Genomic DNA, 57,671 nt, shown 5'->3' with positions numbered 1-57,671 from the left:
CGAACCGCCCGCGACCAGCAGGGTGCGGGCGGTGATCCTCGACATCCCCTCCCGCCAGGCCGGGTCGGGGGTGTCGATCTGCGCCTTGACCGCCTTCACCACGGCCCAGTCGAAGTGCACCGGCTCGTCCGGCGCGTCCGGCACCGCACTGGCCGGGCGCGAGTACGGCGCCGGGATGTCCTCCAGGACCAGGCGGTCGATCCGTTCCGGCCGGGCCTGGGCGACCAGGTAGCCGACCGCGCCGCCCATCGAGTGGCCGACCAGGTCGACCCGGGCCAGGCCGAGCGCGTCGAGGAAGGCGAGCACGTCGTCGCGCATCTCCTCCAGGCCGTACGGGGTGGTGCGGCCGCTGTCGCCGTGGCCGCGCAGGTCGAGCGCGTACACGTGGTGCCCTGGCGCGAGGGCGGGCAGGACGGCGTCCCAGTCGGTGGCGCGCTCGCCGAGGGCGTGCAGCAGCACCAGCGGCGGACCGTCCACCGGGCCGCTCTCGCGGTAGGCGATCGTCAGCTCGGGCAGTTCCACGGTCCGGATCTCGGTCATGCTCGTCACCGTACGCGCCGACCGGCCGTCACCGGACGGGTGTTCGCCCACGGCTCACCGCGACCGGCTCGCCCGCCGTGTCGCGGGCCGCCGCCCGGCCGGCGAGCACCGAGGCCAGGACGGCGAGGGCGGCGACCGCCGCGCACACCGCGCTGGTGGCCAGGTAGGCGGAGCGGTGGCCGCCGCCCCCGGCCGTCTGCCGCAGGTACACCCCGGACAGCGCCGAGACCGAGACCGCCGCCGCGATCCGCTGCGCCATCTGCAGGATCGCCCCGCTCACCCCGGCCGCCTCGGCGGGCGCGTGGCGCAGCACGTACGCCTGGTTCGTGGCGCCCATCAGGCCGATCGAGGCACCGCCGCACAGTTGCAGCAGCGCCAGCAGCCAGGGCAGGACGGCGGCGGGCGCCCAGTGCGCGACCAGTCCGCTCGCCAGCATGACCAGGGCGGAGCCGGTCATGCCCGCGGTGACGGTGCGTCGGCCGAAGCGCTGCACCACCCGCCAGGCCAGCGCGGAGGCGACGCCCATGGCCAGCGCCGAGGGCAGTGCGACCAGCGCCGCGCCCATCGGGGAGAGCCCGAGGCCGTCCTGGAGGAACATGGTGAGCACCAGTCCGGCGGCGAGCGAGGAACCGAACTGCGCCATCGCGGTCGCGGTGCCGAGCGCGTACGGCGCGGAGCGGGTGAGCGCCGGGTGAATCAGGGGGTGGCCGCCGACGCGGGCGTAGCGGCGCTGCCACCAGGCGAGCGCGCCGAGCAGCAGGACGGCGGCGGCCGTGCAGGCCAGCCAGCCGGTCCAGCCGGGCGGTTGGACGAACGGCAGCATCAGGGCGAGGGTGAGCGCGGCGACCAGCAGCAGGCCGACCGGGTCGAGGTCGGCGTGCCGGGCGCTCGGGCGGGGCCTTGGCAGGTGACGCACCGCCAGCGCGACGGTGGCCAGGCCGAACGGCACGTTCAGCAGGAAGGTCAGCCGCCAGCCGTGCTCCGGGCCGACGGCCGCCAGGACCGCGCCGCCGATCGGCGGGCCGAGCGCGAAGGCCAGCCCGCCGGTGACGGCGTACATGCCGAGGGCGCGGGCCCGCAGCTGGCCGTCGAAGACGTCCTGGAGGGTGCCGATCATCTGTGAGTTGACCAGTCCGGCGCCGACGCCCTGGAGCAGCCGGGCGGCGATCAGCACCCCGGGCGTGGCGGCGGTCGCGCAGACCAGGCTGACCAGGGTGAACAGGGCGAGGCCGGTGACGAAGAACCACTTGCGGCCCCGGACGTCGCCGAGCCGGCCGCCGGGGATCAGCGCGAGGCCGAAGGCGAGCGAGTAGCCGGCGACGATCCACTGCAGGTGGGCGGGCTGGGCGTGCAGGCTCTCGCGCAGCGCCGGGATGGAGGTGTTGAGGACGGACTGGTCGAGCAGCGTGGTGAAGCCGCCGGCGACGCAGACCAGCAGGACGCGGCGCCCGGCGGCGTCGAAGCGCTCGCGGGGCGCGGCGGCTGTCCGGGCCTTCGAAGACCTCACGGTTCGACCACCACCAGCGCGTAGCGGGCCTCGTCCGGGCCCGGGGCGCGGAAGCGGCTGGTCCCGGAGACGTAGCGCAGGCAGTCGCCGGGGCCGAGCAGGTGCGGCTCACCGTCGACGGTCAGCTCCAACGTCCCCTGGAACACCCAGAGGTGGTGTTCCAGGTCCGCCACGCAGGGGCGGTCGTAGGCGATGTCGGCGCCGGCTGGCAGGCGGCCCTCGACGATCTCGGCGCGCAGCGAGCCGTGCGGCGGGGAGACCGACCGGCGGACGAAGCCGGTGGCCTCGTCGCGCCAGACCCGCTGGTCCTCGGCCCGCACCAGCCGGGCCGGCGCCGACTCGACCTCGGCGAGCAGCCTGGACATGGTCCGTCCGTACACGGCGCAGAGCCGTCCGAGCAGCGCGGCGGTCGGGCTGACCTCGGCGCGTTCGACCCGCGACAGCGTGGACCGGCTGATGTCCGCCAGCCGGGCCAACTCCTCCAGCGTCCAGCCCCGTTCCACCCGCAACTCGGCGAGCCGGTTGGCGAGCCGCTCGTCGGCGGCCGTCTCGATTCCCATATTCGCGATGCTATCCCGGATATGAGATCGCTTCCGGGGCCCGGAGCGCGTATCGGTGGAATGACCGATGTGCGGCGGGCGGGGGCGCGGCCATAGTCCTCGGGAGATCACTCGCGGGTGGCCGTGCGGTGCGCCCGGTTTTCGAAAGGACCTTCTGTGGACGCGTATGCGGATCTGGTGTTCGTCGGTGGGAGGGTGGTCACGGTCGATGCGGAGTTCACCGTCGCCTCGGCCCTGGCGGTGACCGGCGGGGTCATCAGCGCCGTCGGCGGGCGCGACGACGTCGCGCCGCTCGTCGGGCCCGCCACCCGCGTCGTCGACCTGCGCGGGGCGACGCTGCTTCCCGGCATCAACGACTCGCATCTGCACGGATGCGCCTTCGGCATGGCGACGCCGCCGCTCTCCCTCGACCTCGGCCACCCGGCCGTGTCCTCGCTGGCGGACGTGGTCGCGGCGGTGGCGGAGGCCGTCGGGCGGGTTCCGGGCGGACAGTGGATCACGGGGCACGGCTGGGACACCGGTTACCTCGACGAGTGCGTCGCCGATCCGTCGCGGTCGCCCTCGCGGCGCGACCTCGACGCCGTGAGCCCGGACCACCCCGTCGTCCTGTACTCCTTCTCCGGGCACGCCACCTGGGTCAACTCCAAGGCCCTGGAACTCATCGGGATCGACCGGCAGACCGTCGCGCCGCCCGGCGGGGCCATCGTCGTGGACGAGGCCGGGGAGCCGACCGGGCTGCTCCACGAGGGGGCGCAGGCCCTCGTCCAGAACGCGCTGCCGCCGCTCGGCCGGCAGGAGCGGACCGACGCGATCCGGTCGACCCTCGCCACGCTCGCCCGGCTCGGCGTGACCAGCTACACCGAGCCCGGGCTCGGCCCCGGCGGTGACGGCATCATGCGGGGCGCGCTCGGCGCGGAGACCCTCGACGTCTACCGCCGGCTGCTGGCCGACGGCGAACTGACCGCCCGCGTCGGCGTCCTGCTCCTGCCCACCGGAATGGCGAGCAGCGCCGACGAGTTCGCCCGCACCCTCGCCCTGCTCGACGAGTCCGGCGACGCCGATCCGCGCCGCCTCGCGATCCACGGGGTCAAGATCTTCGCCGACGGCATCGTCCCCAACCGGACGTCCTGGATGCACGAGCCGTACGTCGGCGGCGGCTGCGGCTCGCTGTGCGTCGGCGGCGAGACCGACGCCGAGCGGATCGCCGAGATCGGGGCCATCATCCGGCACGCCCACGCCGCCGGGCACCAGTTGGGCGTCCACGTCACCGGCGACCGGGCCATCGACACCGTCGCGGACGCCTTCGCCGCGGCCATGGCCGAGCACCCGCGGCCGGACGCCCGCCACTACGTCATCCACGGCGACTTCCTCACCGCGCACAGCATGAAGGTGCTGGCCGCGCACGGCTTCGGCGTCAACATGAACCCCACCATCAAGTGGACTGTCGCCGACATGGAGGAGGAGTTCGTCGGCGCCGGACGGGCCGCGTACGCATGGCCCTACCGCGATGCCCTCGACGCCGGCGTGCGGGTCGCGAGCGGGTCCGACGCCCCCGTCACATACCCGGACTGGCGCCAGGGCGTCGCCACCATGATGCTGCGCGAGTCGAAGGCCGCCGGCCGGGTCAGCGGCCCCGAGCAGCGCATCGGCCTGGCCGAGGCGATCCGCACGTACACCGTCGACGCGGCCTGGCAGGACTTCGCCGACGACTGGAAGGGCTCCCTGGAGCCGGGCAAGGTCGCCGACCTCTGCGTGCTCGACGGGGACCTGCTCACCGCCGACCCCCACGACATCCCGCAGCTGCCCGTCGTCCTCACCGTCGTGGACGGACGGGTCGTGCACGACGCCCTGCGCGATTGACGTCTTCCGGGCACATGATCATCCTTGGATGATGGCAGCGGAGCGGAGCACGGCGGACATCCTGGACGCGGCCCTGCACGTCCGTGCGGCCGCCAGGAGCGCCACGAGCGGCGCGACCGGCGTCGACGCGGTCCTGGCGGCGCTGTCGGAGGTGGTGGAGTACGACCACGCCTCGCTGGCCCGGTGGGATCCGCTGCGTCGGCGCCACACCACGCTGGCCGGCAGCTACCCGGACGACGCCACGGCCTACATCGAGACCCGCCTCCACCACGATCCGGTGTTCCCCGTGCTCCGCAGCCCGGCCCGGGGCGGCCTCTGGCTCAGGGACGTCCCCGGGCAGCTCCTGGCGGTGTCCCCGGGATTCCAGCAGGTGCTGTCGCCCCTCGGCATCGAGGACGGCGTGGCCCAGTGCCTGTTCGCCGCCGACGGCCGGTACGTCGGCATGCTGAACGTCAGCACCCGCCGACCGCGGCGCTCGTCCGATCCGGCGCGCGCCGTGGTCACCCTGCTCACCGAGTCCCTCGCGGCGGCCGTCGCCCCTCACCCGGGGCCGCCGCCCGAGGAGGTCGCCGCCGCAGGCCCCGCCGAGCCCGCCGAGCCCGCCGAGCCCGCCCGGCGGCCTGGCGGGCTCTCCCCACGGGAGCTCCAGGTACTGGCCGAACTGACCGCCGGCCGCACCAACCGGGAGATCGCCGAGCGGCTGTACATCACGCCGCGCACGGTCGGGACCCACATCGAGCACATCCTCGCCAAGCTCGACCTCCCCAACCGCGCGGCCGCCGCCGCCCGAGCGGCCGCCTGGGGCATCGAACCCGCCCGCTGACGCGCGCCCGGCGGCGCACGACGCTCGGACCACGGGCGCACCGCACCCGCCCCACCGGATCCCGCCCCACCCCAGAGGGCCTTCGGCGACCGTCTGACGGACCGCATTCGGGCAGGTCACAGGCCCGGTCGGCGCAGCCGGACCGGGGTTGACGGTGACCCCTCCTTCCACCACCCTTCCACTAATCGAATAGTGAAAGGGTACTTTGCCAGTGCGCTTGTTCCCCCCGTCACGCCGACCCGCCGCCCTGGCCTGGAGCCTGGCCGCGGGATTCGCCGCGCTCTACACCTGTGTCGCCGTCAACCGGCACCGACGCGGCCTGACCAAGGCCTACGACCTGGGCATCTTCGAGCAGGCCATCCGCGCCTACGCGCACGGCCAGGCGCCGATCGTGCCGCTCAAGGGGCCCGGATACCACCTGCTCGGGGACCACTTCCACCCGCTGATCGCCGTACTCGCCCCGGCCTACCGGGTGTTTCCGAGTCCGGTCACCCTGCTGGTCGCGCAGGCGCTGCTCATGGCGCTGGCGGTCGTACCGCTCACCCGGTGGGCGCACGAGGTGGGCGGGCCGCGAGTCGCGCTGGTGATCGGGTGCGTCACCGGGGCGTCCTGGGGCATCGTCCGGGCCGCCGGTGACGACTTCCACGAGATCGCCTTCGCCGTCCCACTGTTGGCCTTCGCGGCCACCGCACTCGGCCGGCGCCGCCACCTGACCGCTGCGCTGTGGTCGCTGCCGCTGCTCCTGGTGAAGGAGGACCTCGGCCTGACCGTGGCCGCCGTCGGCCTGCTGATCGCCTGGCAGTCGCGGCAGGACCGGCGCAGCCCGCTGCCGGGACTCGCGCTCGCGGGCGTCGGGGTCACGGCCACCACGCTCACCATGCTCGTGGTGCTGCCCTCGTTCAACCCGCACGGCGGCTTCGACTACTGGCAGCAACTCGACGGCGGCGGGCAGCCCTCCGCCTGGTCGCTGGCGGCCCGGATCGGCTGGCCCCCGGTCAAGTGGCTGCTGCTGTTCCTGCTCGCCGCGACCGCCGGCTTCCTCGGGCTGCGCTCGCCGCTGATCCTGCTCTGCGCACCCACCCTGGCCTGGCGGCTGCTCTCCTCCAACCCGCACTACTGGGGTGTCAGTTACCACTACAGCGCGGTGCTGATGCCGCTCGTGATCGCGGCCCTGGTGGACGCCCTCACCCGCGCCCACCCGCGCCGGGCGCGGCGCGCGCTCACCGCCGCCGCCCTGGTGGCGGCCGTGACCGTGCCGGTCTATCCGCTGCACGAGGTGGTGATGCCCGAGGCGTGGCGCACCTCCCCCCGGCTCACCCACGTCCGGGCGGTGCTCGACTCGATACCCGACGGCGCGACCGTCGCCGCCTCCAACCGGCTCGCCGCGCAGCTGACCAGCCGGGACACCGTCACCCTGGTCTGCCAGGAGCCGACCGGGCCCGGGCCCGAGTGGGTGGTCGCCGACCGGACGGACCCGAGCGTGCAGGCCCCGTGCGCGGCGGCCGCCACCGCCCGGATGCTGACGGAGTACGAGCAACGCGGCTACCGGCGGGTCATCGACGCGGACGCCCTCCTGCTGCTGCGACGGCCCTGATCGTCCGCACCGCCCGGCACCCCCCGGTCCGGCTTGACCCGCGCACCGCCGTACGCCACTATTCCACTATTGAACTAGTGAAAGGTCGAATCGCGTGTGATCGAGTACCGCATCGAGCGGCGCAGCGGGGTCGCCACGTACCAGCAGATCGTTCAGCAGACGAAACAGGCCCTGCGGCTCGGGCTGCTCCAGCCCGGAGACAAACTGCCGACCGCGCGGGAGGTGGTCGAGCTGACCGCGATCAACCCCAACACCGTGCTGAAGGCCTATCGCGAACTGGAACGCGAGGGCCTGGTCGAGCCCCGGCCGGGGCTCGGCACCTTCGTCCGGCGCTCGCTCGCCCGGCCGGAGGCGGCCGCCGACGGGCCGCTGCGCGCGGACCTGGTCGGCTGGGTGGACCGGGCCCGGGAGGCCGGGCTGGAGCGTGAGGACATCTCCGCGCTGATGGCGTCCGTCCTGGAACAGCGTTTCGACACCGGGGTCTCCCCGGCAACACCGAGTTAAGGACACTGGGGGGACCGGGTGAACGACCCGACGAACACGCCGCCGGCATCGGCGGCGCCTTCGATACCGGCAGCGCCGCACGCACCGGCGGCGCTGGCGGCCGACGGCCTGGGCATGCGGTACCGGCGCGACTGGGCGCTGCGCGACTGCACCTTCGCCGTCCCGGCCGGGCGGATCTGCGGGGTGGTCGGCGCCAACGGCGCGGGCAAGAGCACCCTGCTCGGCATCGCCGCCCGCCTGCTCACCCCCACCGAGGGTGAGCTGCGGGTGTTCGGTGAGCCGTCCACCACCGACGACCTGCGCGCCCGGACCGCGTACGTGGCCCAGGACAAGCCGCTCTACCCCGGCTTCACGGTGGCCGAGACGCTACGGCTCGGCCAGGAGCTGAACCCGGCCTGGGACCAGGACTTCGCCCAGCAGATCATCGACCAGGGCGAGTTGAGGCCCAAGGCGAAGATCGGATCGCTCTCCGGCGGCCAGCGCACCCGGGTCACCCTCGCGCTCGCCCTCGGCAAGCGCCCCGACCTGCTGCTGCTCGACGAGCCGATGGCCGACCTCGACCCGCTCGCCCGGCACCAGCTGATGGGCACGCTGATGGCCGAGGCCGCCGAGCGCGGCACGACCATCGTGGTCTCCTCGCACCTTCTCCCCGAGCTGGACGGCGTCATCGACCACCTGCTGCTGGTGCAGTCCGGGCGGGTCCGCCTCTGCGGCGACCTGGAGGACCTGCTGGACGGACACCAGCTGCTCACCGGCCCGGCCGGCACCGCGCTCCCCACGGGCGTCCTGGTCGAGCAGCGCTCCACCGGCCGTCGGGTCGACGTGCTGGTCCGCACCGGGGAACCGTTGGACGGCCCGTGGGAGGGCGGCCGGCCGAGCCTGGAGGAGCTGCTGCTCGGCTACCTCCGGGCCCCGGCCACCGCCGGGCCGGCCACGCAGGCGCAGACGACCGAGAACGGGATCGCCGCATGAGCACCGACGTCCTGACCGAGCGCGCCGCCACCGCGCCCGCCGCGCCGGAGTCGCCGACCCGGCGCCGCCGGGGCAGGCTGCTCTGGCTGACCTGGCGCCAGAGCCGCATCACGCTGTGGGCGATCGCCGGCCTGCTGGTCCTCGCCTCGGCCACCCTGCTCTGGCTCCACTTCTCCCTCCAGCAGATGGTCGACGATCTGGACCGGGCCGGCTGCTACGACTCCGACACCTGGAGCACGATCAACTGCTGGTCCCTGATCGACCCCATCGACAGCCGCTCCGTGGTGTACGCCCAGTGGCTCCAACCGGCCGCCGCCGCCGTCCCGTTGCTGCTCGGCATGTTCGTCGGCGCCCCGCTGCTGGCCCAGGAGTACGAGCGCGGAACCGTCCGCCTGGCCTGGACCCAGTCCGTCAGTCCGCTGCGCTGGCTCGGCGCGCGGATCGTCCTGCCCGGACTGGCGGCGCTGGCCGCCGCCGGGGTGCTCGCCGTGTTGATGACCTGGGTGTGGTGGGTGGACATCGCGCACGGCCCGGTCGCCTTCGATCCGCCGTTCCAGGGTTTCACCTACCCCGTCCTCGGGGTGGTGCCGGTCGCCTGGTCGCTGTTCGCGCTGGCGCTGGGCCTGCTGGTCGGGCAGTTGCTGCGCCGCACGGTGGCCGCGATCCTGGTCACCGGCGTCCTGGTGGCCGCCGCCCAGGGCCTGATCTGGTGGGCCCGCCCCTTCCTCTACCCGACGGTGCAGGAGGTGGTCCCGCTCGACGGGTGGCAGCCCCACAACGCGTGGCTGGTCGACCGCGGACCGGTGCTCGCGGACGGCCGGTGGGTCTCGACGGACTCCTGCCGGGGCCACTGGGAGCGCTGCGCGAGCACCACCCACAGCTGGATCGAGTACCACCCCGCCGACCACTTCGTACCGATCCAACTCATCGAGACCGGAATCCTGGTGGCGCTCACCGCCACGGCGCTGGCGCTGGTCTTCCACCGGGCACGGCGGGACGGCCACTCGCTGCGGGCGACCCGGCGGGCCTGAGCTCCGGTCCAGGGTCCGCCCCCTCCCGTCGGCCTCCGCCCCTCCCGCGCCTCGGCCCGGGAGGGGCGGTGATCATATGATGTGCGGCGGATCAGGGCCGGTCAGCGGCCGCAGGCCAGGGCTTGGGGGAATCATGTTCGGCATCATCAGACCGTGCAGGCACCGGCTGTCCGAGCGGCTTCAGAGCTCGTGGATGGCGCACCTGTGCGGGCTCTGCCTCGCCCTGCGCGACGACCACGGCCAACTCGCCCGCACCGCCACCAACTACGACGGTCTGATCATCTCGGTCCTGGTCGAGGCCCAGGCCGCCCGGGAGGACGCCTCCTGGCGGCGCACCGCCGGGCCGTGCCCGCTGCGCGGCATGCGCACCGCCTCCGTCGCCAGGGGCGAGGGCGCCCGGCTCGCCGCCGCCGTCTCGCTCGCCCTCGCCTCGGTCAAGATCCGCGACCACGTCGAGGACCGCGACGGCGTGTTCGCCCGCCGCCCGGTCGCCGCCGGAGCCCGGGCGGTCACCCGGCGGTGGGACCGGCAGAGCGCCGGCAGCGCCTCGACGATCGGCTTCGACACCGGCGTCCTACTCGAAGCCGCCGCCCGGCAGGGCACGTTGGAGCGGTCACTGGCGCCGGGCGGTTCCGTCCTGCTGGTCACCGAGCCCACCGAGACCGCCACCTCGGCCGCGTTCGCGCACACCGCCGTCCTCGCCGGGCGCCCCGGCAACGCCGCCCCGCTCGCCGAGGCCGGGCGGCTCTTCGGCCGGCTCGCCCACCTCCTCGACGCCGCCGAGGACCAGGCCGCCGACGCCGAGGCCGGCGCCTGGAACCCGCTCACCGCCACCGGCACCGACCGCGCCGAGGCCGAACGCCTCTGCCGCGACGCCGTGCACGGCATCCGGCTCGCGCTGCGCGAGGCGGAACTCACCGACCGGGCCCTGGTGCACCTGCTGCTCGCGCACGAGACCGAGCGGGCCGTCGACCGGGTCTTCGGGCCGGCCGCCCACACCACCGCCTGCCGCACCCGGAACGCCGGGCCCGGCTCGCCCGCCGCTTCCGCGGCCGGCGAGCACCCGAACGACGCACCGCCGCGCCAGGCGCCGCCCGGCCAGGCCCCGGGCCAGGCGCCGATCCCGCCGTGGGTGCCGCAGGGCCCGGGCTTCAGCCCGATCGGCGAGAAGCCGCCGCGGCCGCGCAACCTGCTGGCCGGCTGTGCGGTGTGGGCCCTGATGGCCTGCAGCTGCCAGCTGCTCTGCTGCGACCACAACGACCCGTTCAGCCGGGAGCGCCGCGAGGGCTGGTGCCAGCGGCACGACTGCGACTGCCCGGACTGCTGCGACGGGTGCAGCGGCTGCGACTGCAGCGGCTGTGACGGTTGTGACTGTTGCGACTGCGGGTGCGACTGCTGACGTAGCGTCAGCTCTCCGGCCGCCGCCCGGTCGCCGGGCTGCGGCGGGGCCCGTCAGGCATCGGGCCCCGGCGCCGCCGACCGGCCGGCCGCCTGGCCTGCCGCCCGGTCCGCCGCCAGCGAGCTCTCCAGTCGCGCCAGCAACTGCCGGAACCGCCCGGCGTCCTGCTCCGTCATCCGCCCCTCGGGCGCCGCCGCCCCCGGCCACTCGGCCACCATCTCGTCCATGGCCCCGAGGCTAGGCCTTGGCGATCAACAGGCGATAAACACACCGCGACCGGGCAGGCGGACGCGGCCGCCCCTCACCTGCAGACTTTTGGCGCGTTCATGAGTCAATGGTTCAGTTCTCATGTCAGGAACATCCGTTCTCAGGAACGGGCGTTCCCGCCGTGCCCGCGCCGTGCACGACGACCGGCCGTCGGTGGCCCGGGGGGGTGCGCCCCCCGGGCCGCCGACGCGCCTTCACGGACCGGTCATCCCTCGGGGAACAGGCCCTCCAGGACGGCGGCCACCCCGTCCTCGTCGTTGCCGCCGATGACGTGGTCCGCCGTGGCCAGCACCTCCGGGTGGGCGTTGGCGACGCCGTACGAGGTGCCCGCCCGGGCCATCATCGGCAGGTCGTTGGGCATGTCGCCGAACGCGACCGCCTGCTCGCGGGTGATCCCGTGCCACCGTGCCAGGTCGCCGAGCGCGGCGGCCTTGCTCACGCCCTTCGCGACGGCCTCGACCAGCCGCTCGCCGTTCGCGTGGTAGACGGTGACCAGATCGCCGAGCACCGGGCGGGCCAGGGCCAGCAACTCGTCGGCGGACAACTCCGGGTGGCGGCCGATCAGCTTGGGCGCCGGACGGCCGAACAGCCGCACGTCGTCCAGGCGCCGCACGGTGGTGTCGGCGTCCCAGTCGCCCGCCTCGTAGTGCGCGTCCCCGGCGAGCTCCTGGGCGTACTCGACGGCCAGCCCGATCCCCGGCACGGCCTCGCGCAGCAGCCGGGCGCTCTCGCCCAACACGTCGACCGGGATCGGGTTCTCGGCGATCACCGCGCGGGTGCGCATGTCGTAGCCGAAGGCGCCGTTGGAACAGATCGCGATGCCCCGGACACCGTCCGAGGGCCGCTTTCGGCCCTGACACAATTTTATTAGGAAACTTTCCTTACCTTATGGACCCCCGCCCGGCGCAGACCGTACTCTGCTGCCGCGAGCTCGCGCTCTTGCCCCCACGGCGGCCGGTCGATCGGCACGCCGAACCCCCCACTGCCTCCGGCGGCACCACGCCGGAGATCGGAGCACACCCATGCGAGTTTCCCGTACCCGACGCCTCGCCGTGGTCGCCGCAGCGGCCGCCCTGGCCACCGGCCCGGCCTGGGCCGCCACCTCGGCCTCCGCCACCCCCACGGCGGCGACCGCCTCGGCCGTGCAGAAGGTGGCCGCCGGCGGGCTGACCCCCGACCAGCACCGCCGCGCCGACCAGCTGATCAGCATCTTCGAGAACAGCACCACCGTGCTGCAGTACGGCTACGCGGAGAACATCAACGACGGCCGCGGCGTCACCGCCGGCCGGGCCGGCTTCACCACCAACGACGGCGACGCGCTCAAGGTCGTCCGCGCCTACACCGACGTCGCCCCCGGCAACCCGCTCGCCCGCTTCATCCCCGAGCTGGAGCGCCTGGCCGCCGCCGCCAGCGGCGACACCAGCGGCCTGCCCGAGGCCGACTACATCGCCGCCTGGAAGCAGGCCGCGGAGGACGCGACCTTCCGTCAGGTCCAGGACGACCAGGTCGAGCAGCGCTACTTCAACCCGGCCATGAGCCAGGCCGACCAGCTCGGCCTCACCACCGCGCTCGCCCGCGCGGAGCTGTACGACGCCTCCATCCAGCACGGCAACGGCAGCGAGTACGACGCCCTGCCCGCGCTCATCAGCCGCACCAACGCCACGGTCGGTTCGCCGTCCAGCGCGGGTGAGAACGCCTGGCTGAACGCCTTCTTCGACGTCCGCGTCGACGACCTGACCAACCCGGGCAACGCGTCCACCGCCGACGAGTGGCGCAAGTCCGTCGACCGGGTCGAGTGCCTGCGCCGGATCGCGGCGACCGGCAACTACAACCTGGACGGCCCGCTCGACGTCACCGCCTTCGGCTCCAGCTACACCATCAACTAGGGCCTGTCCGGCCCTAGTCGCCTCCTCCCCACCAAGCCCGGGGTCCGGTGTGTGGGACCGGACCCCGGCCCGACGCGGCCCGGCTCCCCGGCCTCCCCCAGCCCGGGGAGCGCGGCCCCGTCGGGCGATCCGACCGCCGGTGGCGGCAGGGAGCCGGGACTCCCCGCCGCCGCCGGCGGTGCGCGTTCAGCCCCACCGGTGGCGGCGGTCCCCGGTCGGCCCCGCGCCACCGGCGGCTCGCCTTCGGCCCCGCCGATCCGCGCACGGCCCGGCCTCGTTCGTCGGCTGACGGGTGCCCTACGATCGGCCGAATGAGCGCAGCAGGACGGACTACGGCCACGGACGGGGCACCGCGGCCCGCCACCCCCGCTCAACTGTCAGGACGTGGACAACAGCCGTGGAACCGGCAGCGGTTGCGGAGCAACAACGAGTGGCTCCTGCTGGAGCGGCTGCGCCGGTACGGCCCGCTCTCCCGGGCCCAACTCGCCCGCGAGGCCGGGCTGTCCAAGCCCACCGTCTCCGCCGCGCCGGCCACCCTCGAACTCGCCGGACTCGCCCGCGAGGCCGGCAGGTTCGCACCCGAGCGCGGCCGCACCGCCGTCCTGTACGAGACCGACCCGGCCGCCGGACACGCCCTCGGACTCGACATCGGACGGGCCCGGCTACGGGTCGCCGTCGCCGACCTGTCCGGGCACATCGTCGCCCGCCGCGACCTGCCCAACCGGGGCCGCTCGGCCAACGCCGTCGCCGACGCCGTCGTGGCGGCCGCCCGGGAGGCCATCGCCGAGGCGGGCCTGTCGGCCACCGCCGTCGCACACACCGTGGCCGGCTCGCCCGGGGTCTGGGACGAACGGCGGCGCAGCGTCCGACTCGCCGCCAGCCTGCCCGGCTGGGGCCGCCCCGGCCTGTTCGACCGCATAGCCGACGGTCCGGGCACCACCCTCACCGTCGCCAACGACGCCAACCTCGCGGCCGTCGGCGAGTACACCTACGGCGCGGGCACGGGCAGCCGGCTCTTCGTCTACCTGCTGGTCGGCACCGGTCTCGGGCTGGGCGTGGTCAAGGACGGCGAGCTGCTGACCGGGGCGCACGGCGCCGCCGGCGAACTCGGGCCGATGCGGCTGCCGGACTGCACCACCACCTGGAACACCGGTACGACCGGCTCCACCCTGGAGGAGACCGTCTCCGCGGACGCCGTGGTGCGCACCGCCCTCGACCTCGGGATGCGGCGGCCGCTCACGCCGAGAAGGTGTTCGCCCAGGCCCGGGACGGCGAGCCGGCGGCGGTCGAGGCCGTCCGGCAGGAGGTGGACCGCCTCGGCTACGCGCTCACCGTCGTCGCCGCGCTGCTCGACCCGGACGTGGTCGTCCTCGGCGGCGGCATCGGGCGCAGTGCCGACCTGCTGCTGCGCCCGCTGGAGCAGGCGCTGCACGAGCGGTCCCCGCTGCGGCCCCGGCTGGAGACGAGCCGGATCGGCCAGGACGCCGTCCTGCTGGGCGCCGTCGCCACGGCCCTGGACACGGCGCGGCCCGAGGTGTTCGAGCGGCGCACGGCCCCCGCACCGGCCAGACCCTGACCGGCCAACTCAGGCGCGGGCGGGCAGGGCGGCGTCCAGCAGGACGCGGGCGGCCTCCCTGGCATCGGCGGCGGCGCTCGGGTCGCCGTGCACGGCGGCGGTGGTCATCGCCCCCTCGGCGAGCAGCGCGAGCTGGACGGCGGTGGCGGGCGGGGCCCCGGCGGCCTCGGCGAGACAGGCGAGGTAGGCGTTGAACTCCTCCTTGTGGTGCCTGGCGGTCGCCGCGACCACCGGCGAGACGGCGCCCAGCTCGCCGAAGGAGTTGACGAACGCGCAACCACGGAAGTCGGGTTCGGCGAACCAGCGGCCGAGCCAGTCGAAGACGGCGAGCAGCTGGTCCCGCGGCAGGACGGCGGCGCCGGCCACGTAGACGGCGAGGTTCGCCCGCCAGCGCCCGTCCCGGCGGCGCAGGTACGCCTCGACCAGGTCGTCCTTGGACGGGAAGTGCTGGTAGAGGCGGCGCATCGTCATGCCGGAGGCCGCCCGGACGGCGTCCATGCCGACCGCCTGGATGCCCTGCCCGTAGAACAGTTCCTCCGCTGCGTCGAGGATCCGGTCCCGCGGGTCGCGCTGCTCCATCTGCCGTGCCCTTTGCGTGAGAACGATGGTTCTCCTAGAGTAGCCGACATGGCGAGAACGACCGTTCTCACCACCGGCTCCGCTCTCACCGCCGACTCCGTCGCACCCGAGGAGATCCCATGTCCGACCAACGCCCTCCCCTGCCCCCGTACACCCGGGAGACCGCCCTGCAGAAGGTCCGCGCCGCCGAGGACGCCTGGAACACCCGCGACCCCCGGCGCGTCGCCCTCGCCTACACCCCCGACAGCCGCTGGCGCAACCGCACCGACTTCCTCACCGGGCGCGAGCAGATCGCCGACTTCCTCACCCGCAAGTGGCACCGCGAACTCGACTACCGCCTCATCAAGGAGCTGTGGGCGTACGACGGCGACCGCATCGCCGTCCGCTTCGCCTACGAGTGGCACGACGACTCCGGCCAGTGGTACCGCTCGTACGGCAACGAGAACTGGGAGTTCGACCCCAACGGCCTGATGGCCCACCGCCACGCCGCCATCAACGACCTGCCGATCACCGCCGGCGAACGCCTCTTCCACTGGCCGCTCGGCCGCCGCCCCGACGACCACCCGGGCCTCACCGACCTCGGTCTCTGAGCACCGTGCCCCACCCTGTCGTAGGTCGGCCGTAGCCTGACGGAATGGCAAAGACCGTCACCTACCTCGAGATGACCGCCCCCGAGGACCTGCGTCCCGCCCCGCCCGTCCCCGCACTCGCCCTGCTCCGCGCCGACGCCACGTCCCCCGCCGTGCAGGCCGTCCAGGCCGAGGTCGGCAGGCCGCACGGCTGGAAGAGCTCAAGCCGCACCGAGCGGGACTGGGCGGCCCTCCGCGCCCAGCACCCGCTACGCCAGAGCTGGCTCCTCACCCACGACGGCGAGCCCGCCGGAATCGTCGCGCTCGAACCCCACCCCGGCGGGGACGTCGAGATCGCGACCTTCGGGCTGCTGCCCGCGATGGTCGGCCGAGGCCTCGGCGGCTACGCACTGACCCTCGCGCTCCGCCAGGCCTGGGCGACCGAACCCATCGGTGCCGACACCGCAGGCCGGGTCTGGCTGCACACCAACACCGACGACCACCCCAACGCCCTGCCCAACTACCACAAGCGCGGGCTGCGCACCTTCCGCACCGAGGTCCATCCCGGGTAGGACGCAGGGGTGTTGTTCCACAGCTGTGACGCCGCGCACACCGGGCGCTGACCCCACACTGGGACGCTCCTGGTCGACTGCGAACCGCACCCGAGGGGGAACCTGGAATGTCCGTGCGCAACAGATTCGGCACCGCCGCCGCGATCGCCCTGATGACCACCGTCGGCGCCGTCCTGCTCTCCGCCTGCGGCCCCGACAACGCCGGCTCGGATCCCACCGCCGCCCCGGGCACCTCCGCTCCCGGCACCGCGGCGCCGGGCGGCTCGACGCACCCGGGTTCGCCCTCGACCAGCGGCGGCGGCACCCCGGCGCCGGGCGCCAAGGAGGTCAACGGCACCACCGCCGCCAACCACCTGACCATCAGCACCGGCACCCGGGCCGTCGCGATGAACGGCACCACCGTCGACTTCGGCACCGTCGTCCGGGACCTCGCCTGGTCCCCCGACGGCACCAAGGCCGCGTTCGTCGACGGCAACGGCGATCTCGTCGTCGCCAACCCCGACGGCACCGGGAAGACCACCCTCGCCAAGAACCCGGGCGGCGAGACCTGGTCCCACCCCAGCTGGCAGCACGCGGCGAAGGACCCCGGCGACGACTCCCTCCCGGATGCCACCGAGCGCTTCGAGAACATCGTCTTCGCCGCCGCCAAGGGCGGCGTCCTGCGCCTGGAGACGATCCCCGCCAAGGCTGTCGGCGGCACCCCCGAGGTGCTCACCCCGCACAGTTCGGAAGGCGGCGACCCGAACCTGCCGCAGCCGCCCCAGACCGGCAACACCTGGGCCAACGCCGGCGGCCGGCACGGCGAGATCGCCTACGCCAACACCCCCGCCGACGAGGTCTACATCTACGACGACTACATCCGCCCCGCCGCCCGCGACCTGGGCAAGGGCTCGCAGCCGGCCCTCTCCCCGGACGGCGAGCACGTCGTCTTCGTCCGCTCGGTGAGCGGGCACGACCACCTCTTCAGCCGCTCCACCCAGTTCGACCAGAAGAACGAGAAGGACCTCACCCCCGGCGCCACCACCGACTACACCGAACCCGCCTGGTCCCCCGACGGCAAGACCGTCGCGGCCCGCACCCCCGACGGTGTCAGCACCCTCCCCGCCGACGGCTCCGCCGCCGCGACCCAGGTCTCCACCGTCAAGGGCCTCCCCGCCTACCGGCCTTAGACCGACCGGCAAATGGATCACTTGAGGCGGTGGGTGGTGGGGCGCCTGGCGCCACCTCAGCGCGGTCTGAGGCCGTCCATGAGCAGGTCGAGCAGGCGTCGGGCCTGGGCGGGTTCTCCGGACTTGGCGGCGACGGCGAGCATACCGAGGATGCCGGCGGAGACGTCGTCGGCGCGAACATCGGCGCGGATGTCCCCAGCGGTGGCGCCGGCGTCGAGGATCGTGGTGATGGCCGACAGGAGCTCCTGTCGAGTGTGAGCGAGGGAGATCTCGCCGGAATCGATCATGGCGAGCAAGGTGTCGGTCATGCCGTGCTTGGTGGCCTGCCATTCCGCGAACAGGTCCATCCACAGGCGCAGCGCCTGCGCGGGCGGGTGGCTGGCGAGCAACTCGCTTGCCCCGGCCGTCAGTCGGACGACCTGGTCTTGATAGACGGCGTCGACGAGCGCTTCCCGGGTCGGGAAGTGGCGGAAGAGGGTGGCGACGCCGACGCCCGCCTGTCGAGCGATCTCGCGCATCGATGGCTCGGTGTCGGAGGTGGCGAAGGCGCGGGTGGCCGCCGCGAGCACGGTCTCGCGGTTGCGCGCGGCGTCGGCGCGCAGCTGCTGGTGGGCTGCCGGGGATGGTTCGGTGGCCATGTCTAAGCGGATCACGTTCCATTTGAGTCGGTCCTGGGGGTAGTCTATGCCGGAGATAAACGGAACGCGTTCCGATTAACCCTGGAGGAGACCTCATGGCCGAACCCGCTTCCGCGCCGGGCACCATGCGCACGGTGCGCTTCCACGAGAACGGCGAGCCCGTCGACGTCCTGCGCCTGGAGACCGCCCCCGTGCCCGAACCGGGACCCGGCCGCATCCGCGTCGCCGTGCACGCGTGCGGACTGGCCCCGGCCGACTGGGCGCTGTGCCGCGGGCTCTTCCCCGGGAGCCTGCCGCGCGGCATCGGCTGCGACGTCTCGGGCACCGTCGAGGCCGTCGGCGCGGGCGTCACGGACGTGGCCGTCGGCGACCGCGTGTTCGGCACCGCCGACTTCGCCGGCCAGCCGAGCGCCGGCGCGGCGGACCGCGCCGTGCTGGACCACTGGTTCGCCGTGCCCGAGGGACTGGACCTCACCCGGGCCGCCGCGCTCCCGATGGCACTGAGCACCGCATCCTGGCACCTCGCGCGACTCGGCTTGGCCGCGGACCGCACGATCCTGGTCAACGGTGCCGGAACCACCATCGGCTACGCGGCCGTGCAGATCGCCCTCGTCCGCGGGGCGCGGGTGATCGCGACCGCCGGGGAGACCTACACCGAGCAGTTGCGCGACCTCGGAGCCACGGTGGTCGGCTACGGCGAAGGCCTGGCCGAGCGGGTCAAGGCCCTCGGCGCCGGCCAGGTCGACCTCGTCTTCGACACCGCGCCGCCCAACGGCGCCCTGCCCGAACTCGTCGAGATCGTCGGCGGCGATCCCAAGCGTGTGCTGACCTGCTCCGACCTGGCCGCAGCGCCGGAGATCGGGGTGCGCGACACCTTTCACGAAGACCCCGCGAAGCGGACCGACGACGAACTATTCAGCGTCTTCCCCGAGTTCGCACAGCTGGCCGCCGAAGGCAGGTTCACCGTGCCGGTCGCCGGAACATTCCCCCTCGCGGACTGGCGCAAGGCCCTCGAGATCAGCCTGACCGGGCGCGCCCGCGGGAAGCTCCTGCTCCTGCCCGCCGTCGGCGCCGATTAAGTAACCGGAGAGACCACCCGGGCTCGAGACATTCACCGCGCTCACGGCGAGCCCGACCGCAGGCCGACCCAATGGGGGGGTCGCCGCCCGAGAATGCGACGCCCCCGGAATAAGACCGACCGGCGATGGGCGCTGGAGGGCTGGGGCGGGCAGCAACGGGCACAGCCCTACGCGATCATGGAGTTCTCTACGTTCTGTGACCCCGAAGGACAGCCGTGCCCGCGCCGCCATCCTGCCTGCTCGAACCCCTCTGGGACCAATTCGCCGCACTGCTGCCCACACGACCGGAGTTCGCTGCGGGCCACCCACTCGGCTGCCACCGCCGCAGGGTCCCCGACCGAACCGTGGTCGAACACGTGGTGCTCGCACTGGTCCACGGTTCGGGCTACGAGCGCCTCTCCAGCCACGGATGCTCGGACCGCACCATCCGTCGAAGACTCAAAGAGTGGGCGGAGCAGGGCATTTCCGAGGCCGTCCACGCTCTCACGCTCCAGGCATACGACCGCATGATCGGCCTGGAACTGTCTGAGATATCCGTCGACGGCTGCATCACCAAGGCCCCGTGCAGCGGCGAGCGTGCGGGCCGGTCCCCGGTCGACCGCGGGAAGCAGGGCCTGAAGCGCTCGATCGCCACCGAGGCCCACGGCGTCCCGCTCGGTCTGGTCGCCGCAGGGGCGTGCCGCCCGGTCTCAGTCCCTGGCGGCCAACTCGGCGCGCAGCTCGGGCAGGTGCTCGTCGGCGGACTCGTGCGGCAGGAACTCGACCACGTCGAGGAAGCGGAACAGCACCCGGGTCTCGGTGACCGCGTACTCGTAGTCGCCGAACCCGACCACCGCGCCCGTGCCGCCCCGCACCGCGCCGCGCACGGCGGCCGCCGTCACCGCGTCCGCCCCGTCCGCCGTCACGCCCCTGCGGGCGTTCGGCCGCGCCAGGTACGGGCACACCATCGCCGCGTACAGCATGCACGCCCGATGCCCCGGTCCCTCCATGGTCGGCGCGAGGTTGCGGTACGGCCGCCCCTCGGCGAGCGCCCCCGCGATCGCCGCGCTCTCCGCCGCCCCCACCACCCGCCACACGGGCCCCTGCGCCATGAACCCCCCGCACACCGAACACCGGCGCTCCAGCGCGCAGTTCGCGCTGCGGCCGTGGTCCGTCAGCGCGAACTGCGGCTCACCGCCGTCCCACGGCGTGATCGCCGGCACCGGGTAGCCCCGACCGTCCCGGGGCCGCTCCCCCAGCCCCGCCGGCATCGGCACACGTTCGAATCGCACGTCCCCATCCTCACCTGCTCCCCCCACCCCCGTCGACCTCCCGGGCGACGCCCGGACACCACCCGGACCGGAAGCGCCCGGGCCCCTGCCGTCGCGGCGGGGCCTGCCCCGTTCCTTCGAGGACCCCTCAGGGCGGCCGCGTGACCGGCGTTGATCACTTGTCTACCGGCGACCGTTGAACTGCGATCACCGACCCCTTCGAGTCCTTGGAGGACCATAGTGATCAAGCGTGCAGTTATCGGCGTGGCGGCGGCTGCGCTGCTCGGCCTCGGCGGCGGCCAGGCGTTCGCGGCCACGGCCACGGCCACGGCCGGTTCGGCTGGTACGGCTGGTTCGGCTGGTTCGGCTGGTACGGAGAATGCCTGGTGGAACCACCCGAGCCACCATGAGAACGTCACCGCAGCGGAGTCGGCGCCCACGACGCTCGCCTGGAGCTGGGTCAACGGGAGCGGCAACCGGACCCTGGTGACCGCGGCGGGCTGGTTCGACAAGCACCGCGAGGACGTCCTGTAGTTCACCCGAACCCGCCCCGCCAGTTCCCTGTTACTGGCGGGGCGTTTCTCGTGGCATCGGGCACTCACGCGACATCGCCCTCCTGCTATGGTGCGCCGATGTCATCGATCAAGCAGTTCCAAGTCACGTTCGACTGCGCAGAACCCGAGCGCGTCGCTCGTTTCTGGTGCGAGGTGCTGGGGTACGTCGCACCGCCGCCACCGGAGGGGTTCGCCACTTGGGACGATTTCAACCGCTCCCGCCCCACAGCGGATCAGGGTGCGTGGTTCGCCTGCAGTGATCCCGAAGGCGTGGGCCCGCGACTGTACTTCCAGCGCGTTCCCGAGGGCAAGGTCGTCAAGAACCGGGTGCATCTCGACGTGCGGGTCGGCACCGGGCTCGTGGGTGCGGAGCGCCTCGCCACGCTCGAAGCCGAGTGCGCACGACTGGTCGCACTCGGCGCGGTACGCGTGCACGTGCTGCTTGCCGATGACGAGAACGAGTCCTGCATCATGATGCAGGACATCGAGGGCAACGAGTTCTGTCTCGACTGAGCATCCGCCGAGACGGCGAGACGGGGAGCCGCCTTCCTCGGGCCGCTCTCCAAGGTGGTCCCGCACGGGCCGGGAGCCGTCCCGTGCAGGCGAGACCACGGGCCCGGTCGGCCGGGCCGGGGCACGGCCCGGCCGACCGGGTACCGGAGGAGCCGGTGGTCAGCTCCAGATGCCGGTGATGTCCGCGGCCGAGGCGGCGTTGCCCGCGTGAGTGCTGACGCCGGCCAGGTCCTCCAGGGTGCGCAGCAGGTTGTAGTGGTTGTAGCTGGTGGCGGAGGTGCTGCCGGTGGTGACGTGGGCACCGTAGACCACGGTCGGGATGCGGTTGCCGGCGAGGCGGTTGTCCTCGTCGAAGGTCACCACGAGCAGGCTGTTGTGGCTCGTGGCCCAGGTGGCGTAGGCGCCGAGGTTGTTCTTGATCCAGGTGTCGCCGGTGCCGACCGAGCAGTCGTGCATGTCGCTGCAGAGGTTCGGCACGACGAAGGAGACGTTCGGCAGGGTGGTGTAGTCGGTCGGGAACTGGGTGAAGGTCTTGGCCGAGCTCACCGGGACGTTGCCGAAGCCGAACCAGGGGTTGTGCTTCTGCGCGTACTTGCCGCTGCTGCAGACGGTGCTGCCCTGGGCGGGCAGGGTCTCGTTGTAGCTGGCCCAGGTCTTGCCGGCGGCGGTGACCTCGGAGGCCAGGTTGGGAGCCTGGAGGGCGCCGACCGAGACGCAGCTGTCGTCGGTGACGCCCTGGGTGGAGCCGGAGAACAGGGCGTAGTAGTTTGGCTGGCTGGGGTGGGTGATGCCGAACGACTGGGTGAGGTTGGCGCCGCCGGTGGCCAGGGAGTTGAGGTAGGGGGCGCTGCTGCTGCCGATGACCTGGGTGTAGGCGTGGTTCTCCATCACCACGACCACGATGTGGTCGGGCACGGGCAGGGCGGCGGCCTGCGCGCTGGAGGCGGTGGCCGCCCAGAGACCGGCGGAGGCGGCGACGAGGGCCGCCGCCGAGCCGAGGGCGGTGGCGGTGCGGCGGGAACGGGGCTTTGTGGACGAAGTCATGACAAGTCCTTGGGTAGAGACCGGCCTGGGGAGGCCGCGCGGAACGGGGGTGGGAGCGCGATACGCCGAGGGCCCTAGTACGGCGTGCCGTTGGAGAAGTCGCGGGCGACGGTGGACTCGACGGTGTCGAGCACGCCGGAGTCGGTGGTGATCAGGCCCAGCTCGCGGTTGTTGTTCAGCGAGTTGTCGGAGAAGTTCTCCGAACCGGCGAACACCTTGGCCGACGGCGTGCCGTAGTCGGCGACGATGGTCTTGGCGTGGATGTACAGGCCCGTGGTCGAGGAGTAGGTGACCACCTGGCCGCCGGCCGCGGTCACCTGGTCGAAGGAACTGCCGTAGGACGAAGGGTTCATACCGACCACGCGCACCGTGACGCCCCGGGAGGCGGCCGCGGCCACCGCGTCCACCAGGGCCTGGTCCCCGAACTCCAGCTGCTCCACGTCGAGCGTGCGCTGCGCGCCGTTGATCAGGGCCAGCAGACGGGTCTGCGAGTCGGTCGGCGACCAGACCAGGTTGTCGCCGTCGGAGGGGGTGATCGAGGTCTGCGCGTAGTCGGCGGCGAAGACCTGCTCGATCGCGGAGACGTCGTTGGCGTCGGTGTCCACGACGCCGTAGTCGCGGCTGGAGGAGTAGTAGGTGGCGTCCAGGTTCCCGGTCAGGATCAGGGACCTGGCGCCGTCCACCGTGACGGTCTTCTGGTGGGTGTAGACGAAGGCGGAGGAGGAGTACGTCACCCCGACCCCGGCGGCCCGGAGGGCCGAGTAGGCGGCGCCGTTGACCGAGGTGTGCCGGCCGTCGAGGATCACCCGGACCTGGACGCCGGCCCGCCGGCGGCCGATCAGGGCGTTGACGGCGGTGCTGTCGCGAAGCTCGTACATGGTCACGTCGACCGAGCGGGTGGCGGAGTTGATGAGGTCGTAGACGACGCCGTGGTCCTGGTCCGGGAACACGATCGCCGTGTACGTGGCGGTGGTGGCGGCCTGGGCGGTGCCGGACATCGGTATCAGGCCGGCGGCGGCGAGCAGCAGCGCGCCGGTGCGGCGCGCGAAGGTGGCCAGGGGCATGCGGGACTCCACGATCGGTGAGGTGAGGGGAAGACCTGGGCATGGGTGCGGGAGTACGCGCGGAGCGCCCGAACAGCATCGGGTGGATCGGTCGACGCGGGTAGACGACAGCAGGTAAAACCTTGACCCCGGGACGGGAAACGGATGGTGCGGCCGATCGGGTTCACGTTGCCAGCCACCGCCTCGGCCGGTGATAGTGGATCTTCGAGGACGTGGCCGGACGCCGCGTCAGCTGATGAGAGAACAGAGGATCATGGCGAAGATCAGCCTTCTGCGTCCCCTCGCGGTGGCGGCCGCCGGCGTCGTCCTGCTGGCGACCGGCGCCGCGCACGCCGTGGCCGCCGACCAGGGCACCACCACCGCGCCCGCCCCGGACACGGCGGCGGTGCTCGCCGCCCTCCAGGCCACCACCGCCGCCGGCGCCCCGGGCGCCTTCGCCGTGATCCGCGACCACGGCGCCGACGAGACCACCCGTTCGCTGGCGACCGGCAAGGCCGACCTCGACGGCACCCCGATGAACTCCTCGTGGCGGTTCCGGGTCGGCAGCAACAGCAAGATGTTCGCCGCCGTTCTCGTGATGCAGCTGGCGGAGCAGGGCCGGATCGACCTCGACCAGCCGCTGCGCGACTACCTGCCGGCCGGCACCCTGCCGGACACCTGGACCATGACGGGCCGCCAGGTGATGGAGCACCGGGCCGGCATCTACGACCACACCAACGATCTGCTGGAGCAGGCCGGCGAGGAGACCACCAGCGCCTTCGAGGCGCGCATCCGCACCAACGTGTACGAGCCGCGCGACCTGGTGGCGATGTCCGTCAAGCACGGCCAGCAGTACACGCCCGGGAGCCGCTACTCCTACTCGAACACCGACTTCGTCCTGATGGGCCTCGCGGTCGAGCACCTCACCGGCCGCCCCTACGCGGACGTCCTGCGCGATCGGATCATCGAGCCGCTCGGTCTGCGCAAGACCTCCTTCGTCGTGCCCGACCAGGAGATCCAGGGCGCGCACGTCACCGGCTACCTCACCAACGACGACCGCACCAAGCCGCTGCTGGACTCCACCGAGCAGACCGGCTCCTGGGTGTGGACCGCCGGCGCCGTCATCTCCGACGCCGCCGACCTGGACCGCTTCCTCACCGCGCTGGTGGCCGGCAGCTCCGGCGGGCTCGTCTCGGACGACTCGCTGAAGCAGATGACCGCCGCGCTGCCCACCCCCACCGCCAAGATCGGCTACGGTCTCGGGCTGCGCCGCATCTCGCTCTCCTGCGGTGACGTGTACGGCCACGGCGGCATCGTCCAGGGCTTCCAGACCCAGTCCTTCGCCGGCCTGGACGGCCACCGCTCGGTCGTCGTGTTCGCCAACGCCTCCAACAACGGCGCCGTGACGCAGGGGCTGATGAACGCGCTGGAGCCGGCCTTCTGCGGCAAGAAGCCGGCCGTCGCGCCGCGGACCGCGTTCGCCCCGAGTGCCTTCGCCGAGGACGACGCGCTGCCGGTGGTGGAGGACACCCGGATCTGACCCGGCCTCCCGGCCTGCCGTCTCCGCACGACCCGCCCGCACGGCCCGCAAGCCGTGCGGGCGGACGCGCTTCGGGCCCCTGACGCGGCGGCCCTAGCGGCAGCGGCCCTAGCGGCGGCGGCCCTGCCGGGGGCCGTCCGCGCTGAGGTCGGTGAGCGCCTCGGTGAGCAGTTCGCGGGCCTCGTCGGCGCGGCCCTGCTCGATCAGGGCGGTGCCGAGCTCGGTCAGGGTCTTGGTCATGCTGTCCGGCCGGCCGATCTCCTCGTAGTGGGTCAGGGCCTGCCGGTAGGCCTTCTCGGCGGCCGGCCAGCGCTTCAACGCGGCGCGGTCCAGGCCGAGTTCGTGTGCCGTCATGGCCGCCATCAGGTGCATCAGCGGCGAGGACCAGCGCTCCACCAGCTCCAGTGCGCCGGCCAGCGCGCGCCGGCGGGACTCCACCGCCTCCTCGGCCCGGCCCGAGTCGCGCAGGCAGTTGGCCGCCCCGCGCAGCGTGACCAGCCGGCCGATCCGGCCGGAGCGGCTGTCGACGGCGTCGAAGGCCTCCGCGGCCTGGTGGTAGGCGTCGATGGCCTCCCGGTGCCGGTTCAGGTGCCGGAGGCCGGCGGCGAGGTAGACCAGCGCCCAGCCCTCCTGCTCCCGGGCACCGATCCGGCGGGCGAGCTGCAGCCCCTCTCCGGCCAGTTCGACGCCGCGCTGGTACCGGTGCAGGCAGGTGACGTACGTCCAGGCCAGGTAGTTCACGTGAACGGCCTCGGCCAGCTGGTCACCGCAGGCGCGGGCCGCATCGGCCGACAGCTGGAAGACCTCGGCCCAGATGTCCCAGCTCAGCAACCGGTCGGAGAACCAGTGCATGGCCTCGGCGGTGTCGATGACCTCCCGGTGCCGGCCCGCGGCGAAGGCCTGGTGGAGGGCCGCCAGCCACTCCGGGTGCTCCTCCTCCAGCCAGCGCGCCGCCTCGGTGAGCGGCACCGGGGGGCCGGTCCGGTCCCGGTCCGCACCCGGTCCGTCCTGCGCCTCGGCGTCCCGGTCCGCCTCGCGGTCCGGGTCGAACCGCAGGCCGAACTCGGCGGCCCGGTTCAGCAGCCAGCCGGTCGCCCGGGCCCGGGCGTTCGCCACCTCCCCGGGGGGCTCGTCCGCGTCGAGCTGCTCGCCCGCGTAGAGCCGGACCAGGTCGTGCAGCCGGTAGCGCTCCGGGGTGGCCAGTTGCACCAGCCCGGCGTCGATCAGCTGCTCCAGGACGAGTTCGGTCCGTACCGCCGACAGGCCCGTGTAGGCGGCGACGACGGTCGCGGTGAAGTCGTGACCGGCGGTCAGCGCGGAGCGGCGCAGCACCAGTTGGGACTCGGCCGGCAGCCGCCGGTACGACAGCGCGAAGGCCGGGCGGACGGCCAGGTCGCCGGTCTCCAGCAGGTCCAACCGGTTCTCCTCGGCGGCGAGTTGGCGCACCAGGTGGCTGACGGGCTGCTGCGGGCGGGCCATCAGCCGCTGCCCGGCGATCCGCAGCGCGAGCGGCAGGTAGCCGCAGAGCCGGGCCAGTTCCGCGGTGGCGTCGGGCGCCGCGTCGATCCGCTCGCGGCCGGCGATCCGGGCCAGCAGGTCGGCGGCCTCGCCCGGGGCGAGGGCGTCCAGCCGCAGGCGGTGCACCGACTCCAGGCCGGGCAGGGTGTTGCGGCTGGTGACGAGGGTCACGGCCGGCCCGGAGCCGGGCAGCAGCGGGCGCACCTGGCTCTCGTCGGCGGCGTTGTCCAGCACCAGGACGAGCCTGCGCTCCCGTACCAGGGCGCGGTAGAGGCCGGCCCGCTCCTCCGTCCCGGCGGGCACCGCGTTGTCGGCGACGCCCAGGGCGCGCAGCACCTGGCCGAGCGCGTCGCGGGCGGAGAGCGGGGTGGCGGACATGCCGCCGAGGTCGAGCGAGAGCTGCCCGTCGGGGAAGAACGGGGCCAGGGTGTGCGCGGCGTGCAGGGCGAAGGCGGTCTTGCCGAGCCCGGGCTGACCACTGATCAGCACCACCCTGGGGTGCGCGGGTCGGTCGTCCTTGGCCAGCTCGGCCAGCAGGGCGAGGGCGTCCTCGCGGGCGGTGAAGTCGGCGATGTCGCGGGGCAGCGCGAGCGCGCCGGGGGTGAGGGGGGCGGCGGGCGCGGCGTCCTCGGCCCCGGTCGACCCGGCGCCGGCGGGGGAGGGGTCGGCCGGACCGGGCGTGGGAACGGCGGCGGCCGGGGCCGGCTTGGTCCCTCGGGGGCGGCCGAACTGCGCGGCCCGGTCCAGCGCGGCGGCCTGTGGACCGTCCAGGCCCAGCGCCTCGGCCAGGGCGCGGACGGTGCGCCGCTGGGGTCCTCGGGTACGGCCGCGCTCCATGTCGCCGACGGCGCGCAGGCTGACTCCGGCCGCCGCGGCGAGCTCCTCCTGCGTGCGCCCGGCCGCCACCCGGTACCCGGCCAGCAGGCGACCGAAGTCGCCGGCCCCCGCTGACTCCGTGTCCGCCCCCGTGCCGCCCGCAGTCGTCATGTCCCGCCCCTGATCGCGCCGTTACTTCTGCCAGACGTTGTGCCTGACTGACCGTCCCAGGCAGAAGTATGCCCGGGCAGAAGTATGCCTCGTGTCCGATCCTTCCCCGGCATCGAGGGACCAGCTCAGGCGGCGGGTGCGCCGGTCGGGCCGCGGCGGGCGGCGGGCCGACGGGATGGTTCCGCGCACTGGTTCTGCCCATGGTTCCGCCTACGGTCGTGCCGATCGGCGGGGGCGGAAGCGGCAGCAGCGGTGGGCGCGGAGGTGGCGGCCCGGCACGGTCAGCGCTCCCCCGCCGCCAGCGCCCGGGCCTGCCGTCTGGCCGCGGCGCCCTCGGTGGTGCGGCCCAGCTCACAGAGCAGGTCGGCCAGCAGGCCGTGGGTGCGGGACTCCAGCCCGCTGTCGCCGACCGTTCGGCCGAGCGCGACGGCGAGTCGGGCCGAGGAGAGGGCGGCGTCGCGGCGGCCGAGGGCGTGCAGCGCGCGGGCCCGGCTCTGGGTGGCGAGGACGGCCTCGGCGCCACCGGAGCGGCTGGTGGCGACCCGGACGGCCTCGTCGGCGTGGACCAGGGCCGGCCCGGGGGAACCGGCCAGGACCAGGGCGTCGGCGAGGTCGGTGAGCGTCCGGACGAGCAGTTCGCCGACGGCCGGGGTACGGGCGGCGCTCACCAGGTCGGTGAGCAGTGGCAGCGCCTGGTCGTGGCGGCCGGCCCGCAGCAGCGCACCGGCCACCCGCCGGCGGCAGTGGTGGCGCAGCACCTGGTCGCCGGCCCGGTCCGCGGCGGCCACGGCCCGGTCCAGCTGCTGCACGGCGGTGCGGTAGGCCGCGCGGTCGACGTGCAGGACGGCGAGGTCAGTGGCCAGCCGGGCGACGGCCGCCTGGTCCGCGCAGGCGTGGGCGGCGCGCAGCCCGGCCTCGGTGACGGCCCGCCAGTGGGTCCGGTCGTGGCCGGTGGTCTCGTACAGCAGGCCGATCCGGTGGGCGAGTTGCCAGGACTCGGCGGTCCGGCCGAACTGCTCGGCGCAGACCACCACGGCGCGCAGGGCGCTCTCCTCGCGGCGGAACCAGGCGGCCGCCTCCACCGGGGCCGCGCCACCGTCGGCGGACCGGGCGGCGGTGGTCCAGCCGCCGGTGGTCCAGGCGGCGGTGACCGCGAGGTAGTGGGCGATCAGCCGGTCGAGGGCGACGAAGCGGTCGTCGCAGGTGAGTTCGGCGGCCTGTCGGGCGGCGTAGCGCCGGACCAGCTCGCGCCGGGCGTAGCGGCCGGGGGTGGTCTCCTCCAGCAGGTGCACGGCGTCGAGGCGGGTCAGCAGGGTACGGGTGGTGGTGGGCGGCAGGTCGGCGAGCGCGGCGGCGGTGGCGGTGTCGATCACCGCGCCGGGGTGCAGGCCGAGCAGGGTGAACAGCCGGGCCGGGGCGGGCGGGAGCGTGCGGTACGTGTGGTCCAGCGCGGTGGTGACGCCGAGTGGGCCGCGGCCGGTCCCGGCCAGGGCGGCGAGGCCGGTCTGCTCGTCGGCGAGTTCCGCGGCGAGGTCGCCCAGGGACCAGCCGGGGCGGGCGGCCAGCCGGGCGGCGGCCAGGCGCAGGGCGAGCGGCAGGTGGTCGCAGGCGGCGGCGAGTTCGGCGGCCGCCTCCGGTTCGGCGGCGACCCGGGCCGGGCCGAGGGTCCGGGCGAGCAGTTCGGCCGCGTCCCCGGGGGTGAGCGCGCCCAGCGGGAGCGGGATGCCGCCCTCGCGGACCAGCAGGTCGCGCAGCCGGCTGCGGCTGGTGACGACGGTGACGGGGGTGCCGGGGAGGCCGGGGGTTCCGGAGGTGCCGGGGGTGCCGTCCTCGGGCGGGCCGTCCCCCGGCGGGGGCGGGGCGGGCAGCAGCGGGGCGAGTTGCCCGTACGAGAGCGCGTCGTCCAGCACGATCAGCACTCGGCGCCCGGCCAGGAGCTCCCGGTAGCGCTGCTGCCGGTCCTCGGGCGAGGCGGGCACGGCGTCCGCGGCGTCGCCGAGGGCGCGCAGGAACCCGGCCAGCACCTCGGCGGGTTCGCGGGGCCCGGCCGGGTCGAAGCCGCGCAGGTCGGCGTAGAGGACGCCGTCCGGGAAGCGCTCGGCGCAGCGCTCCGCCCAGTGTCGGACGAGGCTGGTCTTGCCGGCCCCGGCCGCTCCGGTGACCAGGATCGGGTGACCGCTCCGGGCGGCGGCCAGGGCCTCGTCCAGCCGGGCGAGTTCGGCCGACCGGCCGGTGAACCTGCGGTCCGGAGAACCGAGTTGTGGCGAACCCGGGTGCGGCGATCCGAGGTGCGAGGCCCCGGACGGGCCCGGCCGCCCGGGGCCGTCCGCCGGCGGTTCGCCGGCCCGGCGCAGCTCCGGGCCGGGTGGCCCGGAGAGCCGGGCCACCGCCCGGTCGTACCAGGCCGCCGCCTCCTCGCGGCGGCCGGCCTGGTCGAGGCAGCGGACCAGCCGGGCGGCCAGCGTCTGCCGGGTCGGGTGGGCGGCCGCCGCCTCGGCCAGTTCGGCGGCCAGTTCGCCGCCGCGGCCGGCTCCGAGCAGGCCCTCGGCGAGCCGGTCCAGGGCGCGCAGCCGCAGGTCGGTGACGTGCGGCAGGGTGCGCTCGCGCAGCAGGGCGGAGCCGCAGTCGACGAGGGCGGGGCCGCGGAACAGGTCCAGGGCGGCGCGCAGCAGGGGCACGGCCGGGTCGTCCGGGTCCGGCTCCGCCTGCCCGGGCGGCGGGGGCGGGGGCGGGGCGGGCAGCAGCACGCCCGCCTGGTCGCAGAGGCGGCGGAAGTGCAGCAGGTCGACCCGGTCGGGTTCGCCGACCAGCAGGTAGCCGGCGCCGCGGGTGTCCAGGGAGAGCCCGGGGTCGTCCAGGAGCTGGCGCAGCGCCGCGACGTGCCCCTGGAGCGCGGCGCGGGCGGTGGGGGGCGCGTCGCCGTCCCAGACCAGTTCGATCAGTTCGTCGGTGGCGACGGTCTGGTTGAGCCGGATGGCGAGGGTGCTGAGCAGCGCACGGCGTTTGGGAGCCGAGGGCGTGACCGTCGTCCCGTCGTCCCGTCGTACGGCGACCGGCCCGAGCAGGTCGATGTGCATGCGGCCCTCTCCTCCCCTGTCGCCGGCCCGATCCGCCGCCGGCGAGAACCGCCGGCGGCTTCCCGGCGTCGTCCGAGGATAGGCCTGGTCCGGCCGGGTGCCCGCGGCCGGATGGGGTCCCCGGCCGGTGCCGCCACTCGGCGTCGCCCGCCGGGGTGGGCGTTCTGGCGCGAACAGGACACTTCCGGGCACTACACTGCTCCACCCCGGGGAACGCCCTGGGGCGGGGGACGCCCTGGACATCGTGGGGTCATGTGGGGGTATCGGTGCGGATTCGGCTCCTCGGCCCGGTGGAGCTGCGGGCCGGGACGGACGGCTTCGCCTCGCTCCCCGGGGCGCAGCGGCGGGCGATCCTGGCGCTGCTCGCGTTGCGGCTGGGCCGGGTGGTCGGGGTCGACGGCTTCTGCGAGCTGCTGTGGGGCGAGCGGCCGCCGGCCAGCGCCCGGGCCGCCCTGCAGGGGCACGTGGCCGCGCTGCGCAAGGCGATCGCCGGCACGCCGTTCGTGCTGCACACCCGGTCGTCCGGCTACCTGCTGGCCGGTCCGGCCGAGGAGGTGGACGCGCTGCGCTTCGACGCGCTGACCGCCCGGGCCGCCGGGCAGGCCGGGCTCGGCGACCACGCGGCGGACGCGGAGGCGATCGCGCTGCTGGAGCAGGCGTTGCGACTGTGGCGCGGCGAGGCCCTGGCCGATCTGCCCGACACCCCCATGCGCGCGGCCGTGGTCGACCAGCTCGGCGAGGCCCGCACCGCCGCGGTGCTCAGCTGGGCCGGGCTGCGACTGCGTCAGGGCAGTGGGGCGGCGGCGGTGCCGACCCTGGAGCAGAACGTGCGGACCGACGGGCTGCGCGAGGAGCTGGTGGCGCTGCTGATGCGCTGTCTGCACCAGGCCGGACGGCCGGCGGACGCGCTGTCCGCCTACCACCAGGCCCGGGTGCGGCTGGACCACGAGCTGGGGATCCGGCCCGGCCCGGCCTTGCAGGCGGCCCTCGCCGAGGTGCTGTCCGGGGACGACGCCGAAGCACCGGTGACGGCCCGCCCGGCGGACCCGGCGGGCCCTCCGGCGGCCCCGCGGGTGCCCCGTCAGCTCCCGCGCCGCCCGGTCGACTTCGTCGGCCGGGAGCCCGAGGGCCGCTGGCTGGACCGCGAGTGCGGCCCGGAGCGCGCCGGTGACGGCCTGGCGCTGGTGGTCGGCCCGGCCGGGGCCGGGAAGAGCGCGCTGGTCACCGCCTGGGCGCACCGCTGCGCCCCGCACTTCCCGGACGGGCAGCTGTTCGCCGACCTGCGGGGCCTCGACCCGGCCGGCCCGGCGGACCCGGCGGCCGCCCTCGGCGGCTTCCTGCGGGCGCTCGGGGTCTCCGAGGCCGCGGTGCCCGCGGACCGGGACGGACGGGCCGCGCTCTACCGCGACCGGACCAGGGGGCGGCGCGTGCTGGTGGTCCTGGACGACGCCGCCGACGCCGACCAGGTCGCCGACCTGCTGCCGCAGGGGCCCGGCTGCGCCGCCGTGGTGACCAGCCGCGGCTCGTTGGAGGGGCTGGTGGCCGCCGACGGCGCCGCTCTGCTGCGGCTGGCCCCGCTGCCCGGGACCGACGCCGTACGGCTGCTGGAGCGCGCGCTCACCCCCGACCGGCTGCGGGCCGAACCGGCCGCCGCCACCGAACTGGCCGGGCTCTGCGACCACCTGCCGCTGGCCCTGCGGATCGCCGCCGCCCGGCTGGCCACCCGGCCGGACTGGACGATCGCCGACCTGGTCGCCGAACTCGCCGACGAGCAGACCAGGCTGCCCGTCCTGGACGCCGACGGCGCGACCGGCGTCAGCACCGAGCTGCTCCTGACGTACCGCCGGCTCTCCCCCGGCGCCGCCGAGTTGCTCACCCTTCTCGCCGTCCACCCGGGCCGGGAGGTGGACACCCTGACCAGCGCCGCGCTGCTCGGCGCCGATCCGGCCACCGCGCGCCAGGCGCTCGGCGAACTCGCCGCCCACCACCTGCTCACCGGCGCCGCCCCCGGGCGCTACGGCCGCGCCGAGCTGGTCCGGCTGTTCAGCGCCGGGCTGCTCGCCGAGCAGCCCGAGCCGCGCCGGCGCCTCGCCCGGGAACGGCTGCTGGACTACTACCAGGCGGCGCTGTCGTACGGCGGCGAGCTCATCGAACCCGGCCAGGTCGGCTTCGGCACGCCGGCCCACCCGCCGAGGGCCCTGCCGCCGGCCGGCGGCATCCGCAGCACGCTGGAGTGGTTCCACGCCGAGGAGCCCGCGATCCGGGCGCTGATCACCGCCACCACCACCGACCCGGGGCGGGCCTGGCGGCTGGCCCTGGCCGCCGGCCCGCTCTACTACGCCTCCAGCCGGTTCACCGACTGGCTGACCTGCCTGCGCGCGGGCGGGCAGGCGGCCGAGCGGTGCGGCGACCACCTGGCCGCCGCCCAGCTGTACGGCGCCCGGGCGAACGTCCTGCTCGGGCTGGAACGGCGTCAGGAGGCGGCCGAGGCGGCGCGCCGGGCGGTGGCCGGCAGCGAGTCCGCCCCCGGGCCCGAGGGCCGCTCGGTGCACGCCCGGTCGCTCGCCACCCAGGCGCTGATCACCGCGATGCTGGGCAGCGCGACCGAGGCCACCCGGCTGGCGTCCGGCGCGGCCGCGCTGGCCGTGGAGACCGGCGACCCCGGGCGGCTGGCCGTCGCGCTGGTCCACCACGGCTGGGTGAGCCTGCTGGCCGGGGACCGGCAGGGCGCGCTACGGCAGGCCCGCGAGGCCAGGGAACTGCTGCCCGCCCGCCCGGTCACCTCGATCCACCTGTGGTCGATGCTGACCGAGGCGCACGCGCTGCCCCCGTACGGACGGGGCGAGACCGCCGACCTGGCCTGGCACCAGCTGCTGGCCGGCTGCGAGGAGGCGGGCCTGCTCTACCTGCAGGCGATCGCCGAGCACTCCCACGCCTCCTACCTGCTGAGCCGGGGCCGCGAACCGGAGGCGCTCGACCGGCTGCGCTCGGCGCTGGAGCGCTTCCAGAGCCACGATCGGCTGGCCGGGGTGCGGAGCGAGTTCACCTCCAGCCTGGAGGAGTCGCTGAACTCGCGTCCGGCCAGGTGACTCCGATGGATCATCAGGCACCGGTAACCGGTCGCCGGGCACCGCTCATCAGGCGTCGGTCACCGCGAGGCGGCGGCGCCGGAGCGGTCGAGCGCCGCCGCCTGGCCACGACCGTCGGCCGGGCCGTAGCCGTGCTCCGCCGCGAGGACCGGGCGCAGCGCCCGGATCGCGTAGAAGTTGCGGGACTTGACCGTCCCCGGCGGCACCCCGAGCCGGGCCGCCGCCTCCAGCACCGAGTGGTCCCGCAGGTGCAGTTCGACCAGCACCTCGCGGTGGTGCTTCTGCACCCGGCGAAGGGCCAGCGCGATGTCCCGGGCGGCGACCACCTGCTCGTACGGGTCCTCGTTGAGCGGGCGGTCCTCCATCGGCTCGCCGATCATCTCCTTGGCGCGGGCGGCGGCCATCCGGTGGTGGTCGATCGCGATCCGCCGGGCCACCGTGAACAGCCAGGGGCGGCTCTGCTCGGCACCGGCGGCCAGCGCCGCGGGGTTCTGCCAGGCGCGCAGCAGGGTCTCCTGCAGGATGTCCTCGGCCTTGCCCCGGTCGCCGTGGGTGGCGCGCAGCAGCGCACGCAGCAGGTAGCCGCCGTGCAGCCGGTAGATCTCGGCGAGGGTCTCCGGGTCGAGGGTCGGCCGGGCCGACTGCGGTGTGCGTTGCGCGGGAACGACAGCCGTGGTGGCCGACGGGTCCGTGCCGGCGGGCGGCTGGGCGACGGACGTGGGCTGGGCGACGGGCTGCTTCGACACGCGCGACCTCTCAGATCGGGCAAGGGCAGGGCGACACACCGACCGGACGTCCCCGGCGGCTACGAACAGCAGCCTGCCCACGGCCGCCAAGGCCGCGCCAACGATCCGCCAACGCCCCGGCCCCGCACGGCCGGGCCGCCGCCGACGGCACCGCTCAGGTGCCCGCCCAGATGCCCCGGGTATCCGTTCAGGTGCCCGTTCAGGCCTCGTTGAGCACCCGCACCAGTTCCTGGACCCCCTCCTCGCCCCGGTGCTCGATCAGCACCGCGACCCAGGCCGCCAGCCGTTCCCGCTCCGCCGGCGACCAGCCCGGCGCCGAGGGGTGCTCGTCGACCACCAGCGCCGCCGCCAGCTCCTGCAGCCCGGGTGCGGGCTCCGTTCTCCACCGCTCGGTCGGCAACGCCCGCAGGGCGAGCCGCCGGGCGACAGTGATCACCTCCTCCGCCGCGCCCTCGGGCACCGCCAGCACGGGCGGCCCGGGCCGGCTCGGCGCCTCCTGCCGCACCAGCGCCGCGACCACCTCGCGCATGTCCGGCCCATCCGGATCCATCGTGTCCCTCCCCCTGCCCCGCCGAACGGGACTCACACCGGTTCCTCCTGGGTGGCACTCGACGCCCGCCGAGTGCCATCGGAAGACGGTATCCACTGGCAGCCGGTCCAGTAGAGGGTTTTCCGGTACGGCCGGGCGGCTGTCGCCCGGCCACCGGTTCGGCCGGCGATGAGGCCCCCCGGGCCCTGGCTAGCCCATCGTCCGGTGGCCGGCGGGCCGGGCCGTGCGGACGGCGCGGTGCGGGGTGGTGCGCAAGAGGTCCTCCAGGCGTGACGGGAGACGCGATGCGCGCCCTGCCCCGCTCAACGGCCCCTCCACCGCAGGCGGTTCACCCGGGCCCGGCGACGGCGCCGAGTGCGTCGGAACGGGCCCGCCGCTCGTGGTCCAGGGCGCAACCGTGGACGTGAGCCGGCCCTCTCACGCCCCGTTGAACGGTGCCCCCCGCCCGGCCCGTTGAACCGATCGGACGGCCCGTACGCGGCCGGCGTGGGAAGCGCCGGAATCCGGTGTACCGAGCAGGGCCGACGCGGCGACAGGAGGCGGACACATGGCGGCCGACCGCACGCACACCGGGCGGGTGCACCGCCTGGCGCAGGACTCGAACTGGGACCTCGCCCCCGACTACAGCCCCTTCGCCCCACCGGCCGGGCCCCCCGCCGGACCGGACTGGCGCCGGCCGCTGGACGCCCTCGGGACGGTCCTGGTGCCCCCGCAGGCTCGACCGGCCCCGGCCGAGCCGCCCACGGAGCTGCTCCCCCAGGCCCCCCAGGCCCCCCAGCTGCCCGAGGCCCCCCAGGTCCCCGAGGTACCCGAATTCGCCCTGCCGCCCCAGACCGCCCAGTTCCCCCCGCCACACCCGGCCCCACAGCCGGCCCCGCAGCCGGCCCCGCAGCCGGCCCCCGTCGCGCGACGCGGCCGCCGGGCGCTGGCCCTCACGGCCGGCCTCGGTCTCGGCCGGGGCGAGCGGGAACGGGAGCGGGAGCGGCTGACCGCGACCATCCGCACCCCGCTGCACCGCTCCTTCCGGATCGCGGTCGTCGGCCTCAAGGGCGGGGTCGGCAAGACCTCGACGACCCTGGCGCTCGGCTCCGTCCTCGCCGAGGCCCGGGCTGACAAGGTCGTCGCCGTCGACGCCAACCCGGACACCGGCACCCTCAGCATGCGGGTGCACCGGGAGACCCGGGCCACCGTCCACGACCTGCTCGCCGCCGAGGCCACCATCACCGGCTACATGGACGTCCGCCGCTTCACCTCGCTCACCCCCAGTGGGCTGGAAATCCTGGCCAACGACGCGGACCCGGCGATCGCCAACAGCTTCAGCGGCGAGCACTACCGGCGGCTGGTCGACCTGCTGAGCCGGCAGTACCCGATCATCCTCAGCGACTGCGGCACCGGCCTGCTGCACAGCTCCATGCGTGCCGTCCTCAACCTCGCCGACCAGTTGGTCATCACCGCCACCACCAGCGTCGACGGCGCGAGCAGCGCCGACGCGACCCTGGAGTGGCTGTACACCAACGGCTACGGCTCGCTGGCACAGCGCAGCGTGACCCTGATCTCCAGCGTCCGGAGCAACGGCCGGACGATCCGGGTCGAGGAACTCGTCGCCCACTTCGAGAGCCGCTGCCGCGGCGTCGTGGTCCTCCCCTTCGACGAACACCTGGCCCTGGGCGGCGAGTTCGCCCCGGAGAAGCTCCGCCCCAAGACCCGCCGCGCCTACCTCGACCTCACCGCCCTGGTCGCCGAGGGCATGCACTTCGCCCCGCCCGCCACCGGCCCCCACGCCGCCGCCGCGCCCACCTGGTAGCCCGACAGGCGGATCGGCCGCCCGAGCAGCACGGCGGGTGGCTTGACCAGGCCGGACGGAGAAGCCGGCCGGCCTGGCAACGCCGGGGCCCGCCAGCCGCGGGGAAGGCCGGGGCCACGCGCCCCGCGCAGGATGGCGTCCGACGACCGACCCGGGCGCCGGTCGACGCCGGACGGCGACGCCGGAGCTGCGAGCTGTCGCCACCGGCTCACCGGCGACGGCCCACGCAGGACGGCCTGCCCTCACCGGCTGCCGGCCCCGGGGCGCCGGGCACGGCGCCCCGTCAGGCCGACCAGCGGCCGGGACGCCAGGCGCGCCGGCGGCCTGCGGTGCACATCAGGGCGGTGCCGACGATCAGGGTGACGCCCGCGACGGTGCCGCCGGCGATCAGGGCGGCCTGGTGGGGGGCCGGGTCCGGCGGCGGGGGCTGGACCAGGGACACCGTCAGGGCGGGCCTGGGGGTCGCCGGAGCGTCGCCGGGCAGGGGGGTGCTGAGGGCGGCGAGGGGATCGACGGTCCCGTAGCCGAGGTGCGGGTCGGGCACGGCGGTGCCGGGGTGGTAGGCGGTGGCCCGGAGGCGGTCGGCGAGGCGGGCCGGGGTGAGATCGGGCCGGTAGGCGAGGGCCAGGGCGGCGGTTCCGGCCACCAGGGCGGTGGCGAAGCTGGGCCCGGCGCCGGTGAAGTAGCCCTTGCCGCCGGGCCCGACGCTCAGCACCGCGTCGCCCGGGGCCGCCAGGTCGACCCGGACGGCGCCCGCCGCGCCGCTGGGCGGGGCGCCGTTGGGGGCCAGGTCGGAGACCGCCAGGACGTCCGGGAGGGCGGCCGGGTAGGCCGCGGCAGGTGGCGCGGACGGGGCGGACGGGGAGGCACCGCCCTGGTCGGGGGCGGCCGGGGCGATCACCAGGGCGCCCTTGCCGGTGGCGTAGCGGACGGCGTCGCCCAGTTCGGCCTCGCCGGTCGACAGCGCGAGGCCGACCGCGATGACCCGGGCACCGCCGTCGGCCGCGTCCCGGACGCCCTTGGCCAGCAGGGCCGGGGTGGTGATCCCCGCGTCGTCGGTGACGGCCACGGCGAGGATCCGCGCCTCGGGCGCGATGCCGGCGAAGCCGACGCCGTCCTGGCGCCGGGCGGCGATGAGTCCGGCGAGGAACGTGCCGTGGCCGACGCAGTCGCGGGTGGAGTCGCCGGTGCCGAACTCGCGCGGCCCGGGGGTGAGGCGGCCGTCCAGGACCCCGGACGCCGGGTCGACCCCGGAGCCGACCACGGCGACGGTCACCCCGGCGCCACGGCTGAGCTGCCAGGCGGCCTCGGGGCGCAGGTAGGTCTGCGCCCACGGGGTCCGGTCGGTGCCCTTGTCCGAGGGCTTGAGGCAACCGTCCGGCCGCGCGGCGCCCCGGTTCTGGCCGATCACGGGCAGCGCCGCCGGGTCGGCCCCGCCGGGTGTCGGGGCCGCCGCGCCGGGTGTCGGCGCGGCCCAGGCGGGGGCGGCCGGGAGCAGCAGGGCGCCGCAGCAGAGCACAGCGGCGGCGGCCCGGACCGAGCGGCCCGGCGCGCCGGTCACACCGCACTCCCCTGCGGCAGCCCGGGGATGTCCTGGGGCAGCAGCAGGCTGAGTTCGGACAGGTCGCCGACGTCGAACCGGGCGAGGCGCCCGGCCTGCCGGGTGACCATCGCCTCCAGCGTCTGCCGGGCGAAGCGGCCGTTGCCGAAGTTGCGGTCCCGGGGGACGGTCGCGCACAGCTCGCCGAGGGCTGCCAGGGTCTCGGGGGCGCAGACGTAGCCGGCCTCCTCCGCCTGGAGGCGCACGATGGTGACGAGTTCGTCCGCGCTGTAGTGGTCGAAGGCGATCTGCTGGGAGAAGCGGGAGGCCAGGCCCGGGTTGGAGCTCAGGAAGCCCTGCATCTCCTCCTGGTAGCCGGCCACGATCACCACGACCTCGTCGCGGTGGTCCTCCATGAGCTTCATCAGGGTGTCGACCGCCTCCTGGCCGAAGTCGCCGCCGGCGGCGCCGCCGCGCGGGGTGAGGGTGTACGCCTCGTCGATGAACAGCACGCCGCCCCGGGCGCGTTCGAAGGCGTCCCGGGTGAGCTGGGCGGTGTGCCCGATGTAGCGGCCGACCAGGTCGGCCCGGGCGGTCTCGACGAGTTGGCCGCGCGGCAGCACGCCCAGTTCGGCGAGCAGCGCCCCGTAGAGCCGGGCGACGGTGGTCTTGCCGGTGCCGGGCGGCCCGGCGAAGACCAGGTGGTGACTGACCCGGGCGGTCGGCAGGCCGGCCTCCTCGCGGCGGCGGACCTGGGTGATCAGATTGACCAGGTTCTCGACCTGCTCCTTGGCGGCGGACAGGCCGACCATCGCGCGCAGCTGGTCGAGCAGGTCGCTGCCGCGCTCGGCGCCCGGTCCGCCCGACCCGGCCGAGCGGGCCGCGCCGGCGAGTTCCTCGCCGAGGTCCTCCGGCAGCAGCTGGGCGAGGTCGGCGTCGGTGATGTCGGCCAGGACGGCCAGCCGGGACGCCTGACGGTCCACCATCTCCTCGAACACCTTGCGGGCGGCGCGGCCGTTGCCGAAGTCGGCGCCCTTGGGCATCCGCGTGAAGTGGGTGCCGAGCACCTCCCGCGTGGCGTCGGCGAGTTCGTAGCCGTGTCCGGCCGCGGCCCGCTCGACGATGGTGACCAGTTCCTCCGCCGAGTAGTTGCGGAACTCCACGGTGCGGCTGAACCGGGAGGCGAGACCGGGGTTGGAGCCGAGGAAGGAGCGCATCTCGTCCGAGTACCCGGCGACGATCACCACCACGTCGTCGCGGTGGTCCTCCATCAGCTTGACCAGGGTGTCGATCGCCTCGCGGCCGAAGTCCGGCCCGGTGCCGCCGGATCCGGCGGACAGCGTGTACGCCTCGTCGATGAACAGCACGCCGCCCAGCGCCGACTGGAACACCTCGGTGGTCTTGATCGCCGTGCCGCCGACGATGGACGCCACCAGGTCGGCCCGGGCGACCTCGGTGAGGTGGCCGCTGCGCAGCACGCCGAGCTCGGCGAGGATCGCGCCGTAGAGGCGGGCGACGGTGGTCTTGCCGGTGCCGGGCGGGCCCGCGAAGATCAGGTGCCGACCCATCGGCAGCGCCGGCATCCCAGCCCGTTCACGGCGTCGGGCCAGCTTGTTGAGGTTGACCAGGGTGGCGACCTGCTCCTTGACGCCCTCCAGGCCGACCAACGCCTGCAGGGCCGCCTGCGGGCCCTCGGGCTCGGGCGGCGGCAGGTCGTCCGGGTGCTCCGCCGCTGGCTCGGCGTCGTCGGCCTCGGGCGCGCCGGCCGGCCGGGCGGCCACCGGGCCGTCGTCGTCGGCGGCGGCGGTCGCGGTGCCGTGGCTGTCGGCGCGCCCGTTGTCCCGGCTGGTCAGGTTCTCCACCGAGAACCGGTCGCTGGGCCTGGTCTGGCGCAGGCCCGAGCCGCGGTTGCCGGTGACGGTGCAGCCGGTGATCCGGATCGGCTCCTCGGATTCGGCCCGCAGCCCGTCCTGGGTGTTGCCGACCAGCTCGCAGCCGGTCAGGGCGGCCCGGCTGCCGGCGGCCAGCAGGACGCCGTGCCGGCGGTTGCCGTGCACCCGGGAGCGGGCCATGGTCAGCTCGCCGCCGTCCTCCACCGCGATCCCGTCCGCGGTGCATTCGGCGACGTCGCAGTCGCGGAGCGAGGCGATGCCGCCGTGCCCGACCTCGACCCCGGTGACACCGGCCGCGTTCGGGGCTCCCTTGCCGGTCGCGGCGCTGCCGCGGACGGTGGTGCCGCCGACCTGGGTGTTGCCGCCGTCGGCGACCAGCAGGGCGGCCAGCCCGGTCGAGGCCAGCACCGAGGACTCCAGTCGCCCGCGCCCCTCCCGCAGCACCTCGACGCCGTGGCCGCCGACCTCGGCCACGTCCAGCCGGCGCAGCAGCGGGTTGGCGCCGTCGCGCACGCTGACCCCGGCGCCGGCCGCGCCGCGCACCTCCAGCCGGTCGAACTCGGCAGCGCTCTCCCCGACCAGTTCGACGCCCGCCGCGCCGCTGTCGCGCACCGTGGTGCGGGTCAGGGCCGGGCTGGACGACTCGTCCACCAGGATGCCGGACAGCTCCGTGCCGACCACCTCGCACTCCTCGAAGGAGCCCCGGGAGCGGTCGGTCACGTGGACGCCGTGGCCCTTGGTGCGCGCGGTGCGGCAGCGCCGCACCACCGGGTCGGTGCCGCCGGCCAGGACGAGGCCGTGGCCCCGGGTGTCCTCGACCGCGCAGTCCTCCAGCAGCACCTGGGCGGCCGAGCTGAGGTAGACGCCGATCGGGGCGCTGCGGACGGAGGTGCGCAGCACCCGGGTGGTGCTCTGCTCCTCCAGCGCGATGCCCGGCTTGTCGGTGGCGGAGATCTCGCAGTCCTCGATCGAGCCGCGGCCCTCGCCGTTGGCGCACACCCCGTTGCCGCGGGCGTCGCGCAGCACGCAGCCCCGGACCACGGGGTTGGCCCGCTCGCCGATCACCACGGCGGAGCTGCCGAGGTGTTCGACCACGCAGTCCTCGATCACGCTGGAGCCGGTGGAGGTCTCCACGATGCCGGCCCCGGCCGGGTTGACGACCCGGCAGCCGCGCATCGCCAGGGCGCCCTGTTGCCGGGTGAGCACGGCCGTCCAGGAGTTGCCCGCCACCTCGCAGTCCTCCAGGGCGGCCTGGCCGCGCGGGACGTCGACGGTGGGCAGTTCCTCGTCCTGCCCCTGGAGCACCAGCCCGGTCAGCTGGACGGCCTCGGCCACCACCTGCACCACCGCGCCCCGCCGGGGCGAGATCCGGACGCTGCCCCGGGCCTCCGCGGCGGTGATGGTCACCATCTTGGTGATCACCAGGTTCTCCTCGTAGCGGCCCGGGCGGACGCTGATCACCGTGCCGCTGCGGGCCGCCTCCAGCGCGGCTCCGATCGTGCGGTAGCCGCCGCCCTCGCGCTGCTCCGCACTGACCGTCAGCACATGGCGGGTCATGGCGCGTTCTCCTCCGTCGTTCGTGACTGTCGTGCGGTGGTGCGGGTCCGGCCCGGTGCCGGGTGGCGCGGGTCGGTCACCCGGTGCAGTTGGCCCGGATCGCGGACGCGGCGTGGTGGGCGTACGTCTTGGTGGGGCCGTCCCAGTCCAGGCCGCGGTCGTGCAGCACCACGGCGATCTTGCCGCCGTTGAGCGGGAAGGTGCCCGCCGAGACCCACTGGCCCCGGCTGCCGACCTGGTTGACCGGGAAGGAACCGGACGCGGAGCCGCTCTGGACGGTGTAGAAGGACGGCGCCCCGCCGACCGCCTTGACGTCCCCGCTGTTCGGCACGTACACCGAGAGCTGGCAGCTGCCGGTGGTGACCGACCCGGTGTTGAACGTCCAGACCACCGAGTTGTCGTGGTCCTTGGCGTCGCCCGACATCGGCATCGAGTAGTAGCCGCCACTGCAGCCGTCCCCCGCGTAGCCGCCGGAGTTGTTCCGCCAGCCCTCCTGCCCCTTGTCGAACCAGCCGCGCGCCTGGGCGCCCCCGCCGCTGCATCCCGGGCCGGCCACCCCGGCGTAGCTCGGCGCCGGGGGCGGGGCCGGCTGCGCGGCCTTGGCCGGGGGCTGGGCGGGGGGCGGCGCGGCCGGGGGCTGCTGGGCGGCGGGCGGCTGCTGGGCGGCGGGCGGCTGCTGGGGCTGGGTCTGCGGGGCTCCGCCACCGCCGCCACCGCCGGCACCGCCACCGCCACCGCCACCGCTGGCGCCACCACCACCGCCACCCTGGTTGGCCGGCGCGCCGCCGGCGCTCTTGCCCGCATCCGGCTTCCCGGAGGTCGACGGCGCACCGCCACCCGCCGGGATCCGTCCGGCGAACGGCACGGTCTGGTTGCCGCCGTCGCCCTGGTCCGGCACGGCACCGCCGGCGGCGGCCGCCCCACCGGCCGCGGCCGCGGCAGCATCACCGGGCGGCGGGCCCGCGACCGGCTGAGCGTTCGCCACCGGCTGCTCGCCCAGCGGGTTCCCGTGCGCGTCGGCACCCGGGACGAACCCGTTGCCGCCGTCCTGCTGCGTGTACCCGGCCGGCGGCGGACCGTCCGCACCGGACGGCCCCGGGTCGTCCCCGCCGAACTTCGAGATGCCCAATGGCACACCGACCAGTACCAGGCCCGCGATCACGGCCGCGGCCACCATCGGCCGGGAGATCCGGCGCGGCCCGCCGCCCTCCTCCTCGGCCGGCGCCGGGCCGGGGACGGCGGTCACGCCCGCGGGCGCCTCGGCGGCGGCGGTCGCGGCACCCGCGGCGGGCTTCGCACTCTCGACGGCCGGCGCGGCGCCGCTGGCGGACACCGCCGCGGGCTCCTCCTTCGCCGGCTCGGCCTTGGCGGGCTCGGCCTTGGCGGGCTCGGCCTTGGCGGGCTCGGCCTTCGCCGACTCCGCGTTCGCGGGCTCCGCCTTCGCGGCCGCCGTCGGGCGGGCCTCCAACTCCTCGGGCACGACCCACGCCACGGCGGGCAGCTGGATCCCGGCGCCCTCCGCCCCTTCCGTCCGGCTCCCCCGGCCGCTCCGGTCCTTGCCCACCCTGGCCCCCTGGCCCTCGATGACGATGCTCGGCAGGGACGGCCGCCGGTCAACCCCGGTCGAGGCGGGCGAACGGCACGTCCACCCGTCTCGACGGCCGGGAGACGCCCGGAGGTTCAGCTGCGGACGAACTCGTCAGTCGGCCTTCTTGTCACTGCTCTGACCACGCCTTCCTCGACCGCCGTCCTTGCCCCGGCCCCGGCCGCGCCAGGCCGTCTGGCTGCTCCCTCCGGCCGGGCTCGATCCGGATCCTCCTGCGATGGTCGTCTGCGGAGTAGTCGGAGTCTGCTCGGGGGTCGTCGTCGGCGCGGTGCTCGACGGCTGCTCGGAGGTGCTCGACTGCTCGGTCGCGGCCTGGTCGTCGTTCTCGGCCTCGGGCTCGGGCTCGGGCTCGGAGCCAGGATCGGAGTCGGAGATGTACGGCTCGTCATGAGCACCCTGCGCGGGCGAGTAGCCCTGGGGAGCGACGATCACGCCGTTCACGAAGTCGAGGTTCTTGCCACCCTCCTTGGTCGGCACTTCGGTCCCGGTGATCTTCTTCTCCAGCGCGGCCATCGCGTCCGGGTTCTTCTTGATGCAGTCCGGTGCCGCCCAGCCGTTGAAGATCTTCCCGTGGGTACCGCCCGTCACCACGACGAAGCCCAGGTCCTTCGCGATGTGCTCGTTGAAGATGGCGTGGGCCCAGTGGCACGCCATGCAGTCACGCTTTCTGCCACCGATCGGCCAGGGCGTCAGCCCCAGTTCGTCGGCCCTGGCCTTGCCCTTCTCCTCGGCCGTCCTGCCGCTTCCGCCTCTGGATGTCTCGCTGTCCGAATCCTCGCTGTCCGACCCCTCGCCGTCCGAATCCTCTCCGTCCTCCGTCGCGTCCTCTTCCTCCGTCGCGTCCTCTTCCTTCGCCTCGGCCTCCTTCGCCTCGGCCTCCGTCGTCTCCTCGCTTCCCTCCTTCTCGGCCTCCTCCGCCTCCTTCTTCTTCTGGGCCTCCTCCGCCTCCTTGGCCTTCTTCACGGCCTCGTCGAACTCCGCCTGCATCTGCTTCTGGACCTCGTTCAGGAGGTCCATCTCACCGTGGAGGCAGCCCTCGCCCTTGCCCTTGACGTTGGGGAGCCACTTGATCTTGTTCGGGTCCTTCAGCGCCTCGCGGACCGCGTCAAATCCCCCGCCGTGGTCGTCGAAGCCCACGAAGTCCTTGTGCCGGTAGTTCCCGTCCCGAATCGCTCGGAGCTTCGCCAGGTCGTGGTTCCGGCCTTCCCTGCCCTCCGGCGTGGCAAGGTTCGCCAGACGAGTCGTCGCGTCTGCCCTCTTGCCCGACCCCATTCCGGAGTTACCCGCGACGTGGACCACGCCGTCGATGACGGTCAGGGCGAGGTGCGGCGTGCCGGTGTCCTTGAAGCTCATACCACTGCCGTACCGGTCGGCGTCCATCATGACCCGCGCCATCCGGTCCAGGGAGCGGCCGAAGGCTCCGCGCAGCGAGTCGGTCTCCTGCCCCAGAGGCGCCTCAAGGCTGGGCGCGCGCAGGTCGAGAAGCTGCTCCGAGTAGCCGGGCTCGCCTGCTGTGCCCTTGACGACGTAGAGCTTGCCGTCCCTTTCGATCACGTGCCCGATCTGGCTGCTCGCCGACTGCGCACTCGCGCCGCGCGAGGCCGAGCGGGGCGGGTTGTTCCCTCCCGGCGGCACGGTTCCACGACCACGACCGGTTCCACGCCCACGACCGGTATCGGTATCGGCTCCACGCCCACGACCGCGCCCACGAGCGGAATCGGTGTGCGGCGTCGAATCGGGATCGGTTCCACGCCCACGACCGCGCCCACGACCGGAATCGGTCGGCGGCGTCGAATCGGGATCGGTACTGGTCCCACGTCCGCGGCCCCGTCCGAACCCGCCCCTGGTGTCGTTCCCGCGCCCCCGGCCGCGATCCGCCCCGCGCGTCCCTGGCGGCGACGCTGCCGCCGAACTGCTCCCGGATCCGGCGGGGTTGAGGATCTGTTGGATCAGGTCGGCCTCCGAGAGCGGCTGCGGCGGCACGGGCGGCTCGAGGTCCTCGACGTCCTCCTCGACGTGTTCGTCGACGTGCTCCTCGCCGTCGACGCCGCGCATGAACTCGTGGAAGCCGCCCAGCATCTCGTTGTCGGCGCGGGTCTCGCGGACCGGGTTGACCGGCCCGGCGTTCGCCGTCTCCGGGTTCTCCCCGAAGAGCCGCTCCAGGATGGGCAGCAGCACGGGCTCGTGGTCGCGGACCCAGTCGGCGCCGTTGTTGCGGGGCCGGTTGGTGCCCGGGTCGTCGCCGCGGTTGGTCCCGAGGTACACGTTGCTCAGCTGCGCGAAGAACTCCCGCTCGTCCGACGAGGAGTAGTTCCCGACCAGCTTGCCGTCCTTGTCGTGCACCGGGCCGTCGGGCCAGGCGGCGGTCGACTCGGTGCCGAACAGCTGGCCCAGGGTGTCGGCCATGTGGTTGTCCAGGAAAACGTCCCGCACGAGCGAGCGCTCGTCGTCGGTCAGGCTGAACTCGTGGAGGGCGTGGGCGAATTCGTGGGTCGTGGAGGAGTAGCCCTCCTCGAAGCCCGCCACCTCGCCGATGTCGGTGTCCTCGCCGAGCAGGTTCTCCTCGGTCACCGCGATGCGTTCGTGCTCGGCCGCGCCCCGGACGGTCTCCCAGAGTCGGCCGCCCTCGCCGACGGTTCCGCCGGCCATGTGGCGGAAACCCTCGACCTCGGTCATCGCCACGTCGCGCGGCACGACCACCACGCGCACCTTCCGCGTCAGCAGGTCGGACGCGACGTCCGGGTTCTGGAGCATCAGCTCCAGCTGGGCGTGCGCCGCCTGCCGCGCCGACACCGGGCGGTGCACCCGGTGATCGACGTCCACCAGCAGGCGGGCGGCGACCGTCGCGAACTCCGCCGAGGACAGCCGCTTCCGCAGGGGTCCGACGAAGTCGGTGTCGGCCGCGAGGGCGCGGCGGACGTCGGGCGCGAGCGAGTCCAGGGTCAGGAGCCGATCCTGCAGGCTCATCTCCAGGATGTCGGACGCCCTCGGCGGCCCGGCGGGCGGAGGCGGCGCGACCGGCTCGACGTGCGGAGGCGGGGTCACCGGTTCGACGGCCGGAGGCCGCGTCACCTCCTCCTGCTCGACGTGCGGAGGCAGCGGCGGCGTTACCGGCTCAACATGCGGAGGCAGCGGCGGGGTCACCGGCTCGACGTGCGGAGGCGGCGTCACCGCCTCAACCTGCGAGGCCGGGGCGGACGGCTCGACGTGCGGCGGAAGCGGCGGTGCGACCGGCTCACCATGCGGAGGCGGGGTCACCGGCTCGACGTGCGGCGGTGCGGTCTCGGGTGCGGGCCGCACGGTCCAGGGGCCGGGGCCGAAGTCGGCGCCGCCGGTGTAGAGGTCCGTCGCTCCGATCTCGATGACCCGGTTGACCTCGGCCTCGTCGTCGTTGGGGCTGACGCCGAAGCTCAGCAGCACCGGCGCGCCGTTCTCGTCCGTCCGGCCGGTGGCGACGGCGACGTGGTTGCCCTGGCCGTAGATCACGATGTCGCCCTCGCGGGGCAACGGGGTGTCGTGGGAGGTCGAGTCGTAGCTGGTCCTGGTGTGCGGGAGCAGACGGGAGATCAGGTTCCTCGTCCACTGCGGTCCCTCCAGACCGCTCGCGTACGTCTCGTGGACCCACTCCCAGGAAACCAGCCCCTGGGAGTGCGCGGTGAGCAGGACGGACTCCCAGCAGTTGAGCGTGCTGCCGGCCGCGAGCGGCGGCGGCTGGTCGGCCGGGCCGTCCAGCGCCCAGGTGGCGAAGTCGGTCTTCTCCAGGTCGAGCGCGCCCGAGGCGCGCCACTCCAGCACGACCTCGCGCCGGGCCAGGTCGCGCATGGCGTCGGCCACGTGGCGGCCGCCGTCCGGAACGGGCAGGTCGAAGCGGCCGCCGAGGTGGTCGGCGCGCAGCGTGAGCAGGCCGTCGAGGAAGGCCTGCGGCAGCGGGCCGGCGTCGGGGAGGGCGGTGAGCGCCGCGTCGTCGAGCAGCCCGAGCTCGTGGAGCCGGCGGCCCGCCGCCAGCACGTCCGCCGGGCTGTTCACCGCCCCGGGGCCGACGCTGTCGGTGAGCTCCAGGCCTAGCGTGCGGGCCTGCTCGGGTGACAGCGGCGACCCAAGGTACTCGGTCACCGCCTGCACCAGCGGCTCGACCGCCGTCTGGGCCACCGGGCTCCTCAACGGCGGCGCGTTGCGCAGCCTGACCCGGCGCTCCTCGATCTTGCGGAGCAGCGGCTCCGCCTCCTGCCGTGCGGCCTCGGCGGCCTCCGGCTGCAGGACGTTCAGTTCCTCCAGCCGGCGGGTCAACGCCAGGACGTCCGAGGGGGCGTTGTTGTGCCGGCCCTCGGCGCCGACGAAGGCTCCCGAGGCCATCCGCAGGCCCTTCCGATCGCCGGGCACCCCCCGATTGGCCTGCGCCGGCAGGAACTGGGTCGGCTGCGGGGCGAGTTGTTCCTGCTCGTGCTGCGGCTCGGTGTCGGCGTTCTTCGGCGGCTCCGGGGCCTCGGGCTGCTCCTCGCTCTGGTTCTCCTGCTCGGGCTGCTCCTCGGCCCTGTCGCTCTGCTTGGGCTGCTCCTCGGCCTTGTCGCTCTGCTTGGGGTACTCCTCGGCCTGGTTCTCCTGGTGGATCTCCGGCTCGGGATCCTTGGGCTGTTCCTCGGCCTCGTTCTCCTGCGCAGGCTGCTTGGGCTGCTCGGCCTGGTCCTTGTTCTCCTCGCTCTGCTCGCCGCCGTTTCCGCTCTTCTGCTCCTTGCCCTGCTCGGTGGGCTTCGTGGTGGGCGGCTTCAGCTGTCCGGGGGCGCCACCGAGCAGTTCGGCGACCTGCCCCGCGATGTCGTTCGAGGCCGGGGGTGCGGGCTTCGGCTCCTCAGGCTCCGGCACCTCGGACTTCGGCACCTCAGGCTTCGGCACCTCAGGCTTCGGCACCTCGGACTTCGGCTCCTCGGACTTCGGCACCTCGGACTTCGGCACCTCCTCCGTGTCCGGCGGGAGGTCGTACCGGTCGGACGGCCGCCGGCCCTCGCGCCAGTTCTCCTTGGTGAAGTAGAGGTCGCTCGGCCCGGTGCGTTCCCGCGTGACCGACTTCTTCGGAATGCCCACCACGACGGGGACGTCGCCGACCACCGTTCGCGGCCGCCACGACCAGGGGCCGGAGCGGTGCTCGAAGGAGAAGGTGAACTTCACGTGCCCCTGGAAGCGCACCAGTGGCTCGGGGAACTTGGAGTTGGCCACGGCCCGTTCCGCGAGGGTGCGTTCACCGCCGGTACGGCGGCCTGCGCCGCCGCCGAAGGTGATCCCAGCCGTGATCTTGCCCTTGACCTTGGAGAACTCCGCGCCGATCTGGCCCATCAGCTGCGTCATCCGGGAGGACAGCGCCCGCTCGGTGAAGCGGGTCGCCAGTTCGGCGGACTGGGCGATCTCCGACTTCTTCTCCTCGCGCCCCTGGCCGAGGCCGATCAGTTCGGCCCTCACCCTGACGCTCACCGTGTCGAGGACGCCCAGCCGGAGGGTCTTGACCCGCTCCCCTCCCGCCGTCAGGTCCGGAAGGGCGTCGATCAGGGTGCCCCGGTCGATCATCCGCCGGAGCTTGCGCATGGCGGCCGAGTTCTCGTCCAGCCGGAATTCGTTCCGGCCCAGGGTGGTGAGCAGGTTGCGCAGCGATCCGACGTCGGGCAGGTCGACGACCATGTCCTCGGCGCCGAGGCCCTGCCAGACCTCCCTGGGCGGCACCGGGTGGATGGTCTCGGCGGTCTCGCGCTTCGGCGTGGTCGTCTCCTCGCCCGGGCGCGGGGCCCGGTACGAGGCCTGCTCCGGGGTGGTGACCACATGCGTGTCGGAGGTCTCCAGCAGCACCTCGAAACCCAGCTCGACGGCGACGGTGGCCTGACGGCGGCCCCGCCCGGTCCTCGTCGGCGCGACGGGCGTGCTCGGCGCGACGGTGTTCTCCGCGCCGCCGTCCTTCGGTGCCTCCTTCTTGGGGCTCTCCTGCGCGGCCTCCTTCTCCCGCCAGGCACGGGCCGAGTCCTGGATCCGCTGGCTCTGCCGGAGGAGTTCGGCTTCGAACGGCTTGGGCAGGGGGGCGTCCTCGGGCAGCTTCTCGGTCTCCCGGCGGAGCTCCTCCTGGCGCAGCCGTTCGGTCCGCGCCTCCTGCGGGGCCGCGCCGTGGGCGGGCTTCGCCGCCCCCTTGCGGCGCATCTCGACCTGGATCGTCGCGGTGCCCTCGAACACGCTGCCGGCGACCTTGGTCTTGGTCGCCACGCCCGTCCGGCCGCCGCCGTCGTGCTCCGCGATCCGTTCCTGGCCCCGGACGTGGCTCAGAGTGGCGCCGGCCACGACGGCTGCGGGCACCGCCCCGAGCGGGTCGGTGGTGCCCACCACCCGCCCGGTGAAGGCGTCGTCGGTGGCCCGGTTGTGGCCGGCCTTCCCGTCGGCGCCGCCCTGGGCGACGCCGCTGGTGCCGCCGGCCGCGAACTCGGTCTCGGCGGTGTCGGCGGTGTGCCGCATCTCCCGGACCCCGGCCCAGCGGAGCACCACCGTGCCGCCGGGCACCTTCACGAAGACCTCCTGGCCGGCCATCAGCGCCCGCAGCCTGGACTGCAACGCTCCCGGCAGCAGGGCCGGCTGCAGTGCCTGCCGAACCCGCTCCCAGCTCGCGCCGTACACCTCCCGTCCACGGCCGTCGAGCTGGTCCAGCAACGAGGTGTGGACGAACTGCTGACCGCCCGACGGCTGGGGCCCGGCGGGCGGCTTCGGCGTCCCGCCCTCCTGGCCGGACGCGTCCGCCTTGGGTTCCGGCGCCCAGACCCGCAGTACCACGTCGGAGCCGCTCAGCACGCCCGAGGAGACGATCCGCTCCGGCACCGAGCGGAAGGTGCCGGGGGTCGGGGCGGCACCGGTCTTCGGGTCGATGGGGAGTTCGCGGACGGGGAACACGAAGTCGGCCGCCGTGCCGGCGGTCGTCCTGCCCGAGGCCTGGGCGAGCCGCTGCCGCTCCGACCGGCCGAGCAACGCCGTCGGTCGCGTCGACTTCGCCACGACCTCGACCTCGAAGCCCACGTCACCGGTGAACCGGGCCGCCCGCTCGACCGTCTTCTCCTTCTCGGACCGGCCGGTCACGACGTCCCGCGTCGAGCCCACCGTCTCCTGCTCGGCGGAGGACTGACCGAGCGTCATCGCGACGTACGGGAACTTCATGTCGAGCGCCGCCGTCACACTGGTTCCGCCGCGCACGTCGCGAAGCGCCCCGGTGGACGACACGGTCTCGCCGCCGCGCTCGAACTCGCACTTCTCGATCAGCCCCTGGTACTCCCGCATGGTCACCTTGGCTCCGACGACCCGGACCTCGACGGTGATCCCCTGGTGGGACACCGTGACGCTCCAGCCGCCTCCGGTGGTGAGGGCCGACAGCCGTGGGCGCAGCGCCGTCTCGTCGAGGTGCGGGGCGAGGGCGGCCTCGACCCAGGCCCAGTGATCGCCGAACAGCGGCTTCAGCCTCGCGCCCACGGTGTCGAGGACGGCCCTCGCGTCGTGCAGCCCGAGGACGGGGTCGGAGGGAGCGAGTTCGCCGGTCCGGGACACCCGGGACGGCGGCTGCACGGTGAGCGTCCGTTCCGGTGCACCGCCCGTTCGGGGGGCCTTCGGAAGGAGCGGGATGTTCTCGACGCCCGGCGTTCCCCCGACGAACGGGGTCTCCTCCGCATGAGGGGTCTCGTCGACGGGCTGGACCTTCGGGCGGTCGAACACCAGGCGGGCCGGGAGAAGACCCTCGCCCTCCGGCGTCCGGTGCGGCGCCGTCAGGGACTGCGGGACGGCCAGCAGCGCCCGGACCAGGGCCCGTTCGGGCGTGGTCGTGCCGCCCCCGCCGTCCTCGGCGACCTTGACGTCCAGCTCGACGGTGGCCAGGTAGACGACCATCTTCTCGGCGAACTTCGCGTTGGCGGTGCCGCTGACGGAGTCGGCCGTCCGGTCGCCGCTGCGCCACCGGGTGGTGTGGCCGGCTCCGCCGGTGACCCCCACGACGGTGCCGGGAGGCTTGAAGTCGGGCCCGCCCTGGAGCTGGCCGCCCGCCGCGTGGAACGTGTTCTCCCGGACGCCGCCGCCCGCCGCCCACTCGTTCACGACGTTCAGCTCGGCGTCCTTCTCGAACTCCCGGACGTACTCCAGCTTCTGGACCTTCGCCCCGGCCAGCACCAGGGCGTCCCGCTCGCCGGTCCTGACCAGCAGCGGCGAGCGGAGGTCGATGCCGTGGCTCATCCCGGTCAGCAGGGCCCCGAGCCGCTCGCGGCGGAAGGCCCCGCGCACCGACGGGCCGAGCTCGTTCCAGCCCTGGGGGCCGAAGGTCCGGCGCCCCAGCGCCTCCAGGACCTCCCTGAGCGGCCGGACGGGCTCGGTGGTGCCGTTCCCGGGAGCGTGCGGGACGACGTCGAGCACGACCGTGCCCGGCGGGAGGCCGTTCTTGCCCTTCGCCGGGTCGGACCCCCACAGCTCGGGCTTGGGCTCCCATGCGGCGGAGCCGGGGTTCAGCTCCGGCCCCTGGAGCGGTCCCGGTTCGGTGTCGGGACGGTACGTGTTCTCCGCGCCGGGGGGTTGGCATTCCGCGGTCTCGACGAGCACCCGGAAGCCCAGCCGCGTCGTCGCCCGGCCCGGGGCGACGTCTCCCTCCGCGCCCTGGTGCACCAGGGTGAGTTCGGCGGTGCCGTCGAAGATCGTGCCCTTGACCTTGGCCTTGAGAGCGGTTCCGGTCCGCTGGGAGTTCTGCTCGATGGTGTTCCGGTCGCTGCCGCGCTGCCCGTTCAGGCCCCCCGTTCCGCCGCCGCCGAGAAAGCCCGTTCCGCCCGACTGTTTGACCGAGACGCCCAGCGCGAGCGTCCGGGCCTTGGTGTCGGACGAGGTGACGACGCTGGTGACGTCGGCGCCGGTGTTGAACTCGCCCGCATCGGTGTTCCGCAGGTGCGACAGTTCCAGCACCTTCGCCGACACCAGGATGCTGCCCCGGCCGTCGGACAGCGGGATCTCCAGCAGCTCACCGGCCGTCATGGACCTCAGCTGGGTCTGCAGGCTGGGCAGGTCCAGCTGGGCGAGGATCTCGGCCCGCACCGAACTCCAGGCGTCGCCGAACCGCTGCCGCCCGAAGGCCTCCAACCCGGAGGGCTCGGCGGCCGGTCCGAACAGCGCCGTGTCACCGGCGGCGGTGTTCCCGCGCTTGTGCAGCGTGCGGACGTCCTTGACCACGTCCATCCCGCCCAGCGCCGCCGTCCGCAGCACCCGGGCCGGCGGAGCGTGGCGGGTCACCGCCGGCGGCGGCCCGGCGGGCACGGCCTCGGCGACCGGCGTGGCGATCCGCACCGGCAACGGGACCGACACCGGCTCCGGACGCTCCTCCGGGCCGGTCCGCCCGATGTCCACCAGCGGGGTCCGGGAGAACGGCGGCGTGAGCGTCCGCACGCCCGGGACCTCGGAGAAGTCGAGGTTCAGCCGGACCGTCGCGTCGACCCACAGCACCGGCTCGGCGGTCTTCCTCCGGTGGGTCATCCGGCCGGTCGCGGCAACCATCACCGCCTTGCTCCGGTCCACCGACCCGCTCACCGGCCCGGACAACCCGGTGTTCGACGCCGGCTTGCCGCTCACCACCACACCGCCGCCCCACCGGGACCGGCGCTCGCGCAGGGCGCCCGTTCCGGCGGACGAGTCGCCGCCGTCCTCGAACTCGAACTTCTCCGTCCGACGCTTCGTTCCGGGCGTCTCGACCGTGGCACTGATCCGCAGCGTCCCGGTGCCGCCGCCGAGGTCCAGGGGCACCAGCAGGTCGTCGCCCCGGGTCATCCGGGACAGGTTGGGCGCCAGCGTCCGAACGTCGAGCTGCTCGGCGAGCTGCCGCCGGATCTCCTCCCGCCGGCTCGCCGAGACACTCGGGGGCAGCTTCGCGAGCACGGCCGCCACGACCTGGTCGTTCGCCCCATCGACCAGCACCACCCGGTCGCCCGCGCTGATCCAACCCTGCTCCGTCATCCGGCTCGGCGGGGCCGGGAGGGGCTGCTCCTGCTTGGGCTGCTCCTGTTGCTTGGGCTGCTCCTGCTCCGTGGGCAGGACCTGCTTGGGCTGCTCCTGCTCCGGCTGCTCCTGCGCCTTGGGAAGATCCTGCTCCGGCTGTTCCTGCGCCTTCGGCTGTTCCTGCTCCTTGGACTGCTCCTGCTTCGGCTGTTCCTGCTGCTTCGGCGGATCCTCCTGCTGCCCGTCGTGATCCGGCTTCGGCTTCGGCTCGGGCTCCTTCAGCGGCGGAGGAGTCGGCTTAATCTGCGACTCGGCGACTGCGGGCGCCTCGGCCGGGCGCTGCGTCGTGGGCTGAGGGGTCGTCGGCCGCATCGCGCTGTAGTGGGTCACTCGAATGTCCTGCTCATTCGAGCGGAGAATGTGGACGACCTGCTCCGACGCCTCGTTCATCAGGCGGGGCACGGGGTTCTGGTCGTGCACCCTCAGCTGAATGCCGAAGGCGTGGGCGGCGACCACCGCGATCTCGTCGTAGAACGGGGTGCTCCACAGCACGCGGTTGCGCACCGCCATGTCCACGAACTCGCTGAGCCGCCGATCAGTCAGGTCGGACGGCGTCAGGCGCCGGGGATCGCTGTCCCCCGGCTGCACCCACATCCGCTCCTTGAGCGCCGGGATCCGATCCAGTAGTCGAGCCCAGACCGCCGCCTGCGGCGGCCCGCCCGCACCGAACACCGCGAGGAGGTGATCGAGCACTTCGTCTCTGGTGAGACCCAAACCCTGCGCGTCCGCGATCGTTTCCAACTGCTGATGAGTGAGATCGTGATCGGAGAGCAGGAACCGAAGGGGACTCATCCCCAGGGAGTCGAGGTCCTCCCGCTGCGTGGCCCCCTCCTCCCCCCGGAACCACTCGGAGACGGTCGTACGCGCGCCTCTGACGTCCAGGTGCCCGTGGGCCCAGGAATCCAGTTGCCGGGGCGCGCTGGCCAGAATCGATGTGAACAGGCAGTTGCCGTCGCCCGGGACCCGCAGGACGTCGAACTGCGACCCGTCCCCCGCCGTCCGCCGGCCCGTGACGGGCCAGTCCCGCGTGGCCGGTGTCGTCGGCGCTGCCGTCGGCACCGTCGGAGGGACGGCGGCGGCCCGCTCGTTCCCACCGAGCACGCCGAGGAGCCGGGACTTCTTCTTCTTGGTCTTCGGGTCCGAGGTCTCCACGGCAACGGGCCGGCGCGAGCCCTGCTCGGTGTCCGCCTCCTTCCCGGGTTCGAACTTGACCCAGCGTCCGCGCGTGCCGTGTTCGTCGCTCAGGATGCCGAGCGGGGCGACGCGCTGGCCGATGCTCACGCTGATCGTGGTCGTGGACGCCCACACGACGCGCCCGGTGGCGTTGGCCAGTTCCTGCGCCAGCACCTTGCCGTTGTCGCCGCGGGCACCCGCCTGGCAGGCGAGCAGCACGATCTGGGTGTCGGGCGGCATGCGCCGGAAGCTGGGCCGCCGACGGATGACCTGGCCGAGCGCCTCGCCGGTGACGTAGACCTTCTTCTTCCCGCCCGGCTGATCCGACAGGGTGGTCAGCGCCGCCGCGAGGTGGGTGGCGTGCGTCATGAACGTGTAGATGGGGTCCGAGACGTTCCAGGGGACGAGCCCGATCGTGCTGAGGTCGGGATTGTCCGACTCGGCGGCGGGCCTGGAATCCTTCTGGTCGAAGTAGTCGGACGGCAGGTACTCGAAGTGCGGGGTGGTGGGGTCGAACCCGTCCCGGATCGGCTCCCACTTGCGGGTGAGGGAGCTGTCCCGGAAGAAGCGCCCGCCCGACTGCCGACCGAGCGGGAACAGGATGGGCTGACTGTCGAGGTCCGTCTCGTCGACCACGTCCGGCTTCTTCACGTCGACCAGGTGGCCGTTGTCCTCGCGGACACCCATGGTCGGGATGGAGCTGGCCCGTTCGTTCTCCGGCAGGGTCGGGTCCGGCGGAACCTCCTTGATCCAGAACCCGCGCTCGGCCTTCGTGTGCTTCCTCTCCTTCAGCTCGGGCCGCAGTTTGGCCTTCACCTTGATGAGGCCGCCGGTCAGCGACGTCTCGACGGAGTTGGTCCACACCGTGCGGCCGGTCGCCTTGGCCAGCGCCCGCGGGAAGTCCAGCTCCGTGCCCAGCGCGCCCGGACCGACCAGCACCAGCGGGGTCTCGGGGGTGAGCTCGTCGTGCGGCAGGTCTGCCGCCACGCCCTTGGCGAGTGCTTCGGGTTCGAGGTCTTCCAGGTTGTCGGGGATCAGCACGAGCAACGGCTCGTGCCCGGTGATCTCGGTCAGGCTGTAGTGCTTGTTCTTCTCCGGGGTGTCGCCGCCCGGCTGAGCTCCGGGCCGCTGCACGGGCTCGGGGGCTCCGTCGGACGGCTTCCCGGGGTCGGACCAGTAGTAGACGGTCCGCACGTCCTCGGCCACCTTCGGCAGGGGCTCCGCCTTGCGGCCTCCGCCCACCACGATGCCGATCGTGGCGCCGGACGGGTTCGTCAAAGGGCGGGTCTGGTAGCGCGTCTTGCGCTTCTCCGGTTCCTGTTGCACCGGGTCGTCCCCGGCGGGGACCAAGACAGGCTTCTCCTTCGGCGCCGGGTCGACCTTCTCGGGGGTCGGGACGGACTCCTCCTTCGGCGCCGGGTCAGCCTTGTCGGGGGCCGGGACGGACTCCTCCTTCGGCGTGTGCTTCGACAGCTCCTGCCGCAGGGCGGCGCGCAGATCGGCCCCGCTCAGGGCCGGGTCGATCCTCGCGGCCGCGTCCACCAACGCCCGCAGGTGCTCCGGCAGCGGGCGCTGCCACTCGGGCAGCCCGTTCAGTTCGTGCGCCATACCGGCCAGCCAGCCGCCGGTCAGGAAGGGCACCCGCATCTTGTACTCGTCGCGCGCGAGGTTCTCCATGCGACGCAACGCACGGACCTTGTCGAAGTCCCGGGTGGTCCCGCCGGGGGGCTCGTCGGAGTGGTAGAGGCCGTCGTGGATCTTCAGCAGCGCTCCGGCGGCCAGCCGCTGCTGCGAGGACGGGGCGGACGAGGAGGACTCCTCGCCGGACGGGAGCGTCGTCGAACCGCCCGTGTCCTTGACGAGTTCCCTGGCGGCGTGGTCCAGGGCGTCCTTGTCGACGGTACCGCCGCCGCCGTCGATGCCACGGGTGACGATCGCCTCCGGCGGGGCCGCGGCCTTCTTCGCGGCCTTCTTGGGGGCGAAGCTGCTGTCGTCCTCGCCGAGGCGGTTCCGGTCGGGTGTCGGATCGGTGTCCTCCGCCGTGGTGTCGTGCTCGTGCTCGCGCTCACTCTCACGCTCGTGCTCACGCCCGTGCTCGCGGCCGCGCTCCCCCTTCGTGCCCGGGAAGTCGGGCATCAGGTCGTGGCGCTTCAACGAGTCGACGTTGACGCCCAGTTCGGACGCCAGCCGGTGCCAGGGGTCGGCCACCCCGTTGGAGCGGTGTTCGGCGAGCAGCTTCCGCGCCTCGGCCAGGGACACGTCGCCGTGCACGCCGGAGCCACCACCCGACTCGTCCCGCATGTCGGCCAACTGCCTCTGCCACTCGGCCTCCTCGGCGGCCCCCTGTCGCGCCTGCCGCTCAACCTCCTGCGCCTGCCGCTCGGCCTCCCGCTGCTCCTCGCGGGCCGTCTCCTCGGCACACAGACGCTGCCGCTCCTGGAGGGCTTGCCCTTCGGCCTTGGCGCGGGTCGCCGCGTCCTCCGCCCGCTTCTTCCGGCGTGCAGCCTCCTTGGCCTCCGCCTCCGCGGCCTCCCGGGCGCGCTGCTCGGCCTCCTGCTGGAAGACCGGATCGTTCTTCTGTTCCTCCCTGCGCTGCTCGGCAGCGTCGCGGCGCCGGTCCCGCTGGCCCGACTCGGTGACGCGCCCGTCCCGGGTGGCGTCCTCGCCGCCCAGCCTCTCCCCCGGGCTGGAGAACTTCTCCGCCGGGGCCTTGCCCTTCGACCCCGACGTGCCGGAATCCTTCAGGTCATCAAGCCCGTGAATCCCGGTCTTCTTCGGCGGATCCGACTTCTCACCACCACCCGACGCCTTCGGCCCCTCATCCTTCGACGGCACCGGCAGGCCATCATCCGTCAACAGACGCCCACCACCAGGGAACTTCTCCGCCGGAGCCTTACCCTCACCCGAATCCTTCGGGCCACCAAGCCCGTGAATCCCAGTCTTCTTCGGCGGATCCGACTTCTCACCACCACCCGACGCCTTCGGCCCCTCATCCTTCGTCGGCACCGGCGGGCCATCATCCGTCAACAGACGC

General features: G+C 74.2%; 36 protein-coding genes and 2 pseudogenes (1 of these 38 only partly in view). 20 read left to right on the top strand and 18 right to left on the bottom strand.

All coding sequences use genetic code 11. The features are described 5' to 3' along the window. The 3 genes in view from ACIO5E_RS10985 to ACIO5E_RS10975 are tightly spaced (at most 28 nt apart) and all read right to left on the bottom strand, a layout consistent with a single transcriptional unit that may run on beyond the window. On the bottom strand, positions 1–540 hold the 5' portion of the coding sequence (locus ACIO5E_RS10985) for an alpha/beta fold hydrolase (protein WP_400665936.1). It extends 147 nt beyond the left edge of the window; only the first 540 of its 687 coding nucleotides appear in the window; it begins with the start codon at positions 538–540; its stop codon lies off the left edge, out of view. Positions 541–568: 28 nt separating this feature from the next. Next, positions 569–2,047, bottom strand: a complete 1,479-nt coding sequence (locus ACIO5E_RS10980; RefSeq protein ID WP_400665934.1) for an MFS transporter — start codon at positions 2,045–2,047, stop codon at positions 569–571. After that, on the bottom strand, positions 2,044–2,607 hold the full coding sequence (locus tag ACIO5E_RS10975) for a helix-turn-helix domain-containing protein (protein WP_400665932.1): 564 nt from the start codon (positions 2,605–2,607) through the stop codon (positions 2,044–2,046). The genes ACIO5E_RS10980 and ACIO5E_RS10975 overlap by 4 nt, the downstream gene beginning before the upstream one ends. Before the next feature lie 156 nt (positions 2,608–2,763). Here ACIO5E_RS10975 and ACIO5E_RS10970 point away from each other — a divergent pair, with 156 nt between their 5' ends. The 7 genes from ACIO5E_RS10970 (at position 2,764) to ACIO5E_RS10940 (ending at position 10,790) form a co-directional block, all read left to right on the top strand. Further along, positions 2,764–4,467, top strand: coding sequence for an amidohydrolase (locus ACIO5E_RS10970; protein ID WP_400665930.1), 1,704 nt, complete (start codon positions 2,764–2,766; stop codon positions 4,465–4,467). Positions 4,468–4,498: 31 nt separating this feature from the next. Beyond that, on the top strand, positions 4,499–5,290 hold the full coding sequence (locus ACIO5E_RS10965; protein ID WP_400665928.1) for a response regulator transcription factor: 792 nt from the start codon (positions 4,499–4,501) through the stop codon (positions 5,288–5,290). Positions 5,291–5,507: 217 nt separating this feature from the next. Next, complete coding sequence (locus tag ACIO5E_RS10960; protein ID WP_400665926.1) at positions 5,508–6,884, top strand: DUF2079 domain-containing protein; 1,377 nt, start codon at positions 5,508–5,510, stop codon at positions 6,882–6,884. Between the two features lie 96 nt (positions 6,885–6,980). After that, positions 6,981–7,388: a GntR family transcriptional regulator gene (locus tag ACIO5E_RS10955; protein WP_400665924.1), complete on the top strand. Its 408-nt coding sequence runs from the start codon at positions 6,981–6,983 to the stop codon at positions 7,386–7,388. Between the two features lie 18 nt (positions 7,389–7,406). Beyond that, on the top strand, positions 7,407–8,360 hold the full coding sequence (locus tag ACIO5E_RS10950; RefSeq protein WP_400665922.1) for an ABC transporter ATP-binding protein: 954 nt from the start codon (positions 7,407–7,409) through the stop codon (positions 8,358–8,360). Then, positions 8,357–9,391, top strand: coding sequence for a hypothetical protein (locus tag ACIO5E_RS10945; protein WP_400665920.1), 1,035 nt, complete (start codon positions 8,357–8,359; stop codon positions 9,389–9,391). Before ACIO5E_RS10950 ends, ACIO5E_RS10945 begins: the two co-directional genes overlap by 4 nt. A 133-nt stretch (positions 9,392–9,524) precedes the next feature. After that, a complete protein-coding gene (locus ACIO5E_RS10940; protein WP_400665919.1) occupies positions 9,525–10,790 on the top strand; it encodes a DUF5685 family protein in 1,266 nt (421 codons plus the stop codon). Positions 10,791–10,843: 53 nt separating this feature from the next. On the opposite strand, the gene ACIO5E_RS10935 is transcribed toward ACIO5E_RS10940, so the two are convergent. Then, positions 10,844–11,017 carry a hypothetical protein gene (locus tag ACIO5E_RS10935; protein WP_400665917.1) on the bottom strand — a complete coding sequence of 58 codons (174 nt, stop codon included), beginning with the start codon at positions 11,015–11,017 and terminating at the stop codon, positions 10,844–10,846. A 245-nt stretch (positions 11,018–11,262) separates the two neighbouring features. Continuing rightward, positions 11,263–11,919: an HAD family hydrolase gene (locus tag ACIO5E_RS10930; RefSeq protein WP_400665916.1), complete on the bottom strand. Its 657-nt coding sequence runs from the start codon at positions 11,917–11,919 to the stop codon at positions 11,263–11,265. A 160-nt stretch (positions 11,920–12,079) separates the two neighbouring features. Between ACIO5E_RS10930 and ACIO5E_RS10925 the strand changes: the two genes are divergently transcribed. From ACIO5E_RS10925 to ACIO5E_RS10915, 3 genes and pseudogenes are all read left to right on the top strand, one after another. Next, positions 12,080–12,943 (top strand): chitosanase, encoded by an 864-nt coding sequence (locus tag ACIO5E_RS10925; protein WP_400665914.1) that lies wholly within the window; start codon positions 12,080–12,082, stop codon positions 12,941–12,943. A gap of 311 nt (positions 12,944–13,254) precedes the next feature. Beyond that, a pseudogene (locus ACIO5E_RS10920) lies at positions 13,255–14,100 on the top strand (ROK family protein); the annotation flags it as partial. A 92-nt stretch (positions 14,101–14,192) separates the two neighbouring features. Then, positions 14,193–14,519, top strand: coding sequence for an ROK family protein (locus ACIO5E_RS10915; RefSeq protein ID WP_400665912.1), 327 nt, complete (start codon positions 14,193–14,195; stop codon positions 14,517–14,519). Between the two features lie 9 nt (positions 14,520–14,528). On the opposite strand, the gene ACIO5E_RS10910 is transcribed toward ACIO5E_RS10915, so the two are convergent. Further along, a complete protein-coding gene (locus ACIO5E_RS10910) occupies positions 14,529–15,098 on the bottom strand; it encodes a TetR/AcrR family transcriptional regulator (RefSeq protein ID WP_400665910.1) in 570 nt (189 codons plus the stop codon). 119 nt (positions 15,099–15,217) lie between these two features. On the opposite strand from ACIO5E_RS10910, the gene ACIO5E_RS10905 reads away from it, so the two are divergent. From ACIO5E_RS10905 to ACIO5E_RS10895, 3 genes are all read left to right on the top strand, one after another. Further along, a complete protein-coding gene (locus tag ACIO5E_RS10905; RefSeq protein ID WP_400665908.1) occupies positions 15,218–15,688 on the top strand; it encodes a DUF1348 family protein in 471 nt (156 codons plus the stop codon). Between the two features lie 44 nt (positions 15,689–15,732). Beyond that, positions 15,733–16,239, top strand: a complete 507-nt coding sequence (locus ACIO5E_RS10900; protein WP_400665906.1) for a GNAT family N-acetyltransferase — start codon at positions 15,733–15,735, stop codon at positions 16,237–16,239. A gap of 107 nt (positions 16,240–16,346) precedes the next feature. Continuing rightward, positions 16,347–17,408 (top strand): hypothetical protein, encoded by a 1,062-nt coding sequence (locus ACIO5E_RS10895; RefSeq protein WP_400665904.1) that lies wholly within the window; start codon positions 16,347–16,349, stop codon positions 17,406–17,408. 56 nt (positions 17,409–17,464) lie between these two features. On the opposite strand, the gene ACIO5E_RS10890 is transcribed toward ACIO5E_RS10895, so the two are convergent. Continuing rightward, positions 17,465–18,046 carry a TetR/AcrR family transcriptional regulator gene (locus tag ACIO5E_RS10890; RefSeq protein ID WP_400665902.1) on the bottom strand — a complete coding sequence of 194 codons (582 nt, stop codon included), beginning with the start codon at positions 18,044–18,046 and terminating at the stop codon, positions 17,465–17,467. A gap of 125 nt (positions 18,047–18,171) precedes the next feature. On the opposite strand from ACIO5E_RS10890, the gene ACIO5E_RS10885 reads away from it, so the two are divergent. Both ACIO5E_RS10885 and ACIO5E_RS10880 read left to right on the top strand, forming a co-directional pair. Then, positions 18,172–19,125 carry an NADP-dependent oxidoreductase gene (locus tag ACIO5E_RS10885; RefSeq protein ID WP_400666260.1) on the top strand — a complete coding sequence of 318 codons (954 nt, stop codon included), beginning with the start codon at positions 18,172–18,174 and terminating at the stop codon, positions 19,123–19,125. A gap of 215 nt (positions 19,126–19,340) precedes the next feature. Then, positions 19,341–19,808 (top strand): annotated as a pseudogene (locus ACIO5E_RS10880) (transposase); the annotation flags it as partial. A 6-nt stretch (positions 19,809–19,814) separates the two neighbouring features. Here the strand turns inward: ACIO5E_RS10880 and ACIO5E_RS10875 are convergent. Next, complete coding sequence (locus ACIO5E_RS10875) at positions 19,815–20,396, bottom strand: hypothetical protein (protein WP_400665901.1); 582 nt, start codon at positions 20,394–20,396, stop codon at positions 19,815–19,817. Positions 20,397–20,615: 219 nt separating this feature from the next. On the opposite strand from ACIO5E_RS10875, the gene ACIO5E_RS10870 reads away from it, so the two are divergent. Continuing rightward, a complete protein-coding gene (locus ACIO5E_RS10870; RefSeq protein WP_400665899.1) occupies positions 20,616–20,909 on the top strand; it encodes a hypothetical protein in 294 nt (97 codons plus the stop codon). A gap of 98 nt (positions 20,910–21,007) precedes the next feature. After that, positions 21,008–21,442 (top strand): VOC family protein, encoded by a 435-nt coding sequence (locus ACIO5E_RS10865; RefSeq protein WP_400665897.1) that lies wholly within the window; start codon positions 21,008–21,010, stop codon positions 21,440–21,442. A gap of 159 nt (positions 21,443–21,601) precedes the next feature. Here ACIO5E_RS10865 and ACIO5E_RS10860 read toward each other — a convergent pair whose 3' ends face one another. Then, positions 21,602–22,486 (bottom strand): alkaline phosphatase family protein, encoded by an 885-nt coding sequence (locus ACIO5E_RS10860; protein ID WP_400665895.1) that lies wholly within the window; start codon positions 22,484–22,486, stop codon positions 21,602–21,604. Between the two features lie 74 nt (positions 22,487–22,560). Continuing rightward, the gene (locus ACIO5E_RS10855) at positions 22,561–23,550 is read right to left on the bottom strand and encodes a phospholipase D-like domain-containing protein (protein WP_400665894.1); all 990 of its coding nucleotides are present in this window, start codon (positions 23,548–23,550) and stop codon (positions 22,561–22,563) included. Between the two features lie 253 nt (positions 23,551–23,803). On the opposite strand from ACIO5E_RS10855, the gene ACIO5E_RS10850 reads away from it, so the two are divergent. After that, entirely contained in the window at positions 23,804–25,069 is a 1,266-nt protein-coding gene (locus ACIO5E_RS10850; RefSeq protein WP_400665892.1) for a serine hydrolase domain-containing protein, read from the top strand. Positions 25,070–25,177: 108 nt separating this feature from the next. Here ACIO5E_RS10850 and ACIO5E_RS10845 read toward each other — a convergent pair whose 3' ends face one another. Both ACIO5E_RS10845 and ACIO5E_RS10840 read right to left on the bottom strand, forming a co-directional pair. Further along, positions 25,178–27,574, bottom strand: coding sequence for an ATP-binding protein (locus ACIO5E_RS10845; RefSeq protein ID WP_400665890.1), 2,397 nt, complete (start codon positions 27,572–27,574; stop codon positions 25,178–25,180). A 281-nt stretch (positions 27,575–27,855) separates the two neighbouring features. Beyond that, positions 27,856–30,651: a BTAD domain-containing putative transcriptional regulator gene (locus ACIO5E_RS10840; protein WP_400665888.1), complete on the bottom strand. Its 2,796-nt coding sequence runs from the start codon at positions 30,649–30,651 to the stop codon at positions 27,856–27,858. A gap of 266 nt (positions 30,652–30,917) precedes the next feature. Between ACIO5E_RS10840 and ACIO5E_RS10835 the strand changes: the two genes are divergently transcribed. Beyond that, positions 30,918–33,740, top strand: coding sequence for a BTAD domain-containing putative transcriptional regulator (locus ACIO5E_RS10835; protein ID WP_400665886.1), 2,823 nt, complete (start codon positions 30,918–30,920; stop codon positions 33,738–33,740). A 59-nt stretch (positions 33,741–33,799) separates the two neighbouring features. On the opposite strand, the gene ACIO5E_RS10830 is transcribed toward ACIO5E_RS10835, so the two are convergent. Then, positions 33,800–34,486 (bottom strand): sigma-70 family RNA polymerase sigma factor, encoded by a 687-nt coding sequence (locus ACIO5E_RS10830; protein WP_400665884.1) that lies wholly within the window; start codon positions 34,484–34,486, stop codon positions 33,800–33,802. 199 nt (positions 34,487–34,685) lie between these two features. Continuing rightward, positions 34,686–35,036, bottom strand: a complete 351-nt coding sequence (locus tag ACIO5E_RS10825) for a hypothetical protein (RefSeq protein ID WP_400665882.1) — start codon at positions 35,034–35,036, stop codon at positions 34,686–34,688. A gap of 547 nt (positions 35,037–35,583) precedes the next feature. On the opposite strand from ACIO5E_RS10825, the gene ACIO5E_RS10820 reads away from it, so the two are divergent. Continuing rightward, positions 35,584–36,840 carry an AAA family ATPase gene (locus ACIO5E_RS10820; protein WP_400665880.1) on the top strand — a complete coding sequence of 419 codons (1,257 nt, stop codon included), beginning with the start codon at positions 35,584–35,586 and terminating at the stop codon, positions 36,838–36,840. 283 nt (positions 36,841–37,123) lie between these two features. Here ACIO5E_RS10820 and ACIO5E_RS10815 read toward each other — a convergent pair whose 3' ends face one another. The 4 genes from ACIO5E_RS10815 to ACIO5E_RS10800 form a co-directional block, all read right to left on the bottom strand. Continuing rightward, entirely contained in the window at positions 37,124–38,401 is a 1,278-nt protein-coding gene (locus ACIO5E_RS10815) for a S8 family serine peptidase (protein WP_400665878.1), read from the bottom strand. Further along, positions 38,398–41,829 carry a right-handed parallel beta-helix repeat-containing protein gene (locus tag ACIO5E_RS10810; protein ID WP_400665876.1) on the bottom strand — a complete coding sequence of 1,144 codons (3,432 nt, stop codon included), beginning with the start codon at positions 41,827–41,829 and terminating at the stop codon, positions 38,398–38,400. Before ACIO5E_RS10810 ends, ACIO5E_RS10815 begins: the two co-directional genes overlap by 4 nt. 76 nt (positions 41,830–41,905) lie before the next feature. Then, on the bottom strand, positions 41,906–43,393 hold the full coding sequence (locus tag ACIO5E_RS10805; protein WP_400665874.1) for a hypothetical protein: 1,488 nt from the start codon (positions 43,391–43,393) through the stop codon (positions 41,906–41,908). Positions 43,394–43,528: 135 nt separating this feature from the next. Next, on the bottom strand, positions 43,529–57,472 hold the full coding sequence (locus ACIO5E_RS10800) for a hypothetical protein (RefSeq protein ID WP_400665872.1): 13,944 nt from the start codon (positions 57,470–57,472) through the stop codon (positions 43,529–43,531). Positions 57,473–57,671: the final 199 nt, after the last annotated feature.

The sequence above is a fragment of the Kitasatospora sp. NPDC087314 genome, from assembly GCF_044744365.1.
Taxonomy (GTDB): Bacteria; Actinomycetota; Actinomycetes; order Streptomycetales; family Streptomycetaceae; genus Kitasatospora.
Note: the sequence above shows the minus strand (reverse complement) of the source record. Positions and strands in the feature narration are given on the sequence as shown.

Coding starts and splice junctions, on each gene's coding strand:
- ACIO5E_RS10820 (WP_400665880.1), top strand. CDS start 35,584: ATGGCGGCCGACCGCACGCACACCGGGCGGGTGCACCGCCTGGCGCAG.
- ACIO5E_RS10840 (WP_400665888.1), bottom strand. CDS start 30,651: ATGCACATCGACCTGCTCGGGCCGGTCGCCGTACGACGGGACGACGGG.
- ACIO5E_RS10940 (WP_400665919.1), top strand. CDS start 9,525: ATGTTCGGCATCATCAGACCGTGCAGGCACCGGCTGTCCGAGCGGCTT.
- ACIO5E_RS10925 (WP_400665914.1), top strand. CDS start 12,080: ATGCGAGTTTCCCGTACCCGACGCCTCGCCGTGGTCGCCGCAGCGGCC.
- ACIO5E_RS10890 (WP_400665902.1), bottom strand. CDS start 18,046: ATGGCCACCGAACCATCCCCGGCAGCCCACCAGCAGCTGCGCGCCGAC.
- ACIO5E_RS10895 (WP_400665904.1), top strand. CDS start 16,347: ATGTCCGTGCGCAACAGATTCGGCACCGCCGCCGCGATCGCCCTGATG.
- ACIO5E_RS10975 (WP_400665932.1), bottom strand. CDS start 2,607: ATGGGAATCGAGACGGCCGCCGACGAGCGGCTCGCCAACCGGCTCGCC.
- ACIO5E_RS10885 (WP_400666260.1), top strand. CDS start 18,172: ATGCGCACGGTGCGCTTCCACGAGAACGGCGAGCCCGTCGACGTCCTG.
- ACIO5E_RS10905 (WP_400665908.1), top strand. CDS start 15,218: ATGTCCGACCAACGCCCTCCCCTGCCCCCGTACACCCGGGAGACCGCC.
- ACIO5E_RS10865 (WP_400665897.1), top strand. CDS start 21,008: ATGTCATCGATCAAGCAGTTCCAAGTCACGTTCGACTGCGCAGAACCC.
- ACIO5E_RS10855 (WP_400665894.1), bottom strand. CDS start 23,550: ATGCCCCTGGCCACCTTCGCGCGCCGCACCGGCGCGCTGCTGCTCGCC.
- ACIO5E_RS10945 (WP_400665920.1), top strand. CDS start 8,357: ATGAGCACCGACGTCCTGACCGAGCGCGCCGCCACCGCGCCCGCCGCG.
- ACIO5E_RS10900 (WP_400665906.1), top strand. CDS start 15,733: ATGGCAAAGACCGTCACCTACCTCGAGATGACCGCCCCCGAGGACCTG.
- ACIO5E_RS10825 (WP_400665882.1), bottom strand. CDS start 35,036: ATGGATCCGGATGGGCCGGACATGCGCGAGGTGGTCGCGGCGCTGGTG.
- ACIO5E_RS10850 (WP_400665892.1), top strand. CDS start 23,804: ATGGCGAAGATCAGCCTTCTGCGTCCCCTCGCGGTGGCGGCCGCCGGC.
- ACIO5E_RS10845 (WP_400665890.1), bottom strand. CDS start 27,574: ATGACGACTGCGGGCGGCACGGGGGCGGACACGGAGTCAGCGGGGGCC.
- ACIO5E_RS10910 (WP_400665910.1), bottom strand. CDS start 15,098: ATGGAGCAGCGCGACCCGCGGGACCGGATCCTCGACGCAGCGGAGGAA.
- ACIO5E_RS10965 (WP_400665928.1), top strand. CDS start 4,499: ATGGCAGCGGAGCGGAGCACGGCGGACATCCTGGACGCGGCCCTGCAC.
- ACIO5E_RS10860 (WP_400665895.1), bottom strand. CDS start 22,486: ATGACTTCGTCCACAAAGCCCCGTTCCCGCCGCACCGCCACCGCCCTC.
- ACIO5E_RS10935 (WP_400665917.1), bottom strand. CDS start 11,017: ATGGACGAGATGGTGGCCGAGTGGCCGGGGGCGGCGGCGCCCGAGGGG.
- ACIO5E_RS10810 (WP_400665876.1), bottom strand. CDS start 41,829: ATGACCCGCCATGTGCTGACGGTCAGTGCGGAGCAGCGCGAGGGCGGC.